Origin of the sequence: Anaerobacillus sp. 1_MG-2023 (genome assembly GCF_030547345.1) — a bacterium.
Taxonomy (GTDB): domain Bacteria; phylum Bacillota; class Bacilli; order Bacillales; family Guptibacillaceae; genus Guptibacillus; species Guptibacillus hwajinpoensis_B.
The window spans coordinates 115,343-172,019 of sequence record NZ_JAUORD010000001.1; the positions used below are offsets into that span (position 1 = coordinate 115,343).

Annotated in this window: 67 protein-coding genes (1 of these 67 only partly in view); 22 read left to right on the forward strand and 45 right to left on the reverse strand. The window is 40.1% G+C overall.

The features are described 5' to 3' along the window. Positions 1-113 precede the first annotated feature (113 nt). Together Q4550_RS00585 and mprF are read left to right on the forward strand one after the other, a co-directional pair. Complete coding sequence (locus Q4550_RS00585) at positions 114-3,176, forward strand: efflux RND transporter permease subunit (protein ID WP_303529392.1); 3,063 nt, start codon at positions 114-116, stop codon at positions 3,174-3,176. A gap of 198 nt (positions 3,177-3,374) precedes the next feature. Beyond that, entirely contained in the window at positions 3,375-5,906 is a 2,532-nt protein-coding gene (mprF, locus tag Q4550_RS00590; protein ID WP_303529394.1) for a bifunctional lysylphosphatidylglycerol flippase/synthetase MprF, read from the forward strand. 102 nt (positions 5,907-6,008) lie between these two features. Here mprF and Q4550_RS00595 read toward each other — a convergent pair whose 3' ends face one another. From Q4550_RS00595 to Q4550_RS00655, 13 genes are all read right to left on the reverse strand, one after another. Beyond that, positions 6,009-6,554 (reverse strand): DUF2812 domain-containing protein, encoded by a 546-nt coding sequence (locus tag Q4550_RS00595; RefSeq protein ID WP_303529397.1) that lies wholly within the window; start codon positions 6,552-6,554, stop codon positions 6,009-6,011. A 5-nt stretch (positions 6,555-6,559) separates the two neighbouring features. Beyond that, the gene (locus tag Q4550_RS00600) at positions 6,560-6,889 is read right to left on the reverse strand and encodes a PadR family transcriptional regulator (protein ID WP_303529399.1); all 330 of its coding nucleotides are present in this window, start codon (positions 6,887-6,889) and stop codon (positions 6,560-6,562) included. 405 nt (positions 6,890-7,294) lie between these two features. Continuing rightward, positions 7,295-7,921 (reverse strand): hypothetical protein, encoded by a 627-nt coding sequence (locus Q4550_RS00605; RefSeq protein ID WP_303529400.1) that lies wholly within the window; start codon positions 7,919-7,921, stop codon positions 7,295-7,297. Positions 7,922-8,041: 120 nt separating this feature from the next. Then, the gene (locus Q4550_RS00610; RefSeq protein ID WP_303529402.1) at positions 8,042-8,308 is read right to left on the reverse strand and encodes a hypothetical protein; all 267 of its coding nucleotides are present in this window, start codon (positions 8,306-8,308) and stop codon (positions 8,042-8,044) included. 50 nt (positions 8,309-8,358) lie between these two features. Next, positions 8,359-8,880, reverse strand: a complete 522-nt coding sequence (locus Q4550_RS00615; RefSeq protein ID WP_303530454.1) for a nucleoside/nucleotide kinase family protein — start codon at positions 8,878-8,880, stop codon at positions 8,359-8,361. 83 nt (positions 8,881-8,963) lie between these two features. After that, positions 8,964-9,173, reverse strand: coding sequence for a hypothetical protein (locus Q4550_RS00620; protein WP_303529403.1), 210 nt, complete (start codon positions 9,171-9,173; stop codon positions 8,964-8,966). Between the two features lie 66 nt (positions 9,174-9,239). Beyond that, positions 9,240-9,836, reverse strand: coding sequence for a nucleotidyltransferase family protein (locus Q4550_RS00625; protein WP_303529406.1), 597 nt, complete (start codon positions 9,834-9,836; stop codon positions 9,240-9,242). Then, positions 9,837-10,295, reverse strand: coding sequence for a DUF4871 domain-containing protein (locus Q4550_RS00630; protein WP_303529408.1), 459 nt, complete (start codon positions 10,293-10,295; stop codon positions 9,837-9,839). It abuts the gene before it with no gap. A gap of 24 nt (positions 10,296-10,319) precedes the next feature. Further along, the gene (locus Q4550_RS00635) at positions 10,320-10,523 is read right to left on the reverse strand and encodes a hypothetical protein (RefSeq protein WP_303529409.1); all 204 of its coding nucleotides are present in this window, start codon (positions 10,521-10,523) and stop codon (positions 10,320-10,322) included. 187 nt (positions 10,524-10,710) lie between these two features. After that, complete coding sequence (locus Q4550_RS00640; RefSeq protein WP_303529410.1) at positions 10,711-11,115, reverse strand: cytidine deaminase; 405 nt, start codon at positions 11,113-11,115, stop codon at positions 10,711-10,713. A gap of 346 nt (positions 11,116-11,461) precedes the next feature. Continuing rightward, a complete protein-coding gene (locus Q4550_RS00645; protein ID WP_303529413.1) occupies positions 11,462-11,932 on the reverse strand; it encodes a GNAT family N-acetyltransferase in 471 nt (156 codons plus the stop codon). 174 nt (positions 11,933-12,106) lie between these two features. Further along, complete coding sequence (locus Q4550_RS00650; RefSeq protein ID WP_303529417.1) at positions 12,107-12,754, reverse strand: pentapeptide repeat-containing protein; 648 nt, start codon at positions 12,752-12,754, stop codon at positions 12,107-12,109. A 192-nt stretch (positions 12,755-12,946) separates the two neighbouring features. Continuing rightward, positions 12,947-13,435 carry a CBO0543 family protein gene (locus Q4550_RS00655; RefSeq protein WP_303529420.1) on the reverse strand — a complete coding sequence of 163 codons (489 nt, stop codon included), beginning with the start codon at positions 13,433-13,435 and terminating at the stop codon, positions 12,947-12,949. Between the two features lie 222 nt (positions 13,436-13,657). Between Q4550_RS00655 and Q4550_RS00660 the strand changes: the two genes are divergently transcribed. Beyond that, positions 13,658-14,572: a cation diffusion facilitator family transporter gene (locus Q4550_RS00660; RefSeq protein ID WP_303529422.1), complete on the forward strand. Its 915-nt coding sequence runs from the start codon at positions 13,658-13,660 to the stop codon at positions 14,570-14,572. Positions 14,573-14,616: 44 nt separating this feature from the next. Here Q4550_RS00660 and Q4550_RS00665 read toward each other — a convergent pair whose 3' ends face one another. From Q4550_RS00665 to Q4550_RS00680, 4 genes are all read right to left on the reverse strand, one after another. Then, positions 14,617-15,159 carry a CBO0543 family protein gene (locus Q4550_RS00665; RefSeq protein WP_303529426.1) on the reverse strand — a complete coding sequence of 181 codons (543 nt, stop codon included), beginning with the start codon at positions 15,157-15,159 and terminating at the stop codon, positions 14,617-14,619. A gap of 123 nt (positions 15,160-15,282) precedes the next feature. Continuing rightward, positions 15,283-16,614: a GntP family permease gene (locus tag Q4550_RS00670; RefSeq protein ID WP_303529429.1), complete on the reverse strand. Its 1,332-nt coding sequence runs from the start codon at positions 16,612-16,614 to the stop codon at positions 15,283-15,285. 309 nt (positions 16,615-16,923) lie between these two features. After that, entirely contained in the window at positions 16,924-17,877 is a 954-nt protein-coding gene (locus Q4550_RS00675; RefSeq protein WP_303529432.1) for a hypothetical protein, read from the reverse strand. After that, positions 17,864-18,208, reverse strand: a complete 345-nt coding sequence (locus Q4550_RS00680; protein WP_303529435.1) for a PadR family transcriptional regulator — start codon at positions 18,206-18,208, stop codon at positions 17,864-17,866. Before Q4550_RS00680 ends, Q4550_RS00675 begins: the two co-directional genes overlap by 14 nt. Before the next feature lie 193 nt (positions 18,209-18,401). Between Q4550_RS00680 and Q4550_RS00685 the strand changes: the two genes are divergently transcribed. Next, positions 18,402-20,567: a PAS domain-containing protein gene (locus Q4550_RS00685; protein WP_303529438.1), complete on the forward strand. Its 2,166-nt coding sequence runs from the start codon at positions 18,402-18,404 to the stop codon at positions 20,565-20,567. Here Q4550_RS00685 and Q4550_RS00690 read toward each other — a convergent pair. Then, on the reverse strand, positions 20,564-21,394 hold the full coding sequence (locus Q4550_RS00690) for a LysR family transcriptional regulator (RefSeq protein WP_303529439.1): 831 nt from the start codon (positions 21,392-21,394) through the stop codon (positions 20,564-20,566). The two genes, Q4550_RS00685 and Q4550_RS00690, sit on opposite strands and share 4 nt — an antisense overlap. Positions 21,395-21,535: 141 nt before the next feature. Between Q4550_RS00690 and Q4550_RS00695 the strand changes: the two genes are divergently transcribed. Together Q4550_RS00695 and Q4550_RS00700 are read left to right on the forward strand one after the other, a co-directional pair. After that, complete coding sequence (locus Q4550_RS00695; protein WP_303529442.1) at positions 21,536-21,886, forward strand: DMT family transporter; 351 nt, start codon at positions 21,536-21,538, stop codon at positions 21,884-21,886. Continuing rightward, positions 21,883-22,179 carry a DMT family transporter gene (locus Q4550_RS00700; RefSeq protein WP_303529445.1) on the forward strand — a complete coding sequence of 99 codons (297 nt, stop codon included), beginning with the start codon at positions 21,883-21,885 and terminating at the stop codon, positions 22,177-22,179. The genes Q4550_RS00695 and Q4550_RS00700 overlap by 4 nt, the downstream gene beginning before the upstream one ends. A 79-nt stretch (positions 22,180-22,258) precedes the next feature. Here Q4550_RS00700 and Q4550_RS00705 read toward each other — a convergent pair whose 3' ends face one another. The 5 genes from Q4550_RS00705 to Q4550_RS00725 all read right to left on the reverse strand — a co-directional run bounded on the left by Q4550_RS00705 (position 22,259) and on the right by Q4550_RS00725 (position 24,218). Beyond that, on the reverse strand, positions 22,259-22,780 hold the full coding sequence (locus tag Q4550_RS00705) for a GNAT family N-acetyltransferase (RefSeq protein ID WP_303529447.1): 522 nt from the start codon (positions 22,778-22,780) through the stop codon (positions 22,259-22,261). 76 nt (positions 22,781-22,856) lie between these two features. Next, entirely contained in the window at positions 22,857-23,210 is a 354-nt protein-coding gene (locus Q4550_RS00710; RefSeq protein WP_303529450.1) for an SHOCT domain-containing protein, read from the reverse strand. Positions 23,211-23,248: 38 nt separating this feature from the next. Then, on the reverse strand, positions 23,249-23,473 hold the full coding sequence (locus tag Q4550_RS00715) for a hypothetical protein (protein ID WP_303529453.1): 225 nt from the start codon (positions 23,471-23,473) through the stop codon (positions 23,249-23,251). Between the two features lie 29 nt (positions 23,474-23,502). After that, complete coding sequence (locus tag Q4550_RS00720; protein WP_303529456.1) at positions 23,503-23,685, reverse strand: hypothetical protein; 183 nt, start codon at positions 23,683-23,685, stop codon at positions 23,503-23,505. Positions 23,686-23,798: 113 nt separating this feature from the next. Then, a complete protein-coding gene (locus Q4550_RS00725) occupies positions 23,799-24,218 on the reverse strand; it encodes a GNAT family N-acetyltransferase (RefSeq protein WP_303529459.1) in 420 nt (139 codons plus the stop codon). 290 nt (positions 24,219-24,508) lie between these two features. Here Q4550_RS00725 and Q4550_RS00730 point away from each other — a divergent pair, with 290 nt between their 5' ends. After that, positions 24,509-24,859, forward strand: a complete 351-nt coding sequence (locus Q4550_RS00730) for a hypothetical protein (RefSeq protein WP_194220887.1) — start codon at positions 24,509-24,511, stop codon at positions 24,857-24,859. Between the two features lie 126 nt (positions 24,860-24,985). Here Q4550_RS00730 and Q4550_RS00735 read toward each other — a convergent pair whose 3' ends face one another. From Q4550_RS00735 to Q4550_RS00745, 3 genes are all read right to left on the reverse strand, one after another. Next, the gene (locus tag Q4550_RS00735; protein ID WP_303529465.1) at positions 24,986-25,768 is read right to left on the reverse strand and encodes an SDR family NAD(P)-dependent oxidoreductase; all 783 of its coding nucleotides are present in this window, start codon (positions 25,766-25,768) and stop codon (positions 24,986-24,988) included. A 194-nt stretch (positions 25,769-25,962) separates the two neighbouring features. After that, the gene (nfsB, locus tag Q4550_RS00740) at positions 25,963-26,616 is read right to left on the reverse strand and encodes an oxygen-insensitive NAD(P)H nitroreductase (protein WP_303529468.1); all 654 of its coding nucleotides are present in this window, start codon (positions 26,614-26,616) and stop codon (positions 25,963-25,965) included. 312 nt (positions 26,617-26,928) lie between these two features. Beyond that, complete coding sequence (locus Q4550_RS00745; protein ID WP_303529471.1) at positions 26,929-27,297, reverse strand: winged helix-turn-helix transcriptional regulator; 369 nt, start codon at positions 27,295-27,297, stop codon at positions 26,929-26,931. A 205-nt stretch (positions 27,298-27,502) separates the two neighbouring features. Here Q4550_RS00745 and Q4550_RS00750 point away from each other — a divergent pair, with 205 nt between their 5' ends. Then, complete coding sequence (locus Q4550_RS00750; RefSeq protein WP_303529473.1) at positions 27,503-28,036, forward strand: hypothetical protein; 534 nt, start codon at positions 27,503-27,505, stop codon at positions 28,034-28,036. Positions 28,037-28,242: 206 nt separating this feature from the next. On the opposite strand, the gene Q4550_RS00755 is transcribed toward Q4550_RS00750, so the two are convergent. After that, positions 28,243-29,337, reverse strand: a complete 1,095-nt coding sequence (locus tag Q4550_RS00755; protein WP_303529476.1) for a hypothetical protein — start codon at positions 29,335-29,337, stop codon at positions 28,243-28,245. Positions 29,338-29,585: 248 nt separating this feature from the next. Between Q4550_RS00755 and Q4550_RS00760 the strand changes: the two genes are divergently transcribed. Beyond that, positions 29,586-29,906 (forward strand): ArsR/SmtB family transcription factor, encoded by a 321-nt coding sequence (locus Q4550_RS00760; RefSeq protein WP_303529480.1) that lies wholly within the window; start codon positions 29,586-29,588, stop codon positions 29,904-29,906. Between the two features lie 74 nt (positions 29,907-29,980). Beyond that, the gene (locus Q4550_RS00765; protein ID WP_483298551.1) at positions 29,981-32,455 is read left to right on the forward strand and encodes a heavy metal translocating P-type ATPase; all 2,475 of its coding nucleotides are present in this window, start codon (positions 29,981-29,983) and stop codon (positions 32,453-32,455) included. A 79-nt stretch (positions 32,456-32,534) separates the two neighbouring features. Here Q4550_RS00765 and Q4550_RS00770 read toward each other — a convergent pair whose 3' ends face one another. The 7 genes from Q4550_RS00770 to Q4550_RS00800 form a co-directional block, all read right to left on the reverse strand. Beyond that, positions 32,535-32,723: a hypothetical protein gene (locus Q4550_RS00770; RefSeq protein WP_303529486.1), complete on the reverse strand. Its 189-nt coding sequence runs from the start codon at positions 32,721-32,723 to the stop codon at positions 32,535-32,537. A 160-nt stretch (positions 32,724-32,883) separates the two neighbouring features. After that, positions 32,884-33,714, reverse strand: coding sequence for a DUF2785 domain-containing protein (locus Q4550_RS00775; RefSeq protein WP_303529489.1), 831 nt, complete (start codon positions 33,712-33,714; stop codon positions 32,884-32,886). Positions 33,715-33,795: 81 nt separating this feature from the next. Further along, a complete protein-coding gene (locus Q4550_RS00780; protein WP_303529492.1) occupies positions 33,796-34,062 on the reverse strand; it encodes a hypothetical protein in 267 nt (88 codons plus the stop codon). Positions 34,063-34,096: 34 nt separating this feature from the next. Next, on the reverse strand, positions 34,097-34,294 hold the full coding sequence (locus Q4550_RS00785) for a hypothetical protein (protein WP_303529495.1): 198 nt from the start codon (positions 34,292-34,294) through the stop codon (positions 34,097-34,099). A 66-nt stretch (positions 34,295-34,360) separates the two neighbouring features. Continuing rightward, on the reverse strand, positions 34,361-35,485 hold the full coding sequence (locus Q4550_RS00790) for a hypothetical protein (protein WP_303529498.1): 1,125 nt from the start codon (positions 35,483-35,485) through the stop codon (positions 34,361-34,363). Between the two features lie 86 nt (positions 35,486-35,571). Beyond that, entirely contained in the window at positions 35,572-36,099 is a 528-nt protein-coding gene (locus Q4550_RS00795; RefSeq protein ID WP_303529502.1) for a competence protein ComK, read from the reverse strand. A 421-nt stretch (positions 36,100-36,520) separates the two neighbouring features. Then, positions 36,521-36,787, reverse strand: coding sequence for a hypothetical protein (locus tag Q4550_RS00800; RefSeq protein ID WP_194220877.1), 267 nt, complete (start codon positions 36,785-36,787; stop codon positions 36,521-36,523). A gap of 420 nt (positions 36,788-37,207) precedes the next feature. On the opposite strand from Q4550_RS00800, the gene Q4550_RS00805 reads away from it, so the two are divergent. From Q4550_RS00805 to Q4550_RS00840, 8 genes are all read left to right on the forward strand, one after another. Beyond that, entirely contained in the window at positions 37,208-37,576 is a 369-nt protein-coding gene (locus tag Q4550_RS00805) for a YwqH-like family protein (protein ID WP_303529507.1), read from the forward strand. Continuing rightward, on the forward strand, positions 37,573-37,851 hold the full coding sequence (locus tag Q4550_RS00810) for a DUF5344 family protein (protein ID WP_303529510.1): 279 nt from the start codon (positions 37,573-37,575) through the stop codon (positions 37,849-37,851). The genes Q4550_RS00805 and Q4550_RS00810 overlap by 4 nt, the downstream gene beginning before the upstream one ends. Positions 37,852-37,866: 15 nt before the next feature. Continuing rightward, entirely contained in the window at positions 37,867-39,315 is a 1,449-nt protein-coding gene (locus Q4550_RS00815; RefSeq protein ID WP_303529512.1) for an LXG domain-containing protein, read from the forward strand. A 36-nt stretch (positions 39,316-39,351) separates the two neighbouring features. After that, positions 39,352-40,074, forward strand: a complete 723-nt coding sequence (locus Q4550_RS00820) for a hypothetical protein (RefSeq protein WP_303529514.1) — start codon at positions 39,352-39,354, stop codon at positions 40,072-40,074. A gap of 29 nt (positions 40,075-40,103) precedes the next feature. After that, positions 40,104-40,913 (forward strand): hypothetical protein, encoded by an 810-nt coding sequence (locus Q4550_RS00825; RefSeq protein WP_303529517.1) that lies wholly within the window; start codon positions 40,104-40,106, stop codon positions 40,911-40,913. Beyond that, positions 40,903-41,322 carry a hypothetical protein gene (locus tag Q4550_RS00830; protein ID WP_194220872.1) on the forward strand — a complete coding sequence of 140 codons (420 nt, stop codon included), beginning with the start codon at positions 40,903-40,905 and terminating at the stop codon, positions 41,320-41,322. The genes Q4550_RS00825 and Q4550_RS00830 overlap by 11 nt, the downstream gene beginning before the upstream one ends. A gap of 298 nt (positions 41,323-41,620) precedes the next feature. After that, positions 41,621-42,307, forward strand: coding sequence for a GntR family transcriptional regulator (locus tag Q4550_RS00835; RefSeq protein WP_303529519.1), 687 nt, complete (start codon positions 41,621-41,623; stop codon positions 42,305-42,307). A gap of 1 nt (position 42,308) precedes the next feature. Then, a complete protein-coding gene (locus Q4550_RS00840; RefSeq protein ID WP_371018471.1) occupies positions 42,309-42,926 on the forward strand; it encodes a sterol desaturase family protein in 618 nt (205 codons plus the stop codon). Between the two features lie 61 nt (positions 42,927-42,987). Here the strand turns inward: Q4550_RS00840 and Q4550_RS00845 are convergent, their stop codons facing one another. Next, a complete protein-coding gene (locus Q4550_RS00845) occupies positions 42,988-43,260 on the reverse strand; it encodes a hypothetical protein (RefSeq protein WP_303529522.1) in 273 nt (90 codons plus the stop codon). 127 nt (positions 43,261-43,387) lie between these two features. Next, positions 43,388-44,164, reverse strand: a complete 777-nt coding sequence (locus Q4550_RS00850) for a DUF2628 domain-containing protein (RefSeq protein WP_303529525.1) — start codon at positions 44,162-44,164, stop codon at positions 43,388-43,390. A 176-nt stretch (positions 44,165-44,340) separates the two neighbouring features. On the opposite strand from Q4550_RS00850, the gene Q4550_RS00855 reads away from it, so the two are divergent. From Q4550_RS00855 to Q4550_RS00870, 4 genes are all read left to right on the forward strand, one after another. Then, positions 44,341-45,024 (forward strand): response regulator transcription factor, encoded by a 684-nt coding sequence (locus Q4550_RS00855; RefSeq protein WP_303529528.1) that lies wholly within the window; start codon positions 44,341-44,343, stop codon positions 45,022-45,024. Next, positions 45,021-46,025, forward strand: coding sequence for a sensor histidine kinase (locus Q4550_RS00860; RefSeq protein WP_303529531.1), 1,005 nt, complete (start codon positions 45,021-45,023; stop codon positions 46,023-46,025). Before Q4550_RS00855 ends, Q4550_RS00860 begins: the two co-directional genes overlap by 4 nt. A 101-nt stretch (positions 46,026-46,126) precedes the next feature. After that, positions 46,127-46,891 carry an ABC transporter ATP-binding protein gene (locus tag Q4550_RS00865; protein ID WP_303529533.1) on the forward strand — a complete coding sequence of 255 codons (765 nt, stop codon included), beginning with the start codon at positions 46,127-46,129 and terminating at the stop codon, positions 46,889-46,891. Next, positions 46,881-48,827 (forward strand): FtsX-like permease family protein, encoded by a 1,947-nt coding sequence (locus Q4550_RS00870; RefSeq protein WP_303529535.1) that lies wholly within the window; start codon positions 46,881-46,883, stop codon positions 48,825-48,827. The genes Q4550_RS00865 and Q4550_RS00870 overlap by 11 nt, the downstream gene beginning before the upstream one ends. Positions 48,828-48,898: 71 nt before the next feature. Here the strand turns inward: Q4550_RS00870 and Q4550_RS00875 are convergent, their stop codons facing one another. The 9 genes from Q4550_RS00875 to Q4550_RS00915 all read right to left on the reverse strand — a co-directional run. Next, a complete protein-coding gene (locus tag Q4550_RS00875) occupies positions 48,899-49,693 on the reverse strand; it encodes a hypothetical protein (protein WP_303529536.1) in 795 nt (264 codons plus the stop codon). Positions 49,694-49,831: 138 nt separating this feature from the next. Further along, positions 49,832-51,178 carry a GH1 family beta-glucosidase gene (locus Q4550_RS00880; protein ID WP_303529538.1) on the reverse strand — a complete coding sequence of 449 codons (1,347 nt, stop codon included), beginning with the start codon at positions 51,176-51,178 and terminating at the stop codon, positions 49,832-49,834. A gap of 36 nt (positions 51,179-51,214) precedes the next feature. Further along, positions 51,215-52,231, reverse strand: a complete 1,017-nt coding sequence (locus Q4550_RS00885; RefSeq protein WP_303529540.1) for a LacI family DNA-binding transcriptional regulator — start codon at positions 52,229-52,231, stop codon at positions 51,215-51,217. 88 nt (positions 52,232-52,319) lie between these two features. After that, positions 52,320-53,162, reverse strand: a complete 843-nt coding sequence (locus Q4550_RS00890) for a carbohydrate ABC transporter permease (protein ID WP_303529541.1) — start codon at positions 53,160-53,162, stop codon at positions 52,320-52,322. Further along, positions 53,162-54,097: a carbohydrate ABC transporter permease gene (locus tag Q4550_RS00895; protein ID WP_303530458.1), complete on the reverse strand. Its 936-nt coding sequence runs from the start codon at positions 54,095-54,097 to the stop codon at positions 53,162-53,164. Before Q4550_RS00895 ends, Q4550_RS00890 begins: the two co-directional genes overlap by 1 nt. A gap of 81 nt (positions 54,098-54,178) precedes the next feature. Beyond that, complete coding sequence (locus Q4550_RS00900; protein WP_303530460.1) at positions 54,179-55,423, reverse strand: ABC transporter substrate-binding protein; 1,245 nt, start codon at positions 55,421-55,423, stop codon at positions 54,179-54,181. Positions 55,424-55,751: 328 nt separating this feature from the next. Continuing rightward, positions 55,752-55,982 (reverse strand): hypothetical protein, encoded by a 231-nt coding sequence (locus Q4550_RS00905; RefSeq protein ID WP_303529542.1) that lies wholly within the window; start codon positions 55,980-55,982, stop codon positions 55,752-55,754. A 36-nt stretch (positions 55,983-56,018) separates the two neighbouring features. Beyond that, positions 56,019-56,462 (reverse strand): hypothetical protein, encoded by a 444-nt coding sequence (locus tag Q4550_RS00910; RefSeq protein WP_303529543.1) that lies wholly within the window; start codon positions 56,460-56,462, stop codon positions 56,019-56,021. 36 nt (positions 56,463-56,498) lie between these two features. Beyond that, positions 56,499-56,677: the 3' portion of a copper homeostasis protein CutC gene (locus tag Q4550_RS00915; protein ID WP_303529545.1), read on the reverse strand. 514 nt of this gene lie beyond the right edge of the window; 179 of the gene's 693 nt are visible here — the last part of the coding sequence; its start codon lies beyond the right edge, outside the window; it ends in the stop codon at positions 56,499-56,501.

Here is a 56,677-nt window from a genome sequence, read left to right on the forward strand (position 1 = left end):
AGTAAAAATGACTATTGAGTCAAGCACATTAAAACTTTATATTTCAACAAATATGGGGTATAAATGACATCAGATTGACCGAACAGTCGAAAACGAACAGAGGAGGCTCTCATATGTTGAAATGGATTTTACAACGTTCCAAGCTCTTTATGATATTTATTTTATTATTTGTCATTGTTGGAGTGTTTACATTCATTCAACTTCCACAGCGTGAAATTCCGGAAACAACAGTAAATATCGGAACGATTAGCACCGTTTATCCTGGTGCAACGGTGGACACAGTTGAACGATCAATTACGAACCCAATCGAGTCATCGCTCAGTTCGATCGATGGCATCGCTGAAGTGACATCTTCTTCAGCAGCAGGCTTTTCGAACATTGTGATCGAAGTAGCGGAAGGAGAAAGTAAGAAGGAAGTGTTTGGTGACGTACGCCAGGCCGTTTCCGATGCCTCGACTTCATTTCCTGACGAAGCTTTCGAACCAGATGTAAATGAATCAACGGCAAAAATGCCGATTGTTTCCTACCATCTTACAAGCGATAACCGCGACAACCTCCTCTCTCTTGAAGAAGAATTAAATCGATGGAAAGAGGAAGTCGAAGAATTATCAGGCGTTTCTGGCGTTACGATCAAAGGACTGCCTGAAGAACAAATTTTAATTGAATTAAAACAAGAGGAATTAAAAGATTCCGGCTTGAACGTTACCGACGTTCAAAGCGCCATTAATAATGAATACTACCCAACTCCTCTAGGAAAACAAAAAATGGATGAAGAAGTTGTTCAGCTTTCTGTTGAAAACTACGATTCACTCGATGAGATGGAAGAGTTATTTGTAGGTGAAAGCCCTGATGGAGACGCGGTTTACTTAAAAGACATTGCAAGCGTTGAAGTTAGTCCAAAAGACGTTGAAGATATTATCACTTTTGAAGGACAGCCATCTGTTTCCTTCACCGCTTACGTAAAGTCGGGGGAAGATATCCCAACTGTCGATGAGCGTGTGAGTGATAAAGTGGATGAGCTTTCAGAAGGCCTGCCTTCAGACGTAGAGCTAGAGCCTTATTACTCTCAAGCATCCATCGTAACGGATATTTTTGATGGTCTATTCCTATCCCTAGCCATTTCTGTGCTTGCCGTTATTGTGGCAACATCTCTCGGGCTTTCTGGATCAGGTGCGCTCGTCGTAGCACTTGCAGTTCCCATTTCCGTTCTAATGGGCTTTATTCCACTACCTTTTGCTGATGTGGATCTAAACCAGATCTCCGTCATCGGGTTAATCATCGCACTCGGTATTATCGTTGATGACTCGATCGTCATAAACGACAACATACAACGAAGATATAAGCTCGGCGATAAAGGGCTAATGGGAGCCGTTAATGGCGTGAAAGAGATTTGGGTGTCCATCGTGACCTCCTCTCTAGCGATCGTCTTTACCTTCCTGCCACTAATTTTCCTTTCAGGTGGTAATGGAGCATTTATACGCGCGTTGCCAACAGTGCTCATTACAACGATTATTGCATCAACATTAGTGGCACTCATTTTCGTACCGATTTTGCGCTACTTCTTAAGCCGTCGATCGAAGAAGCCGATGTCAGATGCACCAGGACTTCTTGGCAAACCGTTAAATAAGCTTGCCGATGTTTATGCCGACAAGCTTCTAAAGAAATTTTCAAAAAAACCAATTCTTGTTTCTATTCTTGGTCTTGTGTTCACGACAGCGATCTTCGGATTAGTCGTCTTAACACCGTTTGAATTCTTCCCACCTGCTGATAAGGAAGAAGTAACGGTCGACATCACGCTTCCAATCGGAACGCCGATCGAAGACACACACGATACGCTTCAAGAGATTGAAGAAAAACTAAAAACAGATGACGGCGTATATGAAACAAGCGTCTTCACAGGCACAGGTACTCCTGGTCTCTTCAACAGCTCGCTAACAAGCACTGGTGAAAATACTGGCCAAATCGTTGCCAGAGTCGATCGAGAAAACCAGACAACGCAAGGACTCATTGACGACTGGACAGATAAGCTCAGAAATGATTACCCGGATGCTGAGATTTTCATGGAAACGATCCAGCAGGGACCTCCTGCAGGAGCACCTGTGACCGTTACCGTCTCAGGACCAGAAATTGATAAGCTTATCGACCTTAGAGATGAGTTAACTAAAGAGATCGAAGGACTTGAAACAGACCTCGTCGTTGATAACGTAGGTGACTTCGAACCTTCTCTCGAATATATACCAGATCGTGATGCACTCGAAGAAAATGGCATTACAGTCAATCAGATCAGCCAGCAAATTCGACTAGCAACGGCAGGTATTCCACTAAAAGCATTTGATAATGGCGTTGTAAAGCGTGATATGAATATCGTGCTAGAAGGTAGCAAAGATGAAGTCGATCTTTCCAGCCTTGAGCTTCCAGCCGCATCAACAGGCGGACCACCTGAACTCATCTCATTAGATGAGCTTGTGACAACAGAACAAAGTGAACAAATCCAAAAGATTCCTCACATTGATGGTGAACGCTCGATTACACTTCGTGCCTTCCCTAAGGATGAGGAGAATTATGAAGCAAACGTAACAGAAATTGTGGAAGATCAGCGCGATCAGCTTGAAGATGCTGATTACAGCATTACACTTGGCGGTGAAAACGAAGCCCAAAGTGATTTCTTTGCTGAAATCACCGTACTCTTCATCATCGTACTCTTCCTAGTGTACCTATTGATTGCCCTGCAATTTAATTCACTTTCACTTCCGTTCCTAGTTCTCGTTGCCGTATACCTCGCAATCGCGGGTGCGATTCTTGGACTATTCGTTACCCAAACGCCAATTAGTTTCCTTGGTGTTATGGGAATGGTATCCCTCACCGGTATCGTAGTGAGAAACTCGGTTGTGTTAATTGAATTTATCGAACAAGCACTGAAAAAAGGCATGGATGTAAAAGACGCAGTTATTGAGTCCGGTCGTGTTCGCTTACGCCCCATTCTCCTTACCGCGATTACATCAATCGTTGCCCTTATCCCAGTTGCCGTAAGCGGCGATGCACTCTTTACACCGCTTGCCGTTACGATCATATCAGGTATCCTTTTCTCAGCCGTCTTAACGCTGATTATGGTTCCGATGCTTTACCTTGTTTTGTATCGATTTAGAGGCAAGAAAAAAGCACAAGAAGAAATGTAAGTAAAAAACGTTCAGAGGAAATCCTCTGAACGTTTTTTTGTGTAAATGAATCGTTCTGCTATACTACATTTTTCGATACATATTTTTATACAGTGATGGTTTATGATTTTCTTCCCAAAGGCAAAAGTTTTCACCTTTTTCAAATTTATTGAGTGAAATTTCTCTGAATCATGTAAAATCAAGATAAAGGAGTGAACTATGAAAACAACTATTTACAAACATCTATTTCATTATTTAAAATTCATCTTACCTCTTTTTCTTTTTGTGCTAGCAGTGATTGAAATCATCCCTTTCATGTCTAGCATCAATCCGGATCTTCTTCGGAATGAAGTTAATCAGTTTAACATAGGCAAACTTGTTCTCGTTTTATTAATTTCTATGGGAGCCGTTAGCCCAATGTTCTTATACGACTCATTGCTCTTAAAATCATTGCAGAAAACATTTCCAAAAAAACAGCTGTTGAAGCAATCGTTTATCGTCAATGCTTTCTCTAACCTGATCGGATCTGGTGGAATTATTAGCGGTATGCTTAGAAAATACTTTTATCAAACTTATGAGGTAGATAAGCAGAAACTATCTAAATCCATTGGAAACATTTCGTATTTTTATTTGACTGGGTTATCTTTCCTTGCACTCACAATTCTTTTCGCTTATAGAGATAGCCTTCTTTTGGAAGAGTTCCTATGGCTTTATGTCGTTGTTATAGCAGTTGGACTGTATCTGCCTGTACTGCTTTTTCAATTCGTTCGTCATCGTGATAAAAGCTCTCCTCGGTTCTTTGGTTCACAAACGAAATTCCAGCTCATCGCCGTCTCTTTCCTTGAGTGGACATTTGCGTTCCTTGCCGTCTGGTTACTAGCAAACATACTTGAACTGAGCATTTCTTTTCACGAGTTATTCCCCATCTTTGTTGTCGCCTCATGCGTTGGGATTGGGAGCATGATCCCGGGCGGACTCGGTTCATTTGATTTGATTTTCATTTGGGGAACCGAGCTTGTTGGTGTCCAAGATGAAAAAGTCTTTTTTCTACTCATTCTCTATCGAGTCGGATACTTTATCTTTCCATTCTTACTCGCTGCGATTCTTTTTGTAAGAGACTATTGGGAGAAATGGAATGCAAACTGGGATAGCCTCCCACTTGCCCTTATTCAAAGGCTAAGTCATGTGATGCTTACGCTGCTTGTGTTTATTTCGGGCTTAATTTTACTATTGTCTGCGGCCTTACCTGGCATTATCGATCGGTTAAAAATTCTAGAAGAAATGCATTCACTACCGTTTCTTGTTAACCTTTCTCATCAGCTTTCCGTTGGAGCTGGCTTTGCTTTACTCGGGTTATCAAGAGGCATTGAGTACAAGGTGAAAAGAGCATATTATCTCACCATCGTCGTCCTTTTCGCAGCAGCTGCCTTTACCTTTTCTAAAGGGATCGATTACGAGGAAGCAATCTTTCTCTTACTCGTTGCCTTCATTCTCTATATGTCGAGAACGCGCTTCTATCGCGAGAGCTATGTATTAACGTGGAGCAAAACCATTATTGATGGGCTAGTGATCCTATTCATCACGTCGATGTATGTGTTAATTGGATATTTAAGCTTACCTTCATCAAACGGCGTTATTCCACCACAAGTCTTGCCATATGTTATTACGGATTACCACACGCTGTTTTATAGTGCATTAATTGGTTTAATGATTGCGCTAATTGTTTTTGTGATTGGGACCGCCGTGATTAAACCGAGAAACCCAATCAAGGAATCATCACCTGAACATGATAATGAAATACGAGAGCATCTTGTAACCTACGGTGGAAATACGTTAGCTCATTTAATTTTCCTGCACGATAAATCAATCTTTTGGAACTCCAAAAAAACGGTCTTAATCTGTTTCCAAAAATCATCGGATAAACTCGTCGTTCTCGGCGATCCGATCGGACAGAAAGAAGCATTTCCTGAAGCTATCGAAGAGTTTCAGCACCTGGCAGACATCCAGGGCTATACCCCAGTGTTCTATGAAGTTAGTAACAGCCTGCTTCCCATTCTCCATGAAAAAGGCTTTGGTTTCTTTAAGCTTGGTGAAGAAGCATTCGTAGATTTAGATCAGTTCACGCTATCTGGAAAGAGAATGAAAGCATTGCGTGCTGTTAAAAATAAATTCGAGCGAGAGAATTTTCAAGTTGAAATCGTAAGGCCTCCGCACAGTGAAGAGCTTTTGCAGAAGCTAAAAAACGTATCTGACGAATGGCTACAGGGAAGAAATGAGAAAGGATTTTCGCTCGGATTCTATCATATGGACTATCTAAACAAATCAGAGATCGCCATTATGAAAGAACACGACAGGATCATCGCGTTTACCAGTCTCATGCCAGTCTATGATAACAATAAAACGGTATCTGTGGATTTAATGCGTTTTCTGCACGATGCCCCACCAGGTACAATGGACGTCATGTTTCTCTCTTTATTTGAATGGGCTAAGACTGAAGGCTACGAGCGCTTTAATCTAGGGATGGCTCCACTTTCGAACGTGGGTCAATCCAAGTTCTCTTTCCTAAGTGAGCGAATCGCCGCCCAAATCTTTCTTCACGGTCATATCTTCTATCATTTCCAGGGCCTACGAAAGTTCAAAGGGAAATACGCCCACACCTGGGAACGCAAGTACCTTGCCTATCGAAAGAAATCGTCCCTTCCTTTCACAATGGCGCAAGTGTCGCTGTTGATTGGGAGGAAGAGAAAATGACTGTCAAACGTAATGGGGGTCAGGTGCGTACCTGACCCCCATTACAAACATTCGTCCCATCACGACGAACAGTTCTATGATTATAGTTGTATCTTCCCCTTATTAAACATTACGCTTCTCCAACTTCCTCAACTTATATTGATACGAAAGATAAGGCATCCCTGTGAAGATCAACACAATAAAAGTCGCGTAACTCGCATATTCACTAATATCCCCAACAACTGTAGGGAGAAATCCATTCTCACTACTAAACAACAACACGACTAGCATAATAGCGATTAGAAATGCTGGCAGGGCAACCTTTTTCACAGATTGGCTTTCCTTTTCATACTTCTCTTTGATGGTAGCCTGGTCTGAATAGATTGGGGTAGTGCCTGGTGCTGCCGAAAAGATGTGCATGACACCCGCTCCAGTACAAACATGCTTCCATCCTGCTTCTTCAAAGTAACTAAAGTACTCGGCATCGGCCACTGACTGATAGTCTAGTGAATAAATCACGTCTTCTGGTTCTCCTTTACGAAATACAAAACCCGAGAACGCAAACTTCTCTATAAACCATCCCCTTCGCGCAAACTTACCGAGTCGCTCCATCTCTTTCTCTTCGAAAAAAGCTAAACCGCTGCTTATCACATATTTCTTTTTCCCCAATACACTCACTCTCCTTTATTTGCGAGTATTTCTTCTCCGTGCTGAATCATTAGGCGTTTTCGTTCGATTTCTTTTTTTACTAGCTGAACACCTTTTTCTGTCGTTACATACACCTTTTTCTTATCACTCTTATCATGCAGCTTTATCAGTTCTGCTCCAAGTAACTTTTTGATCGTGGTATACATGGACGCAGGTCCAACTACAACCGTCTGATCTGTCATTTCCTCAATTGTTTTCATAATTAAATATCCGTGTTTAGGCTCCATCAGTGAGAGAAGAATGTAATAAGATGTATCTGTTAGCTCTCCCACTTCAAGAGAATCATTTCTTGGCATTCGCTTCCTCCAATCTTATATCGTTTAATGATATATCAATAAATGTAATATATCAGGTAATGATATATTAAGCAACCACTTATTGAAAAATAAAATCATTCTTTCTCAGAGGTGAAAACGGAAAATCACATAAAAAAAGAGCTTGGAGGCGTAAAAGCCATTCCTAGCTCTGTTCTTTCCTTATGGATTAAAGCTCCTCCATAAGGATAAACGGCACTTTATTTTGTCATTAATTTGGATAAAGAAGTGACGCCCCATGTTACAAGAAATATAGCTACTACAAATGATAATCCTAGTCCTCCAAAAAAGAATACATTACCCATAAAAACGCTCCTAATTCTTTTAGATCGCTCTATCATTTCCAAATATTAAGATCATATGCCTATAAAACTGACACATCAGAAATTATTCATGTTCCTCATCACTTTCTTCAATCAAGATTTTCAATAATAAAACCTCAGTATCCTCTTGAATCATTTTCTCAACATCATCTTTGCTCCCCAAATCATAGGTTCTCATTTGATTCGACGAAGTGCCCCTATACGCTGCTAGCACTTTCTCTTCATTTAATAGTAAATCCACCTTTTCATCTGGAAACGCATAATCCCATGTTGTCATTGATGTTTCTGACTTCTTTTTTTCAACGCTTTTATTTGGAGATGAACTAAGGCCTGGAGCATAAAGAAAATAAGAAGGTTCACCTTCATTAGACTGAATGATCCCAAATCCTACATGCCCTTTAGACGTTTCATCTGGAATCGGACTCTGACCATACATAAGTTCCGTAATAGGCTCACGATCTTTCTCCCCATCTTGATACCGCTCAACCCAAAGCCTTACCCAGCGTTTATCTGCGTTCTCTAATTCGAATTCAAAATCGAATAGATTACCAAGATTCAACTCTTCGAAAGTTTTTACATAATCCGAATCAGGCATCGGCTTAATCTCAGCCGTTTTATCCTCATTATTCGCACAGCTTGATAACAGTAGCGTTCCCAATAGAATGAAAGGAGCCAGAACTTTCATTTTCACTAGTTTTCCTCCAATTTTAATGCAGCATCTACTTTTCTTGATACACTTCGTTCCACTCCATGTCATAATCAGCTATCCTCTTAGGCTCCACAAACATTCGATCGTTGGATTCAAATGATCTCATATCAATCGGATGAGAGGCGGAGTACCCGCCTCTGAAAGTAGATACACAAAAACAAATAGAAAGCACGATATTGCACCGATCATGACAACGATCCATGAAAGAGCGGAATACTTTAGTTGAATGAGCCCGTAGACACCAAAACATAAGCTTATAACGCCTATCGTTAGCTCCATAAGGGCAACTGGGTAAATCGAAAAATGATTCATCAGTGAAGTTCGTAAACCGTTTAGCGCAGTGACAAATAATACAAGGAATAGTTGCAAAAGTAGCCCTACTAAAGGAATGCTCACCCGTTTATTGCTTTCATGAACGATCATGACTCAATCACAAAATCCGCTCTCTCCAAAGGCTTAACGGTATCCATATAATACTTTTCTGCTTTCCAATATCGCTCTTCAAATTTCTTTAGATTTCTCTGTGTCTCTTCGTTCTCTCGTCCGAACCGCACATCTCTTGCACATTCTAAGAAAAGCACGCAATCGAACGCAGAACGCCATTCGTCTCTTTGCAGAAAAACCCCTTCGATCAACACCACATCTACGTTCAAATTTTCGGGCGGTATTCGTTCCATTATGCTGTCAAAAAGATGCTGTTTTAGCTTAGTGACGTCCCACTGCAAAAAATAGTATTCGTACCACTCTTCGTGGCCCGTATTATACCGCTTTTGCTCCGGCTCTATGTAATCATCTATATGAAATGAAACAGAGCGATACCCTGACATTTCAAGTAAGCGCTCTAACTCGGAGACGAACGTGGTTTTACCTGACCGACTTAACCCATCGATGCCAAGTAGAAAGACTTCCTTTAGCGGGGGTTTTGGTAATATCTTTTCTATATCAAAATGCGCCTTACCACATCGGTTTCCTTCTATGTTTTCCACTCTCTGCAAATCAGATCTCCCCTAACCCCTTTTTCATCCTATGAACGCTCCTCGCTAAATTTATAATACAGGTGAACACCAGTAAAATAGATTGGTACTGCGATAAGAATAAACACAATCCCTGAGACGATCTTTTCTACAGAATAGATTCCTCGATCTAAATCGATTAAATAGTAAATAAAAAAATGTATGAGCCACGCTCCAAGCATCACCCACCCTAGTAAAGATAAGAACTTTTTTGCTTCCATTATTGCCTCCAAACAGTAGATAAGAAATCATTATGAGTTCTTAAAGTACTCTATTTCGCACCTTCGTCACTTGTCCCAAGTGATCACCTCAAGCTCTGGCCATTTTCGCGTCCATTTTTCCACTTTCGCTTCATAGACATTGCGGGTAATCAACAACTTGTTTGCACGCACAATTAACCCAAATAAATCATTTAATCCGTATGGTGCGTATACCTTAAACGCACCATCCTCTCCTACTTTGACACCGATTGATGTTGCAGTAGTCGGCCAGCTATTGATGGCATCTTCTACTGAAGAATAAGGGGCGATACGCTGACCAAATTTCTCTTCATACCAGAGATGAACGCGCGCTTCGTTTTTGGCGTCAATTTTATAAGGAATGTCGGAAAGCAACTTCCGAAGTTGCTCTTCTATCTCGACCTCTTTTTCTAAGCTCAAATCCTGATCATCGTAATACACAACATCCAGGTCATGGATGCCGTAATCCACCGGCCGATTCGTTAAGTCATTCCAAACCGTTTGCACAATACACCCTGCCCCGATGTAAGCATGATTGAACTCTTCCCTTAGTACACCGAGAGCCTTTTCAATGGCTGGATTCTGATAAAGAATGTGTTCCAACGCTTCTTTTTGTACACCTATTTCTTGATTAAAGTATGGCAATTACATGACCTCCACTACAATGGTTCCAAAAAACTCTTCCCCAACATAAGCATCTAGCTCCCAAACACCTGTTGAAGGAAGTTGCATCGTTGACGGGACGTGAGCATCCGCTCCGTTATGCGGACCCGCCAACTCATCTGATTCAAAAACCACGATCTCCTCATTTGTTTCCTGATGTCTTCCGATTACTTTAAGAGAACCATCTAGTTCGTCTTCATCTCCCCACAAGTGCCACATGTACTTATTAGGTTCACCAGCTTTGAATGCTGACGCATCACTATGTATAAAGCCGATCCGCTCTTCTTCACCAATCATCTTATAAGAACCTGATGTGAAAGTGTTACTTACTTCTGCTTGATTTTCTTTTTGAACAACCTGTTTCGTCACAGCCTGACCATCTCCATTGCAGCTGGTGAGTAGAATGAGAAGAACGGGCAAGAATGCAAGCCATCTTTTCATACGTCTTCACTCCCTCCGGTCATTTTAACGGAAAAATTTATCATACTGATCAATTTGGTCTGGATGAATCCCCGTGCTTTGCTGTGCTTCTCGCTGCATCGATTGGTTACACGCCTTACACACATAGCTCGCACCAGGGTTCTGCTTCAACTTCCGAAACTGTGAATCAGGGGGCTTAATATGAAATTTCTTTTTACAGAAAAAGCAGATCGTCTCAATCAGCGCCATCCCTCATTTCCAGGATTTACTTATCATCACTACATTTCTATAAAAGGTAATAAATCCCTTCTGAGAAAACTTGAAATTCTCTTATCCTTCAACCACCTGATTAGTCCTATACGGATGAACAATCTGCTTTTAGCTCCCGGAAAGGGAAATGGTTCCTGAGATTAACGCCTCTCTACTTCTTATCTCATTACTCTCCCTCATAGGCTTCATACCAGTGATAAGGTTGTATTTCTTTCAACGTTTTAAAGTGAAGCGCACTGTCTTCCGTAAATACGGCTGCTTTAACATTTGCTCCCCAATAAAACAGTCGTTCCTGACAAATACCACACGGAGTTAATATCTTATAATGAGAATTCTCATCATCACGGACTACGCAAATGGAGTGCGTGATTTCTGCGTTTAATTTATGAGCTTCTAGAATAGCCCCCGTTTCAATACAAAGCTCTGCAGAAGCATTAATGTTCTCTGGAGAAACGCTCGTTAGAATAGAGCCTTCACTTGTATACATCGCTGCAGCCCCTCCCCAACCAGATGGGTAACGAGACTCAATTAAATTCACTGCTTCCTCGTACAATTTCCTTTCGATCCTCATTGAATACACCCCTTCCTCAAAATAAGATTTTACTATTCTGTAAATGACCTAATGGCTAAAAGGAGCGTTTGCGATAAACTTAGCAAACACTCCCTAAGAAAAGAATCAAACCTACAGATCATTTTTTCTTCTTTTTTCCAATGATAAAAACGGTAATAAACACAATCATAAGCAAAAACATTCCCTCTGCCATAAATTCTCCTCCAAGCTTTACGTATTTTTCAGAGTGAAACGATTAGAGAATATGGGCTGAAAAAGTTTACTGCATATTACTACATACGAAACGAACGAGAATTAGTTTCAAAAGCGCGGGGATCAGGCTTGACCTGACCCCCGCCGCGGACATTTATACGCGCTTCACAAACACCACACGCTCACGCCCTGGTCCGTCATAGTTTGAGTGTACTGCAATTCCATTCACGACGCGGTTGCCTCCTTCAATCTCAAAACCCATTCTAAAATGGTAGGCAATCGAATTCTTATTATCAGGCGAGGTGACGCACCGTACTAAGCTTCTTCCATAAGCTTTCATTGTTTGAAAGAATGACTCATAAAGTTGACGTCCAATATGACTACCTCGATAAGAAGGATGAACACCAGCAAAGTGAATATACCCTTCTTCTAAATGAGTTTGTGAAAGAAAACCAATAAGAAATCCGGCGATCTCACCGTTCTCCTCTGCAATAAAGCTCGTATTCGAAAAATGATCAAAGAACATTTTAGGAAGCTTGTCGATCATTTGTCCTCCATTCCACCATTCATTGATCAATGGAGAAATCACATAGTAATCTGATTGCTTCACATGACGAATGTTCATAAAACCCTCCAATCTTAGCAGTTCGTCTGGAATCACCTATTTCTTTATGTAAACCTCTATATTCTATCGCAGGTTATATCCACTAACAATTATTTCAAATATCCCCCCATTCCTCAATCACTTCTTTTATGAAGTAAAGTAAAGGGGGACAGGCATGTGCCTGTCCCCCTTTCGTTATTCAACAACTTTCAATCCTAACAACTTCGCAAATCCAATCGCCTGATCCTGTGAAACTTCACATCCATTAAGGCTTTCTAAATCAACATGAAGGCGTTCAAACGTACACGTGCTTAGATCGACATCCTTTAAAAGCGTTTGTACGAAATTCACATCGTTTGCGTCACACCTGTTGAAAATTGTCTTTGTAAACTGACAGCCATGATAATTCGCGCTTTGTAAAGACGTATCTTCAAATTTCACTTGTTTCAGCCTTGTATCCACATAACTACTGAAATTTGCCATACAATTCTCAAATGTAACGTTTCCAAGGTTCGCTTCCGAAAAATCCGCTCCCATTAACTTGCAGTCCGTGAACTTTACGCGATGAATAATGCCTTCAGTGAAGTTCACATTAGAAAGGTTACAATTATCGAATATAACATCAATCATGTCAATTTGGGGAAACGTGGCGTTTGTAAATGTAACGTTTCTAAACACCACTTTTGATAGGATTACACGATCAAGCTCAACGTCGTCCACCGCTTCACCTATAATCTCGCAATTCATTAGCGTTAAGTCTTCATCATTATAAATCGCACGAAAATAACCTTCTTCCAAGATAGCCGGAATCTTGGGACGTTCTAGTTTTATATTTTTGCTCATCGGAACACCCTTCTTACTTCAGTTTGGTCATAAGAAAGATACCATATGAGAGACAGTAAATATAAGCCTGTCTTTTTGAGAAAAAGTATGTACAAACTTAACATGCTTTCTCTTCATTAACGATCATTATATTTTATCTCCATCTCTTTCCACAAGAAAAGCCTCCAAAATGAGGAAGCTGAGAATGACTTTTTAATTTGATTCCTTTATCTTAAACTCATCTTTATAAAACCATCGATAGAACACGCGAGAACTAAAATTTGTTAGCGATAGCGTGATGAAACTCCAGTACCACTTCCACTTAACATACTTTATCAGATTCGTATATTTCTCCGCGATCACTTCTCCTATGGTAATAATGCCAACGTGAAAAAGATAATAGAGCAGCTGTATGAATTTATTTCTGCTCTCCGGGTAATTCAAATTGAAAATGGCACAAAAAGCAGGATAAACAAAGTATTCGAACGTAAAACTTGTACGATTTGCCTTTCGAAAGAATCGCACTGGATACTGAATTAACCCTTTCTCTACGACAAGTAAACCAAAAAACCATGTCACAACATGCTTAAAGAGCATAATCACAAGACCGTGTCGAATTTTATTTCTCGGGATATATTTAAATAAAAGAGCTGCAGTCACTATCCAAATCAAATAAAGAATTCCCTTGTCCTTTGACACCATCACCACGCTCCTCTATCACATTAAAGTCCCCTATTTTGATCATTTGATACATACTAATAGAACGAAAATCCACATTATAGAGACAGTTGTCTTTCGAAGGGGTCAGGCCCGAGCCTGACCCCTTCGAAAGACGTTTAAAACCACATTCATTAGTGGTATAATCGATATATGAACACATACTCATGTATCACATTTTATTGGTAATCGATTGGAGGCATTACGATGGGGCATAATCATTCTCATGATCACGGACACACTCATTCAGCGAACAAAAAAGCACTACTCATTAGTTTTATACTTATCTCCACTTTTATGATTCTAGAGGTTGTTGGTGGGATCATTACCAACAGTCTCGCACTCTTATCAGATGCAGGACATATGCTTAGCGATGCCGTAGCACTAGGTATGAGCTTACTTGCCTTTAAACTCGGTGAGAAGAAATCTGATACGAAGAAAACATATGGATACAAACGATTTGAGATTCTTGCGGCGTTCCTAAACGGGATTGCGCTTATTGCGATTTCATTCTATATCTTATGGGAATCCATCAATCGGTTTATCAACCCACCTGACGTAGCAAGTACAGGTATGCTCGTTATCGCTGCCATTGGCTTGGTTGTCAACATCCTAGTCGCCTGGATCCTTATGAAAGGAGACACTTCTGAGAATCTCAATTTACGAAGTGCTTTTCTCCATGTATTGGGTGATTTACTTGGATCAATCGGCGCCATCATTGCCGCATTGCTCATCATGTTCATAGGCTGGAATTATGCCGATCCAATTGCGAGTGCGATTGTCGCTATTCTCGTTTTAATTAGCGGGATCCGCGTCACAAAAGACTCTTTCCATGTATTAATGGAGGGAACGCCTTCTAATATCGATCTTCAAAAAGTAAAGGAAGCGCTAGTTGAAATTGATGGCGTTAATTCTATCCATGATTTGCATATCTGGAATATCACCTCCGACTTTCCATCTTTCACCTGTCACATTGTGGTCAACCAGGGGGTGAACCGAGATCAAATGCTTAAGATCGCTGGCCAAAAGCTACATGATCAATTTGAACTCACACATACTACTATACAAATCGAATGCGAAACATCAGATATGAAAGATAAAGAAAATAATTGTAACGGATAATTGAATGCAAAAAAGAGGGTCAGGTTCGTACCTGACCCTCTTCTCTATTCTAACTTGTGGAAATTCCCTCTCCTACTAACACGGTGGGCAACGAGATAAATAATGATGTAGACCGGCACCCCATAATACAACTCCCATTTAAGAGGAACATATACATCTAATTTAATAAATAAAGGCTCGAAGACAAACGCACAAATAAGCGAAAAGAACACCGCCTTCAACAATGGACTGAAGTTTGGCTTGTATTGAATAAGCAACATAACCATGACTGGGAAAGAACTTAAATCCCATGGCATAAAGAACGTATGTATGTACGGTAGCGGTGTATACAAATAAAACCAAAGCCCATAGGCGACACCCATCGAATCAAGCGTTGATGTAATCACATAAACAAACAACCCGGCTAATAATAAACGGTTCGTGCTCTCCTTCTTTCGTAGAATCAGCCAAACAACCCACGGGCCTAAAAGAAGTAAAACGTTCAACCACCATTGCCAGGCAAGAAACATCTCCTCTTTCCAAAGGGTGCTATATCCATCATTTAATTTTTCGATTGAAGTATGAAGCTCAATCATCTTATTCTTCACTTCATTCAACATCCCATCATGTACCCTATCTTATTTGATATGGTTAACATTTCCTAAATAGGAGCGTTTTATGCTGAAATGAAGAAAGAGAGGGGCAGGCACGCGCCTGACCCTCTCTCGCTTTTATACAAACATGTTCAGAATTAATGCTCCGCCAAATGCTGCAAAAGAAAGTATCGTTTCTAACACAGTCCACGTTTTAAACGTCTCTTTAACGGTTAAGCCTAGATATTCTTTAACCATCCAGAAACCAGCGTCGTTAACATGCGAGAACATAAGTGAACCTGCACCTGTAACAATAACGAGCAATTCTAGATTGACACCTGACATCGTTGCGATGATCGGTGACACAATTCCAGCCGCTGTTGTTAAGGCAACAGTTGCGGAACCTGTAGCAATTCGAATAAGACCTGCAATCATAAAGGCAAGAACGAGTGGTGATAACGAAAGATCTTGAGAAAGATTCCCGATAATCGTTCCAATTCCGCTATCGATCAAAATCTGTTTAAAGCCACCACCTGCACCGATGATCAAGATGATTGATCCAACAGGTAGAATACATTCTTCTACGTATTTTTTAATTTGTTTTTTGTCTAATCCCTGACGGAAGCCAAGGAAATAGAATGCAAAGAAACAAGATAATAACAGTGCCACAAGTGGGCTACCAATAAATTCTAAAATCCCTTCCGCGCTACCTGGTAACGGTAGGAACGGAGCGAACGTACCTAGAACAAGTAAAAACACCGGCATAATGATTGTTGTAAATGAAATGCCTGTACCAGGTAGTTTAGATGGATCCTGCTGATCTTCCACTTTAATCAAATCAGGCTCACCTACAGGAACTACGCGCTTGTTAATCCATTTGGCAAATACCGGACCACCAAGAATACCAGCTGGAAGCGCTATAACTAGTGAATACAATAGAACTTTACCAAGATCCGCTTCATAAATACCAATCGCAGCAACAGCACCTGGATGCGGCGGAATCAATCCGTGCACAATCGACAAACCTGCTACAGCTGGTAGCGCAATCAATAAAATGTTTTTCTTCGTTGCCTTTTGAATCGAAATAACGAGTGGTAATAGAATTAAAATACCAACTTCAAAGAATACTGGAATTCCGATAATAAATCCTGAGAAGAACATCGCCCATGGCAACTTTTTCTCTCCAAAGACGCGAATAAAGAAATTCGCAATCTGCAACCCTGCACCGGATTCAGAAAGCAGTTTTCCTAGAATCGTACCAAGTGCTAGAATACCAACTAAGTGACCAAGTACGCCACCAACACCTGCTTCATATGAACCTATAATATCGACCCATTCCATCCCCGACATGACCGCCAGGAATAAAGCCGCTACAGTTAAACCAATGAAAGCATGCCACTGAAATACAGAAACTCCTACAATTACGATTGCAATTGATATGAGTGTTATTGCTAATAAGTAGATTTCCATGATAACTCCCACCTCTTCTAAAATAAAGGGTTTACATTAATACCATTGAAAACCCTTCCAACTTTCTTCATTATAGGAATTATTATTTCATAAATCAATGGAAACGTTTAAAAAATTTTTCTGTAAATTATGAAACAGACGGTTCTATTTGATAGAAAATCCCTAGAAACCCTTGGTAATAAAGGGTTTACATCATGAAAAAAAGAATCGCAATTTCTGCGATTCTATTAAAATTTATTTTTTTCAGTTAATTAAACCCTTGCATTTCTACCACTTTTTTTAAATATTCCAAGAAAAAAAGCACTAAACTTACAAGTTCGCTTTCCAAAATCCTTTTACAATATCCATGCCGGCACTCAGAATAAAGAATAGCCCAATTGCTGCAAGAATCATATTTTGATATGTTTCTGAAAGAGACAATAGGTTCGTTAGATCTGGATGAATCAGCTGATCATTTAATAACATAATCACGATCACTGTCGTCGCAAAGACATGATGAATAGCATTAGCAATCGCTAAACGCTTCGTCCAATAGCCAATAATCACTTTATATAAAGCAAGTAGCACCGTCGTGAGAAGAGTCAGACTTACAAGTGGCCAGTAAGATAAAAGCACATCATTATTAAAGAAAGGCACATCCACCTTACCGTTTCGAATGATGCCAAGTAAGTTGTCTGCGTTAAAATAAAGCGTTGCCCAAACTGCCGCAAAGAGAAGGTCGGCGAATAGCTCCGATTTCGCAACTTTCTTCTTTTTGGGCACAGAGGTTACCTTCTCTAATTCATCCGCTGACCATCCTTTTAGCGCTCGGTTTATATTTATATCGGTTCGTTCCAAAATCACAAAAATGAGCGTGATCCAAAACAGCGTTTGGATGGCGGTATTCCATAAGCCTCCAATAGCATCACCCATCAGATTAAAAAAGACGTCTCCAAGTGACCTTGTGCCATTGTAGTCGATCACATTAATCGTCATAAACGCGATAAATGTGACAACGAGCGAAATAGGTAACACCATCTTGATAATCTTCATGTAAAGCTCAAAATATTGAGGGCCAATGAGGTGCATTGGCCAATCCCGAAATCCATTCGCCATTTGTACCGGGCTTCCAAGTTCATTAAGGGCGCTCTTCACTTCTTCTTCTGAAGGATCATCCGGCAGCATATCCCCGATCGTTGATCTTAATTCAAGCGCAATGTCCTCCCGAATGGATTCAGGAAGTCGTCTCGTCACTTCACCAATGTAAACCTCAATCAGATTCACGTTCGTCCTCCCCCTTCAACAAGGTAGCTAATTCGCTCGACGTTTTCTCCCACTCTAGTTTCAGCTGTTCGAAAATTTCTCTTCCATACTCACTTAATACATAATACTTACGCGGTCTGCTTTCCGTTGTATCCCAACTGCTCGTCACCATCTCCTGCTTCTCTAACCTCCGAAGCAGAGGGTACAGCGTGCTCTGTTCAATGGATATGCCTGATTTGTCAAGCGATTGAACAAGAGAATAGCCATATTGAGGAGTTCTTAATTGACTTAGGACTGCTAGCGTTAACGTGCCTCTTCTGAGCTCCGTTATGAATGAATTTAATAACGTCACACCCTCACCAACTTCCTTACTGTGTGTCGTACACTATATATACTATGTATCATACAGTGTTATGTGATAAACAGCAATGTGAATCTGATAACATTTTAATAAAGGAGTGGGGGCCAGGTACGTACCTGACCCCCCTCCCCTTTTCATTTGTTATAATAGTAAAATAGTTTACGAGATCTGGAGGGTTACATTTATGAATACTGCTTCCTATTACGCCCATTACGATGCCATTCCTCTTCCCCTCGTTGTTCTTGATCGGAACGGGGGCATCGTCCATGTTAATGAGTATGCTATTTCAAGATTCTCATCCTATGAAAAAGCAGGATCAATACAATGCTTGGAAAGCATTCTATCGATCGAACAGAATCAAATCCAAGCCCATCTCGATCGAGCTTTTACAATGGAGCCGGGAGTATTCATCGAACTCCCCCTCCCTTTTACGAAGGAAGCGATTCGTTTCTCTCCAATAGATTCGAACCATGTGACACTCGTTATTGTTGAGGATAAAGAGGCTCTCTACAAGGAAGTTACCCGTGAACCTTCAGATAACAATGAAACCATTCCTACCGAAGAGCTCGAACAGCGGTTTCACTCATTAATTAATGAAAACCCTGATGGGATTGCATTTATTGATCAACACTTAAAGCTAACCCTAATCAATCAAGCCCTTCACAGAATGCTTGGCTATTCAATGGAAGACCTGATCAAAGCACCTCGGCATGTGGTAAATGAGGAAGCGATTGCTAAGATCGGTAGACATTTCGAGTTAGCCTTATATGGAGATCAGCGCTCTTACGAAATTGAGGCGTATGATATTAACAACAATAAGGTTCACCTACTAATCAAAACCATTCCCATTCATACGAATGGACACTTCCGCGGTGCTTATAAAATCGTAAAAGATATTACTGAATTCAAAAATGCTCAGTTCGACACAATTGATCAAGCAGCGCAATTACGCTCGCTCATAGACTCTATACCTGAATTTATTATTTTCAAAGATAAACACGGCAGCATTCTTGAAATGAATGCGTATGCGAAATTAATATTCGGAATTGAAGAGGGAAAATACAAAGGGAAAACGTGTGAGGAGTTAAACTGCAGTAGCGTTGATGCATACCAACTGCTTAGAAACAATGCAAACACTGATCGGCTTGCATGGGAACAGAAAACGAAGGTGGAATATGAATACGAACTTGAACTTGTCAGTGGAGAGATAGGCACATTCGAAATTATTAAAGCCCCAACATACAACACTGATGGTGATCGGAAATATTTAATTGCCATTGGAAGAGACATTTCAGCACGTAGAGAAGTGGAAAAGGAACTTGTTGAAACACAGGAGCTCATCGCCTCTATTTTCACAAATAATGCCGATGCTATTTCGGTTAGTAACTTGGATAAAGAAGTTATTAAAGTAAACCCAGCCTTCCAGCGACTTTACGGCTATACGGATGATGACATGATTAATCACCTGTTTGACATCTACCCAAATGACAATAAAGATGAAGCCAATCGGATCATGAAAGCCGTTATTGATGGTGACGGTGTCGTTGATTTCGATACAGTAAGGAAGACAAAAGACGGAACGCTAATTGATGTAAGCATTACCTACTCACCAATCAAAGATCACGAGGGAAACATTACGGCGATGTCTGCCATAACAAGAGATATACGCGATCGTAAGAGAACGGAAGAGCTACTCCTTCGTTCAGAAAAGCTCTCCGCAATCGGACAGCTTGCAGCAGCGGTCGCTCATGAAGTTCGGAATCCATTAACTTCTGTAAAAGGATTCATTCAACTATACAAAGATCGGATCCATAGTGATATATTGCTGCTTATGTTATCTGAAATGGACCGGATCGAATCGATTATCAATGAATTCCTATCACTCGCGCGACCCCAGGCCGTTACGTACCAACAAACCGATATTATGACGCTGACCCGTAACGTCGTCTCACTTATGGAGCCAGAGCTTTTATTAAACAAAGTCGACGTCCAGACAAATTTCCACACACCATCACTTATGATGAACTGTGAGAAAAACCAAATCACTCAGGTTCTTATGAACATTATCAAAAACGGCATTGAATCGATGCCAGATGGAGGATTACTCTCCATCAAGACGTGCAACACAGACACACGCCTTTTAATCGAGATTTCTGATAAGGGCGTAGGCATTCCAAAAGAGCGATTAGAGCGACTTGGTGAGCCGTTCTTCTCGAATAAAGATACTGGTACCGGGCTTGGGCTAGTCGTCTGTTATAAAATCATTCACGAACATAAAGGAACTATTGAATTTGATAGCTCCGTTGGAGAAGGAACCGTTGTTACCATATCATTACCACTCGACCGTTAACGACGATCGAAAGATGCTGATAAAAGAGAAAGAAGAGCATGACTGTTCGTATGAAGATACATTTCTCTTCCTAATGGCTCTCCTTTTATCGGAAGAAAAACAACGCCTTTTTGTTCGATCGCATCAGCCATCATTTTCGGAAGATAAGCGATGCCGATTCCAAGCGCAACAAGTCCACCCATCCCGAGATAGTGCGTTTCTAATACGTCTCCCTCAAATAAATGGTCATTCAATATCCCTCTTACCCGCTCAGAAAGATAGCCGGTTGGAGGGATTATTTGCGTATACCGAAAACATTCTACTAATGTCACCTCTTTCTTTTTCGCTAATGAAAGAGAAACAGGTACAGCCGCAACAAAAGGTTCAGAAAATAGAAATGTAGAATACATCCCTTCGATCACTGGAGTATTCTGAACTATTGCGGCATCAATTTCATGGGAAGTTAACTGAGGAACCAAATCCAAACTATCTTCTCGAATAGCTGTAACGTGAACATTCGAATACTGAAGCTGCTCATAATATCCAGGCAAAAAATACGTACTTAAAATCGGCGTCGATCCAAAGCGTATCTGATCAAATTTCTTATAGCGATCGACCGTCTGATTAATCTGTGTAAACAGCGGTTTAATATCTTCGTAAAAAGCTTGACCTTTAGTAGTCAGCTCGACTCCTTTAACTGACCGATTAAAAAGAGAAAAACCAAGCTCCTCTTCAAGGTTCTTCATCTGCTTACTAAGAGCCGGCTGTGAAACAAATAAAGCTTTTGCTGCGCGAGTGAAACTTTTCTCGTCAGCAATTTTGATAAAGTATGTTAACTTGAGAAGCAAGATTAACACTCTCCTCTTTCATATGATTCCCCCCTATATTATAACCTGAAGTTATCGATCCATCATTTATTGATATTACCCACTCTCCTCGATCAAACGTTATTCTTGTATTAGAATCTAATCAAGAACTGGGGGATAACAATGAAAAGTACTTATATCTGGCTTAGTATCGCTATTGCATTTGAAGTGGTTGGGGCGACATTCATGAAATACAGTAATGGATTTAGCCAGTGGGGACCAAGCTTAATCGTGATCTTGAGTTATGCTATCGCGAACCTTTTTTACATTTTTTTAACGAAAGAGCACGAATTGGGTATCATTAACGCACTTTGGTCTGGGGGAGGTACGGTGATCATTGCCGTTGCTGGGATTCTCCTCTTTCAAGAGTCTACTTCACCCTCAAAAGTTCTCGCCATTTTCCTCATTGTGATTGGCATCGTTGGCTTAAATACAAAGTCTCGCTATAAAGAAAAAAGGGAGGAAACGATATGATTTTCTTAATTTCAGCACTCGCATTTTCGATAATTGGCAGTATCGCCGTAAAGCTATCAGCTGGTTTCACGCGCAAAATTCCAGGCCTCGCCTCATTTGTGTTGTTCGGGCTATGCATCTACTTTCTCACTCTTTCTGTCCAATCCATCGAAATTGGCCTGGCGTACGCCATCTGGTCCGGTGGTTCTATCGTCGGCACAACCATAGCCGGTCTCATCTTATTCAACGAAAAGACTACTAGAAGAAAATTTCTTTCTATAGCGCTTATTATTACTGGAGTGGTTATATTATAAGCAGGACGGTGTCAGATACGTACTCGATCCCCGCCACAAATAATCAAAAAAAGCCGATCACTAATTGATCGGCGCTTTTTTACAAATATTTTTCCATTCGAATATCTGACCACATTTTCCCCTGCCAGTAAGTGAAATCTTCTAATCTACCAATCTCTTCGTATCCAAGCTTTCGGTAGAGCTTTTGCGCATTCGTATTGAACTCAAACACGCCTAGTTCAATACGATTAAAACCCTGCTGGTAAATTTGCTCTTCTAAATGTTGGATCGCTTCATATCCAATTCCTTTGCCTCTACCATCAGGTTCGCCAATCGTAATGCCAATCCACGCCGTTCCTGGTTCTTGCTTCAAAAGGTGCGGAGGGTCCACCATGTAATTCATTTCTCCGATCATCTCGTGATTCACAAAGATCTGGAATATCTGCTGATACGTAAGACGCTCCCTCACTCCCTCAAGAGTGATCGTCTCGCGTCGCTCTAATTCCTCCCTGCTTTTATTCGGGCGAATCAGCGGAATCAATTCTCGATCATTTTCCCACCGATTCAGGACTTCAACAAATTGAGCAGTTGGTTTCGTTAACTTTATGATCTCTGTCTTCACATGGTGCTCCTTTCAACATGGCAAGCAACCTTCATGTCTCTTATGTATTTCAACTCATCCATACGCTACTCTTATTCTACCACTTACGATCCAAGAGTTCTGCTTTCTTTTTTTGGTACTCTTCGTCCGTAATGATGTGATCTTCCTTCAAACGATGAAGCTGACGTATTTTCGACTCGTAATCTTGATTAGAAGTGACATGGTTATCATCGTCATGATCAACTTCAGCTTGATACGTTGAAACACCATCCTTACTAAAAACATTCAGGGCATGGTAGCCCGTGATAATGATCGCCAACACAGTCCAAACAATACCGAATGCGCCTATTTGCGAAACAAATGCAATACCGATAATCACAAAAAGAAAGCCAGCAATCATTCCGATCATGGAACTAACTTTACTAGGCTTTACACGAAAATGAGAACTCATGACAATCCCTCCTTTTGAAATGACCTTTTCGCAAATCATTAAAGAATATAAACAGAAGTCAGAATAATCAGAGCAGACACAAGAAAAATCATGGCAGCTTTCTTTCTACGCCTTTCTCCCCTCTCCTCAAACCCTAAAACGGCTATAAAAAGTCCCTGAAAAAGGAGCATAGGGGCAAGGATTGCAACACTACCCTTGACGAAAGCAGCTACCGCTAAAGCTAGCGTTATGATCGCCAATATACGTTTGATTCCTTTCAACATTCTCTCACCTCAACAACTAAGCTTCCTGATTACTCACCACCACCGCACCCTCCACCATCTCCACCGAAACTATCGTAGCCGGAGCTTTGATGGCCACCACTATAATAGCTTGAATGATCCGTTCCACCTGGAGAACGACGCGTCGATGAGGATTTTGAAAAGCCAGATGCGATAAATGCAATAACGAGTAATATTACAATTAATGCTGTCATTTCCATTCCTCCCTTTTGTTTATTTACGTGTGAAGATCCCAAATAGTTTCAAAAATCCCCATAAAAAAGTGACGATATCCTCTTAACTAAGACACCGCCACCTTCCAGACGCATTATGATTCAATAGGGGTTAAGCGAAACATTCCATTCATATCACCCGGTTGTTCAAAGCCAAACTGCTTATATAAGTGACTTCCCTCCTCTGTTGCAAAAAGACCGATGAAGGCTTGCGTAGGAGCATGTTCCTTCAAATAGGAGAAAAGCTGATCCATTAACATTTTTCCTACTCCCTTTCCCTGATGCATCGGGTGAACGACGAAATCCTGAATATAAAAATACATCCCTCCATCACCAACGATACGAGCCATGCCAATAACTTCATCTCCATAGGATACCGTCGTTGCATAAATAGATTGATGAACCGCCTTTTCCGCCACAGAAAAATTCATATTATTCCAACCGACTGATAAACACAACCGTACATATTCGTCGCTGGTTGGAAATCGGTCAATCACTTGGTAGTTACTAATCAACTCCATCATTCCTTCTTTTCATTTTCACTACCGTATATACTCGTTTCTCATTACTTTATTATCCATGTCACTCACCTCTTTCCATCAGCATTTCATACATTCGCTGACCATTTCACAATCCCTTCTTTCAAAATTTCATATCACTATTATTTCACCACCATACATTCGCAAAGACGGAAGTAAACTTCTCCTCCCAACCGATCAGAATCTTTCTTTTTTCTTGATGTTTTACCTAGATCTTTTTCGGGGAAATAACTATCTATCAACCGTGTTTACGAGGAGGAATTACAATGAATAACGAATCAAAAGCAAATTACCATATTACGGATCGCGATGAATTTAACAAGGTTTGTATTGAAGATCAAAAGATGAATTTTCCTGAGTTTGAAAAGTTCATGCATGACTACCTATTAAGCCAACCGAAAGAAACAATGGTCTTTCAAGAGTGTTGGATTGAGGACAAACAAGTAGAAATCGGGGATGTTAGAACTGTTCAGGTGAATTTCCTGGATCATAATAGTAACAACTACATACGTCTCTGGGGTGCTAAGAAGAATGATGATAACCAGGTAGTGAAAATTAAAGTAGATGCTATCGATTTAGAGACGAAAGAAGTTATTTATGAGCGATTATTGGCTTAAAATTGGATAATTAACATTCGATCTAAAAAGGGGAGCTCCAATAATGGAGTTCCCCTTTTCCTAATCGATTACCATACTCTCTAAAAGAATAACTGCTCCATTCAATTAGCTAGTTATGTTAAATTATTATTGGGTATATTTCGCAATGATAACATCTAGTTGTTGGACGAGATCAGCACATTTGTTTTGATCCTGGGCATCTGGATGCGGTTCACCAAACTCTTCAATGTCATTATCAAAATATTTCCCTGACGCATCTTTAAACTCTTCCGAGAGTGCTGCCTGGCATAAAATCTCAGCTCCGATATTAATATCCTCTCCATCTACCCCAAACGCTTTTTTCACCATCTTACTTCCTAGTAACGATTTCGGGTTCACTGCAACTAAGACTGGTGCCACTTGCTTTGCAAGTTCAAAAGTCCACATGGTTAATGCAAGTTTACTTTGTGCATATGCCTCTCCGGCACGAAGGTTTTTAGAACCCGCAAGTGCCTTAGCATCAACGGGGGCTTGAGCTGCAGAAGACAAATTAATGACACGACTCGATTCATTCATCAGGGGAAGCAACTCTTTTGTCAGCAGATATGGTGCCAAGGTGTTGACTGCAAATCGAATATCTAGACCAGCTTCATTAGTAGGAGTAGGCGAATGATAAACGCCTGCGTTATTTATAAGAACATCTAACCAGTCATGCTTCTCTATGATTTCCCTTGCTAACTTTTTAACCTGAGATAATTGTGATAAATCAGCTACATATTGCTCCGAATCATTCATCTCAAACCCATTTGTCACGTTTGCCAGTTTTTTAGCATTACGCCCATGAAGCAATACTTCATGTCCTTCAGAAATCAACTTTCTGGCAGTCGCTAGACCTATACCATCCGTTGCACCCGTGATAAGAATTTTCAATTAAATCCCTCCGTTTTGAAAAAGGAAAGTTTGATAACCTTATTTACATTTATTTTAGAAACTTTCCCTTCAATTCCATAAAAAAGCAATGACCTCTATAGATCATTGCCCAAGTTACTAAACACTCCTAACTAAATAACAATGCCCAAACATTTTTCTATATAAAAGTGACCGATATTTTCGAAGTTCCTTTATTACACTTCCTCTATGATTTCTGATTGATCCAATCTTGATTTTGGTAGTGAAGCATTAAAGTCCGTTTCAGAACGATACCCTAAAGCAACAACTACACTTGAAGTAAACCCTTTTTCTCTAAGGTTGAACTCAATATCAAGTGCTTTCATATCCAGTCCTTCCATCGGAACGGCATCAATTCCAAGCTCTGCAACGCCCAATAAAAAACTTCCAACGTTTAAATACACTTGTTTTTCGTTCCATTGCGAAAGATCTTTGAGATCATATTTGTGTAAATCCACGAACATTTTTCTTACATCATGAGTACCCTGCTTATGCTTTTCTTCGGCAAAACGTCCATCCTGATCTTCTTTTTCAGTAACATGCTCCAAGAAATCCTCCGAAATCTCTATTCTCGTTGAAAAGACCACCACCGCAGCTGCATTCACTATTTTGGGTTCATTGAAGCTAAAATCTCCTTGAGCAGCAGTCGCTACACGTTTTTTTCCTTCCTCAGTTGAAGCAATAACAAAATGCCAAGGTTGAACATTCGTAGAGGAGGGGGCTAATTGCAATAATTGTTTTATCGTATTGAAATCTTGTTCAGAAATTTTCTTCGATTGGTCAAATTCTTTCGTTGAATATCTATTTGTTAAAGTTTCCATAAGTTCCATTTATATACTCTCCCTTTATACTATCTTCAAATATTAAGAACAATTGCAACATCCATTCTATGAAGCAGCGCTACAATACTATTTTAAATATTCACCCGGGTTTCAATCACTTAGAAAATTGAAGCTTGCTTTTTTAGAACTGGAAATCAATTACGAGGTCAGTATATCCCCCCCTGAAGTGGAGAACAAGTACTGACTTTTTTGCCCGTACAGACAATAAGATACCTAAATCATTTGAAATCTTGTCCCCTTTTGAGTGTTTTATATGCAGAAGAGGATCGCATTTCTATTTAAATGCGATCCTCTTCTACTTCAATGGGTATATTCATCTTTAAAATCAACTTCTCCATGCTTGTACGTTTGATTATACTCTGCTCCCCAAGAGCCTAGTTCATTTAATATTGGTACTAATGTCTTGGCTATTCCAGTTAAAGAGTACTCCACTCTTGGTGGAACTTCATCGTATACTTTTCGTTGAATCAGATTTGCTTCTTCTAATTCTCGAAGTTGCCTGGATAATACCCGTTCATTAATATTAGGGATCTTTCTTTTTAATTCACCATATCTGATAACTACCGCTCCGCCGATATGATGGACAATTAGTGGTTTCCACTTGCCACCAATAATATCTAAAGATAACTCAACGTTACAATAAAATACCTTTTTGTTATTGTCTGTCATCTAGAAATTCTTCCCTTTCTAATTTATATATAAGTGCTTTACCCGGATTGTACCATAACACTAAATTTAGAACTAAAATTATAAAATATCGGCATATGTTAATTCCACTTCACGACGCTACATTAATACCATTAAACCTAACAAATGGCATTAAATCCGAAACTTTTCCTAGCGTATTTCGTACTACAGAATAGGAGGGATACATATGAAATTAAAATTAGCATCAGTTCTATTCGGATTAATCCTTATCCTCGCAGCCTGTGGTGGACAAGAGAAAGCGTCTACAGAAAATCATTTAGACTCCCTGCAAAAGAATTATCCTGAAGTTAAGACTGAAGTGGATAAACTTCCTGAAGATTTTAGAAGCGAAATTAACGTGCCTAATATGGAGGAAATCCCATTAGAAGTAAGTGACGTGGAAGCTGTAGCCGAAACGGAATTAGAGCCATATGGAATGGATTTTTATTATGGAGAAGATGACAAACGACTAAACGTTATGATCAAGGACCAAAAGGGAATTGATACCTCTATAGGGGAAACGAACGAGGAACTTGATCAAGATGTTAATGGCACATACACAGAAGCTGAAGATGGTCACCTCTTAACGATCACATGGCTAAGTAATAACAAAAATGCGCTATACAAAGTGACTGGATTCACACCATCAGGAGAAGAACCTCCATTCACGAAGGAAGACATGGTAGAAATCGCAAACTCGATTATTGCACAAAGAAATTAAAGACGATTATTCAAAGGAGGGTTCTTTATCGGACTAATCTTCGCGATTCTAACGATCCTATCGTCTGCTGGTTTTCTCTACTATATGGGAAAAGCGGGATATTCATGGCACATGGATAAGAACGAAGAGAAACCGAAATAACCATTCAATCAAAAAGGTCAGACGATTCATCAAATGAATCGTCTGACCTCTTTTTATTAACTCACCTATAAGTATGGATATTTCTCAAGCTCCTTCAAATAAAGCAAGTAACGTTCCTCCACTTGCCTCTTCGTCCCATAACGAATCACTTCTTCACGAGTGAGAGATTCTTTCTGCCACAAAAGAAGATGATCATGCGTCATTGTTAGAAGTTTTAAAAACACCTCAACATGTAGGGCTTCATGCTTCTGGTTCAAGTTACTGATATACCCTTCCCTAAACCCTTCTGCATTCGCTTTTAGCTTTGAAACATGTTGATGGTAATTCACTTTCCGATACCTTTCTGTGTTATAAAACGTAGGAAATAACGTCTCATAGTTAAAAACATAATTAGCTGCAAGTGACGTTCCAGTAGCTAGAAGAGGATAAGGGTCGATCATTTTAACGCCACTTTTGGTGAAAATGAGATTCTCTGGTGAAGCATCTTGATTTGTGAGAATAATAGATTCATGTTCAATCGAACGTGTCGTAACCAAAGCTTCCCCAAGCTCCTTCACTTTCTCTTTATCAAATGTATAATGGCTCGCAAGTAACGTATTTAACTCCTCGCAATATTCTTCTGTTTCTTCAAGTAGAAATTCACTTACAGTTAGATCATACGCGCCTGTTAATTCTTCTTTTTCGTCAAGATGCAAATATCCGATCCCATTAAATGGTGGAGTGAATGATTCAAGAGCAAGGTAGAACTCCCCTAACTCTCTTCCATACCTTTTCGCATCTGCTATCGTCTGGGTGCTAAGATCAAATGATTTTCCTACATAAGTTTCAAGCGTGTACGTTAATTCTTCATTAACGCTGTACTTAAAATAGTTAGGGCAAATGTCGTTCTTTGCTTTATTAGCATGCTTGTAAAATGCTTCTGTCGCGGCATACTCCGCTATTAATTCCTTACGATTGAAAATCACCTCTCGCTCGTAAGCTATTTTCTTCGGTATGCGAAGAACAAGCCCCTCCCGCTCCAGCAAATACGCACAGTGCCAGGCACCTTCCCCTAACCTCTTGATTCTTGCGTCATCTGACAACTTTGGTAAGCCTTCGTTGATTAAAGCCTGTTGAATAAGTTCAAACTCTGCCATCTTTTTGGATGTAAGCAACCTCATCGGTTATATGACTCCTTCACGCTATCATCTTTTTATGAAATATCACTTTACTTCGCAATGACTTCCATTTTTAATTATTCCAAAATCATACAAATAACTCAATCTCTTATTTTATATAGATATCACCTATTGCACCTTCACTATCTACCTTCATAAAAATTCACACTAATTTGACACACATATTAGATATTGCTAATATGATACAGAACATACATATTCGTTTTCACTAATATGTCAGGAGGACACATATGCAAACTGTTGATATTGATATGAAAGTAAAGCTTATTCACGGGTTTTCTAATAAAACACGAATTCAAATTCTTGAAAGCATAAAGGATGTGGAAAAAACCGTTTCTGAGATTGTTCAAGAAGTAAATGGAAACCAGTCAAACATTTCACAGCATCTTACTTGTTTGAAAGGTTGCGGAATTATAGTAGGTCGAAATGAAGGGAAGTATTGCTACTACGGTTTACGAAACCAACAAATTCGAGATCTACTCACGATGTTCGATCTCATACTAGATGATGTTGAAGATGATGTCGCTTGCTGTGAACGTCACGTTGATTAGGAGGACTTTCCTTGGCAGATAAATGTTGTAACGATAATAAGGAAGAAAAAAACACATGTAGCAGCGATTCTTCTATCGAAAAAGCAAGTTGCTGCAGTTCTTCACTTCAGAATGAATACAAGCAAGAAGCGGATCAGTGTTGCAGTAGTAACGCTGATGTAACTGAAGACACCAACTCAAAAAAAACAAGCTGTTGCAGTAGCGAACAACAGCTAGAGAAAACAGACGCTTATTCCACCGATACTTCTGAGGAGAAAAAGACTTATCAAGTTCATGGAATGGATTGCCCTGCCTGTGCGAAAACCATTGAAAAAGCGTTAAGTAAATTAAAGAACCTGACTGAAGTAAAAGTCAATTACAGTACAGCAAAACTGCAAGTGGCTGCAAGTTCTGTAGATGCCTTTACTCCGGTTGAGGCAGAGATCAAAAAACTTGGATATTCCGTTGAACCGATCAATCAGAAAAAGGATTATAGAACATTTCATATTGAAGGAATGGACTGCGGAAGCTGTGCCAAAAGTATCGAAAATCACCTTAACACCTTGCCAACCGTTAAAGAAGTGAGCGTTAATTTTTCCACGGGGAAAATGAAAATTGACGCTTCTACTCAAGAGGAAAGCATTATGAAAGAAGTTTCCAAAATTGGATTCAAAGCGGTTCCAGATACTATAAAATCAACACATACTAAGAAGAATAATGAAAATGCTGCAGTGATCGTTTCTGGTAGTTTAATAGCACTAGGGCTCATAAGTTCTTTTACGCTCATTCCTTCAATCGTTTCAACCATTCTATACGCCATTGCGATTGTGATCAGTGGTATTAAACCTGTTAGAAGTGCCTTCTTTGCAATTAAAAGTCGTTCACTCGACATGAACGTTCTCATGTCTGCCGCTGCGATTGGCGCTGCGTTAATCGGAGAATGGCTTGAAGGGGCTGTCGTGGTTTGGCTGTTTGCTATCGGAAACTATCTGCAAACAAAATCCATTGAACAAACAAGAAATTCTATTCGTAACTTGATGGATCTAGCTCCTCCAGAAGCCTGGGTTAAAGCTGGTTCAGAAATGGTGAAGAAACCTGTAGAGCATATTACTATCGGTGAAACTATCGTCGTTAAACCCGGTGATAAACTTCCATTGGATGGGGAAATCATTCAAGGAGAATCGAGCGTTAACCAGGCTCCGATTACAGGTGAATCCATTCCTGTTGATAAGGGAATCGGCGATACCGTCTATGCTGGATCCATTAATGAGCACGGCTCTCTTGAGATTAAAGTTACGAAGTTAGCTGACGATACGACGATCGCCAAAATTATTCATCTCGTTGAAGAAGCACAGGAACAGAAAGCGCCAACGGAAGCCTTCATCGATAAATTCGCAGCAATTTATACACCGATCGTGTTCGTGCTCGCCTTAGTCGTAATGGTTTTACCACCATTACTCAGCATTGGCACATGGGGAGATTGGTTTTATCGAGGGCTTGAATTACTAGTTATCGCTTGTCCATGTGCACTCGTTATTTCAACACCTGTTGCGATCGTGTCAGCAATTGGAAATGCTGCTAAGAATGGCGTATTAATTAAAGGCGGTACGTTTTTAGAAAAAGCAGGTGCGATCACCGCTATTGCATTTGATAAAACAGGAACATTAACAGAAGGTAAACCGAAAGTCTCCGACATTAAGGCGTCAAACGGATCAGAACAAGAATTACTATCCATCGCCTTAACATTAGAAAACCATTCCACTCACCCGATTGCAAAATCGATTGTAAACTATGCAAACAATAAAGGCTTACAACCACAGCATGGTGAGCTGTTTCGAACTATCGTCGGAAAAGGCGTTCAAGCCACAATCAATGGCACGATCTATTACGCTGGGAATCCAAAATTATTCGATGAACTATCTGTTCCTTTAACAATAATAGAAAAAGATGTACAAGAAATGCAGCGTAACGGTAAAACCGTCGTCATTATCGGAACACAGCAAGGAATTCTTGGGACGATTGCCGTCTCTGATACAATCCGAAATACATCTGCCGTGGCTTTACACGCATTACAACAAAGCGGTATCAAACAAACGGTCATGCTAACAGGAGATAATGAAGGAACGGCCAAAACAATTGCTTCAGAAGCAAATGTGAATCGTTATTTTGCGGAGCTATTTCCTGAAGATAAAGTAGACGCCATTAAGAAGCTACAACAAGAAGGGTACAAGGTAGCTATGGTTGGAGATGGTATCAATGACGCTCCTGCACTCGCAACTGCCGACCTAGGCATTGCAATGGGTGGCGCTGGAACTGACACAGCGATGGAGACAGCCGATATTATTCTTATGGCCGATAACCTTGATCAACTTCCACATACAATGAAGTTAAGCCAAAAAGCATTAAGAATTATTAAACAAAACATCTGGTTCTCGATCATTATTAAAGTGATCGCGCTTGCCCTCATCTTCCCGGGCTGGCTCACACTTTGGATCGCTGTATTAAGCGATACCGGCGCAGCCTTAATCGTTATTTTAAATGCACTTAGATTATTGAAATTTAAGCATTAAGGAGATGTTTCTCATCGAGAGAAACATCTCCTTTTCCTGTGTGTTATTGTTTGCTGACTTCTACTTTCTGAACGAACTCTCACTCATCACTATCCAGATCATGATCTAAAAAAGAAGGTTTATGCTCTTCTTTCATTCCATGCTTTTCCTCGAGATACTTCCCAATTACGGAACTATTAATCCCTCTTCTAACGGCTGATTCGATTACGACATATAGAATAAACAGACTGACAATAAACAGTACTATCGTTAATCCGATTCCCATCATTCTTTTACCCCCCCAAGTGTTGATTCATACAAAAACTATGATCTGAATAACAACCACCCCTAGTACAAACAAAGCTAGCTTTCCTGGTAATGATTTTGGCACTGAAACTACTCCTTTCTAAGGGTTTGATCGTTGTACCACCGCTTCTTATGTACCTCACTCAATCTCCTAAATAAATCTCCCTCGTCCATTTCTCCACAACGTCTTCCATTACACGTCTCGCATTAGAACACGTATCCCTGATCAACAGCCTAAAATAACAGCTTTTCACGAAACATAGTACGTTCTTCTTCTTATGAAAGAATTGCACACTATACCTTTCCACTTCAAAATGGGCTTCAAGATTGTCACTAAGTGACGTCACCCAATTACTCAGCTCCTCCTCCTTCATTCCCTTCTCCAAAAGCGCCTCGATCGCAAACAAAAGCCGTTCGTCCTCATCGTCTACATATGTACCTTCCTTGAAAAGACACTCTTGAATCGCATCAAGACATTCAGACGTTTTCTTCCTATCAAAAAGCGGGTGTTTGATTACTTCCGCAAGAGCATCAGCTCCGTGAGCGATACTATGCGCCCATCCCTTTGATACTACAAACCCGCGCGTATCCTGCTCTTCTTGTAAATAACGTATAATTCCTTCTATCGAAGCTTCGATTTGTTCTTTCTTCAGGAAACGACTGGAGCGATCTTTTTCGACTACAAGTGCAACTACCAGAACCGAAAAAGAACGTGTGAAAACCGAGTCTGTCTCTCGCTCTCCCATTTGATAAAAAAGATGTTCTTGATCAAGACAAACGTTCAATAGATGATTCAATTGTTCTTTATTTAAGAAATCCATCATAACCAGTTTGCCAAACGTCGAATAAATGAGATCGTCTCTTAAAACAGGATCTGTACTACCGATTTGCTGAAGCATATTATTAATAAGGTGATCAAGATCTACTTGCCTATCGTTCACATCCAATTGTTCCAATATGAGCTTCAAATCCACTCCCCGTTCACCCTTTCCACTTGAAAATAATCGACAGAAAAAAAGCTGCGCTTCAACGCAGCTTTTCACTCCCTCCGTCTATTACAGGTAAATATAGATGGTGAGACAAGTCAATAACACCATCGATCCCATCGCTCTCGTCCACCTGTATTTCCTACTTAACCCCGCCTTCTTTTCCAGGAATTCAATATAGGTGAGGATTAAGAAAAAGCTTATCATCAAACCAAAAGCTCCAGGTTGATTATCAAACATCATTTGCATACGTAAAAATACCACCGCAATCAAGACTGGCCCTATGATCCCAATAGCTAGATAAAACATCTTAGCAGAGTTACGTTCATTCTTCATTAGCATAGCTCCAAGCACTTAGCAGAGTATCACCTTATTTACGATCCTGCTTCTTTTTCGAATCAACACCGTGCGAACTGCCCGTAAACGGATTGATTTCATACGTGAGATCTCGTCCTGCCTTTTCTTCTTCCTTCGCAATTCGTTTTCCAAGAGACGCATAATACCATCCCCAGGCAATGAGGCACAGTAAACCACCGCCGATCATAATCCAGAACGCTGTATCTTCCATCTACCTCCACCTCCAACACCATGGTCTATCACACTAACTACTTCTCGTTTTACTTGTTTCATTCCTTCAAGTAATTGGTAATGGGGTTGGTACGTACTTCTTTTTTTTCTGCAGAAAAGCTCTCACTTCTGATAGATCCCCTGATTGAAGGACTGCCTCTTTCGGGTCAAAGTGAACGACATCCTCCACTTTTTCATACTCTTCCTCAGGAATACCTTTGAAGAAATACTTCCAACGCTTCGTTCTCACCATTTTTTTTATATCTTCATCAAGGCGTTCCTGATTCACTCTCATCACCGCCATACATAAAGGATCACAACCTCCTCCAGGAAACTCATCAAGCAAACCATCCTGATCAAAACCATCCGCTGCGACCTTTTTCACTGGAAGAAAAGAAATAAATTCACCTATTTCACCTGTCATCGTTTTCATCTCTTCTTCTGTTAATTCATCTTCTTTTATAACGGCTAGACTGTAGTGATGATATACTTTTCTATCTTTCTTCCTTTTACCAAAGTCAGGATAAAGCTTTCGAACGGTTGGTAGGTGGTTATGAATAAAGCGATATTGATGAAGACTTCCGATCATAATTAACATAAAGAACGACAGCAAACAAAGCATCCCTAAAATAACGTACAAATCCATCACTTTCGTAGTGTTTATGATATTCCCCAACTGAGATGAGCCTAATATAAACACTATCGTCACCAAAATGCCAAATCCACTTCGATGCTGCCGATTCTGTTTGCTACGCGTATTTTTCCCTTTACGACTTTGATAACGTGTACAGAAATAGAAGAACGTGATGAGAAGAATCAGAATAAACAACCCAACAATAAAAGCAGCGTATCCCTCAACGCCTAGATTGATATAAATGATCTTTTCGCTACCTAACCAATACAAATAAGCACTAACAATCGAAAAAACTCCTACCAAAAGATAATATGCTTTTTCTAGTTTATAAGGCGCGACTACATAGACGATCATCCACAGGTTAAGAAAGATAGCTGGGACTAGCGCAGCTATAAAGAACTGTCTTGAAAACGGACCGATCATGTAAGGGAAAAATCCTAAGAAATCAATGATAATTAAAACCAATAAAAAAATCCCAACCTGATTTTCTTCTGGAGTTCTAAATCTTAAATACGCTAACATCTCTTTATCAGATACTGCTGGTTTTGGTTTGCCCATGCACTTTTCACCTTTTAATTAAACCCTATTATTCTATAGTTTAACAGAAAGAAGGGATCAGGCGCGTGCCTGATCCCTCCGACCTCTCAACAATAAACAGGATTATTCGAATAATGACTAATCCAGCGCCCCATTCGCTCCATTTGCTTTTGTAGTCTGCCCTTTGAGACAGGAACCAGTAGCTCAAAACCATCCTGAAACAAAATCATTGTAGTACTCTTCGTGATCGCATACACATCTCTAACATGCTGGTAAAATACCCAGCAGCAATCGATGCTTTCAGGTGACTCTGTTGGAAAAACCGATATCGCATTCCAATTGGAAACGATGATGGGCGTCTGCTGTTCGTACTTCAAATGATAGATAACCGCCTTTCTTCGCCCTTCATACGTAACCCCTGCTTCGAGACAAGCCTGCCTTATTAAATCTACTGGAGTTGTTGTTGATAAATAGATACCGCATCGATCATAAATTCTCGAACTAAATCCAACCTCTTTCGCCACTACAATCGCCCTGGTCGTTTTACTAATTTCATAGTCATTTAAGATTTCTACTTCGTTATTGACCATGCCTACTTTTCCCTTCCGTCCCTTTAAATCGGGTATAAGATTCATTCGCATTCACCATTACGGTTCCCCTCTGCTTGAATACAGGGTATACTAAAATCAATGTTGGTTTGGACGCCAACAACTGCCCCAGAATGTGTCCACCAAGACAAAACATTCTGGGGCTTTTATGTATCCATTCACTTTTCTCATCACCTCCTCAAAAGCAAGAAATACATGCCTTCAAATCACCCTTTTATACCCTTGTAAATATTTCCACCCTTCACCTTGATTATAGATAATATTCCGAAATATTCAAATACTTTTTTTAGTAGATAAGACCCACGAGTGCCTGTCACCACCCGCTTTATGTAACTTCCTGTCGAATCACCTACGCTTAATGAAGAGATGCAGCCAAACGTTCTCCTTACTCCATACTAAAACAGACCTACTCTCACATGAGAATAGGTCTGTCTACTATAAGAATCTATTAAAACATCAACATGCTTACACCAATCGCAAACAGCACAACTCCTGCGATGGAGTAAAACATACCAGAACGGTGTTCCCCTTTGATACGTTTCGAAATACCAGCAAGTAAATTAATTACGCCAAATCCCATAATGCCATATAATAGTAAATTCTCCTCTTCAGGAGTAATCAGATACATAATCGGAAGTAAAAGTATTAACGCAGATAGGATAAACTGCACAATGCTCAATGAAAACAATAGTTTAGATTCAGATTCTGTGCTCATCATTTTTCCTTCTTTCCTTTTCTAGGTGAACTGATTCATGACTTCTATCCTAATTATAACAGCGCCAATCTCGTTTTTGTTATGGCAAAAGTATGAACATTCTTTAACAGAGTCTACTCTGTACTTTCCCGATAAACGAACACCCTAACCATTTAACATCTAACTCCTTTTCATGATTAAATCTGTTAGTGAAGGCTACGTAAACTCTATGAAGCTATAAAAACCACCGATTAACACTATTACCATTTTTACAAAAATATGGTTACTAAGAATCAGAAAACGGGTATAGGTACAAGTACCCCGTACGTCAGTCTCACGAACAGGTAGAACAACCTATTTACCAGAACCCTTCCATTTGGTACCATATACTACTGCTTGAGTATGATTTTTCTTATCAACCATACAAAGGGGATAGCGCAAATGTCCTATTTATCTTATTTACAATCTGAAGTAGCGGAAAAACGAGCTCAGCTCATCCGCCTTCAAGCTAGTTTAACGAAGCTAGATGGGTTACAGAGTGAATTTCTCCAAAATAAACAGCTTGTCGATCAACCTGAGCTCTCCCCCGCTACATGGGCCGGGGAATTAGCGAACTCGTTCCAAAATATACGCGAAGATATGAAGATGGCTTATCAAGATTTATCGATCAATCAGTTAAACTTCGCACTTACGACAATAGAAAATAAAGCAGATTACTTTCGTCGTGAAATACAAGCATTGGAATTAAACATAACCCAGGAAAAACATCGTTTAGAAGAAGAAGCGAGGGAAAGGAGAAATGCAAATTGAGTAACGAATTGCTTGTAAAGTTCAGTGAAGTCGAACAATCGATCAGTCGCATTGAGAAGAGCTTGAGCTCCTTTAACACAGAGCTACCAAAGAACACCGGAGAAGGGAATACGCTAGACGTCGTAAACCGATTAAATGAGTTAAATCACATGCTAACAGAGGTCGGAAATGCCTATAAACAGATTCTCGCCGAGAACAACCAGACCGTACGAGATTCGGTTCAACAATTAGAGAACGCCGACAAAAAGCTCTCCTCCTCTATCCAATTACGTTAGGAGATGAATGCTATAATGAAGACCCTGGATGTCAAATCAATTGAAAATGGACTAATTGAAATAAAAGGAGATCTTAAACAGCAAAAAGATCAAATAAGTAATATCCAATCTGCTATTCAAGACTTTATTTCTACTGAAGCGTCCTTCAAAGGAAAAGGAGGCCAATCAATAAGAGCTTTCTATAACGATGCACACCATTCATTTCTAGAATTTTATAACCAGGTAATAGAAACATATGAATCAACTTTGGACGATTTAAAGAATGAGATGGAATCTTACGAACCATCTTCGAATGGATTAATAAGAGAAAGCTTTCTAGGACAAGATTTAGAGACTGGATTAACATATGCAAAAGATACGGTAATCGATATTACCAATGATGCAAATCAAACGATTCATAGTGTAAATGACATCATCTCAATACCACCTTTAGATGATAATAGATTCCATCAACAACTTAGATCGGCAAAGCAACATAAAGATGAAACAGCAGAAAAGTTATTTCAATTTGACCAAAATCAATGGACCTCTCTAGATAAAGTTGATCAAGATATCCAGTTAATGAATAAATATATTAATCAAATCCACGAACTTTTTGAAAGTGGACAATTATCAGTTGATACATATCAATCGAATAATGATTATAATCAAATTTCCGAAAAACCAATTATATCTACCGATGCTTTTTCTTCTATTACGAAACACCCTAGAGTCATATCAAATGGTGTAGGTATTTCCGATTTCAACAACGAGATGAATTGGGACCCTTCTCCTACTCTAGGTTTAAATTTTGAATCTTGGCGAGAGAATTCTATTAATGCGGCTACGAATCTTGGTGTAGCGACCGCTACCGGTTACACTACCGCAAAGAGTATTAATAAAAATTTTAAAGGCTTTGGGGTTAAAAGGGAATTCTACTTAACTGCCCAAGGTGCTACTAAAACAAGAATTCATGTGACGAATCCTGAATTAATGGGATTCAATAAGAAAACTTATTCTGGTACTAACGCTACCAATTATCCAAAACTTTATAAGTTAGTTGATCCTATGACAAACATTAAAGCATCCTTTAAATGGGCAGGAAATAGAATTGGTGTTGTGGGAGTAGCAGCCACTGTAACTGGTGATATTATTCATGGCATTCAACAAGAAAAAACAACCAGCGAAATCGCCGGCAATGTAGCAGGGGATGTTGTAATTGCTGGGTCATCAATAGTAGCTTCAGCATATGCTGGTGCTCTTGCGGGAGGCGTTATTGGAGGTCCAGTTGGACTTGCAGTCGGAGCATTAGCTGGTGCGTTAGCAGGAATCTTCATTACTACTGCTTTGAGTGATCTTAAATTCATGGATGTTGATAATGATGGAGAATTGGACTCCATCGGTGATGCTATTAAGAAAGGAACAACTGCACTATTAGATGATATTGGAGAAGGTATTAATTCTATTGTGCCTTGGTTTGATTAATCAAATTTTAATCTATAACAAATGAGGTGACGACATTTGAAAAAAGGTAAAGACATCGACGAGTTCACATTTTCCTATATTAGTAGACTACAACTACCCAAAAATAATCGGCATTATATTTTTGGGTTCTTGTTTATTTACTTAGATATTATGGGGATTATCCCCTTGATAAGTGCTCCTTTTTCTATCCAATTATTTTGGGCTGGCATTATTCCTATCATAGCAATTAACCTTTGGGGACTTGTCTGCTTTATTGCTCCCTATAAATTTGAACATGCTTTCTACTTATTTTTTGGCGTTCTTGGATTAGTAACAACCTATATTTACTTTCTAGTTATTCAAAAGTTCCTATTCTTTAATATTGGTGTAAAACAAAACTACTACTTTTATATTGGGCTTGTAGCTATTATTTCGTTGCTATTATTCTTCCACATTTATTATAGGAAGATGTTAAAGAAACGGACTTTCCAAAAAAATCAAAAACAAGGAATTAAAATTAATGTTGCACCTATCGTAGTTATGTCCAGCTTCGGGTATATCATTGCACAGTTGTTAATGTCTTCGTTTGTCACTGATTCTCTTCAACTGATAGTACTTATATTAATATTAGCAATATTTACAGTGTTAACATCGTTCTTATCAACATGGATCCAGAAATATATTTTCATCAAGCAGAATTATGATACTGTTAAAAAATTACGTCCGGACTTTAATCTTTCGAAAAGTGAAAGGGAAAATTATATTAAGAACATGAGGTAAGGACTTTATATACTAAAAGGAGATAAGCTATGAAAACATGGACCCTATCCAAAAAAGAAATCTATTTAATAGTAAAATTTCTTGGAGGAAAAGTCTTAATTGGCATCTCTTCACCTTTTGATAATCCCAATGAAATGAAGCATGCTTGGGAAGAGACATTTAAAAAGCTTTATGCCAAAAATCTTGTGAATTATACAGATGAAGAATTGAAATTTGAAGAATCATTTATCCAAGCCATGTGGGTCTTGGCAAAAACAAATCTCATTGTAGAAATCACAACTGACCTAAAAGGACAGAGCTTATTCTATTTCGGTGATGATCATATTATTGAGTGTAAAAAACTCGATAACTGCAAATTTCAAATATACGTTCATTCATCTCCAGACGTTACATGGAGACAAGTTATAGTGCCTCGTATGTTAATGGGCTTAGAACATTTACCAGATAGACTTAACCAAGAACTCCTCTTGGATCCAATTGATTATAATCAGTATATAATAAAGCGAAGGATACATAATGTTGATGAAGTTATACAAAATAACCAATTGAATAAAAACAGCATGCTACTTGCTCAATTCAAACGCGCTATTCAACGCTATCATTACTCTAATCGCTTGATCATATATTATAAACAAGATGATGTATGGAATATTGAGGGTGTACACGTCCTCTCTTCTCCTTCATATAACTGGACCCTAAAAATGATTAATCAAGATGGATGTGAGTGGCTTGAGGCAAAACAATCTTCAGGAACAAATCTACTACAGGAGATTCTTAGTGTAATGGAAAGAGTTAAAGTACCACCAAAAGTTAACAAGGAGAAAACCCATGGTATCTAATAAACCAAAAGGAAAAAAAGATCGTTTTTGTGTAGCTATTTTTACTAATCCTACTTGCAATGACGATCGATTCCATGATGAAATGTTTGATAAAATTGATCTAGTTGGTAATGTGGATGTTGTAACTGACGCTAATCTCATACCCAAATTTATTGAGATTTTGGAAAGGAAATTTCCAAACAAAAAAATCGTTACTGAAAGTTTCGCTGTATTAAAAATAGATCAGGAGCGAATCGATCAAGAAATATTGAAGATGGAAAAGAAATATAAGTGGAAGAGGTTTATTAACGCAATACCGGCGGATGAATATCTAGTAGTAAATCAACTAACTATGTTTGACTTTGAATATACTCTTTTGTATTCCACAAACATAGATGAGGTTCTTCAGTTTCTAGAGGAACGTAAATAAAGTAAAAAAACAATCGTATTAAAATTCCCTAATGATAAATAAGTGGTTGTTTAATTTTTTGTTTATATTAGATTATTTTTTCCGTAGGAGATCTCTATTCTTTATATCCCAGAACATAAACACTCTGCAAAAGCCTCATCTGCAGAGTGTTTTTATCGCTAACTTTTAATTCCTTCCGCTCCCACCCCTTCAAAAGAAAGAATCTTCAAACAAATACCACCAATCTTCCACTCTTTATACTATAATGGTATTACCAACAAAAACTCTGGTATTACCAGAATCGAGGTGATCACTCTCCATGAAAGAACGTTCTTCCGAAAAAATCACGAAACAACTTATCCGCTCTATTTTAGAACAAGAATGGGCGACAAACGATCCGCTCCCTCCTGAACGAGAACTGGCTACTCACTACCAAGTCGGCCGCCCTACCATTCGTGAAGCCTTACAGAGACTAGAGCGTGATGGATGGATTACGATTCGTAAAGGGGCGCCAGCAATTGTTAATGATTATTGGAAACACGGTAATTTAATGACGATCGTGAACATCCTCCAGCACCACGAAGATATACCTGATGAGTTTATCGTTTACATGCTCGAGCTTCGGATTACGTTAACACCTGCTTATGTCCGGGATGCTCTTCTTCATCACAGACTCCAAATCATTTCGCTTTTCATTCCACTTGAAGAGCTAACAGACGATCCGAAATCATACGCTAATTTTGATTGGAATCTACAGAAAAACATTGCTGAGCTTTCACACAACCCAATCTTTCTTCTGATCCTTAATAGTTTTCAAGACATCTATGGCAAAATGGCTGAGAAATACTTTCTAGAACCTTCTCATCGTCAAGCATCAAAGCACTATTATGAGCAGTTTCTCGAAGCTACGTTAAGAGGAGACCTTGATCACGCAGAGTTTCTGACGAAAGAGATGATGTCTACGAGCTTGGAACTCTGGAAAACGAAAATGAACGGGGGCATATAACTTGAAAGCAAAAGGATTGTATCGTGATTTTTTCTTCCACCTTGATATCTTGATCATGTTTATCCTGTTTCTCATCGTTCTTGGCTTCTTACTGACAATGACCCTCTCTCACCTTGTCCCAGTGTTTATCGTCATTGGGATTGTCACCTACATGTTTAGTGAATACCTCACACACCGCTTTTTGTTTCACATTAAAACACCTAACAATCCATTACTTCTTAAGCTTATTAAACGATTGCACTACGATCATCACAAAATGCCGAATGATCTCAAATTATTATTCCTACCGATCTGGTATAGCTTTCCGAATTTGCTGCTCCTTTGTTTGATCTTCTATGTCCTGTCTGGATCTCTACTGCTCTCACTTTCCTTTAGCACAGGATTGCTCGCTATGTTCTTCGTCTACGAATGGAAACATTACATTGCTCATCGACCGTTTAAGCCCAAAACAAGGTTTGGGCAGTGGATCAAGAAAACGCACATTTTGCATCATTATAAAAACGAAAATTATTGGTACGGTGTTTCTACTCCGTTCGTTGATGTACTGTTTGGCACATTAAAAAATGAAAAGGATGTACAAATGAGTCAGACGGCGAAAGATTTAGAGCAGCGTCCGTAGCAAAATCTCAAAAAGGGGCTGACATTCTCATGTCAGCCTCCTTTTGATGGGTTATTTTTTCTTATTGTTGGCGCAATGTTTGACCACACGTCGTTAAGTCATGAGTGATCTGCTGAAGAATTTGCTCACCCTCAAGACTTCCTGCTGTAGTTTGTTGAAGCTTCCGCTGGCACTCTCTGGCGACTTGCTCTGCTCGAATTAATTCTTCTTCAAATTGTTGGGCTAACGCCAGTTCTCCTCGTTGCCTCGCATCTATCAACTGCTGACGAATGGTTTCAATATCTCCGCATGCCTGATGGGCTTCTCGTAACACTTGCTGGTTTACTTCCTCCATATTACCCACTCCTTTAATCATCCGGTTTTTTTCTTATTATTGATTAAAAGAGGAGAAATATGTAAATGAAAAAGACAAATGTACGCGAAGGGGGTCAGGTACGCACCTGACCCCCTCTCTCTTCCCTCTATTCCGTTTTCGCCTCGATCTCTTCTTTAATCTCCATTGCTTCCCCATCCTCAGGCTCTAACCCAATGTATGTATTCATCTCACTTAACGCTTTTTCGAACTCCCCTTGCTCTTCATAAATAAGCGCTTTGTTAAAGTGAATGGATGGCACAGATATGTTGTCATTTTCGATATCATTGTAAATGTTCATCGCTTCTTCTAATTCACCTGAATCCTGTAATTCAGCAGCTTCTGTGAATTTAGGTTCCATGTAGGAATAGTAAACTTCCTCTTCTAGAGCCGCACTTCCCAAACCGTAGATCATCATGACGACTACAAATAGAAGCGCATATAACCAACTTACGCCTCCCTGCTTTTTAATCACGGCAAGACGCTCATCACGATCAGGATAAATGTCCTTCAGCTTCTTTACTTTATTTAGCGCAAAATCAAAATAGAGCTTATTTCCAAACAGAGCCAAAACAATATAAGCAGGCGCAATCGTTGAACCTGGTAGTGCTTTCTTAAAGAATACAATCGATAAAACGTCCACTACGACGATAATACCGAGGAACAAGTATGCAAATACGTTCATTTTACGGTATGTAAACCAAAACAAACTCAAGAAGAATGCTGCCCAATTCCACGAAATAGGTGACTTCCTAGTCGATAACTTTTCCCACTTCTTTTTATAAACTTTATCCCTTTTACCCGTAAATTCCAGCATCTCTTCACGTGTATCTTCATCAAGCTCTGTCCACTTAATCTCATTCTTATTTCGATTGAACCAACTCATCGTACTCCCCCAATTCCTATTTTCATCCTTTTTAAGGATACGCTAGTCGAGAGTGCCTGTCACCACCCGGTTTGTGTTCTTTTTTGTCGAACCGATTATTTCCATTTCTATCGTTTTTATTTACCATTTATTTGCTATAATCGACATAGATAATGAAGCAAAGTGTGGTGTACGTGATGTTTAAAATACTATTAATAGAAGATGACACTTCTCTATTCCAAAAAATCAAAGAACGACTAGAGCAATGGTCTTATGAAGTGTATGGCATAAACGATTTTAGTCAAGTAATAAAAGAGTTTTCTACAGTGAAACCTGATCTCACAATTATAGATATCCAATTACCTAAGTTTGATGGCTTTCACTGGTGCAGAATGATTCGGGATCATTCAAACGTTCCGATCATTTTTCTATCTTCACGCGACCATCCAACTGATATGGTCATGTCGATGAATCTCGGAGCGGATGATTTTATCCAAAAGCCGTTCCACTTTGATGTCCTTGTCGCAAAAATCCAGGCAATCCTGAGGCGCGTTTACAATTACAATACTGAGACGAATACACTAATAACCTGGCATGGTGCTACTATTGATTCGGAGCGAAATCGAGTGACGGTTGGTGAAAATACCATTGAGCTAACGAAAAATGAAATGATCATACTGCATATGCTCCTTGAACGAAAAAACAAGATCGTCATCAGAGATGAGTTGATCAATCGCCTCTGGGACGATCAACGCTTTGTTAGCGATAACACGCTCACTGTAAACGTTAATCGACTAAGAAAAAAACTAACAGAAATCGAACTTGGCGACGCCATCCACACGAAAGTAGGTCAGGGCTATATGGCCGTGGAAAAGCTATGATGTGGAGGTTTTTGAATGAACGTCGTAGCTGGATTACTTTCTTTCTCTTTATGGAAGCGTGCTTTCTTCTCATTACCTATATTGACCCATCGATCCCGTTCACATCTATTCTGTATGCTGTTTTTTTAACACTTCTTCTGTTTATCCTTTTTCTTATTTTACGTTTTGTGAAAGAAACTAAATTCTATAAGGAACTGGAAGAAAGGGATAACAACCTTGACCTAACGAGTATTCCACAGGCAAATAGCCCTTTTGAAAAAGTGATAGAGAAGGTCACGACCGATCAAATCGAACAGCTTTGGGACATGAGCAACCAAATGAATCAACAGCTCGAAGTAGAAAAAGACGACTTGGTTGCTTGGATTCATGAAGTGAAAACGCCTCTGACTGCACTTCATTTACTAATTGATCGTATTCAGGATCATGAGCTTAATGAGCAGCTTACATACGAATGGCTTCGCATCCACTTTCTTCTTGATCAGCAGCTTCATCAGAAGCGAATGCCAGCGATGGAAAATGATTTATATATTGAGAAAGTTAACCTTCAAAAGATTCTTGTCAACGAAATCTCTCCTCTACGCACATGGTGCAAACAGCGAGGGATTGGCTTTGATCTTGAATTGCCTGTTAGCGAAATACTGAGCGACGCTAAATGGCTCGCTTTTATCCTGCGTCAACTACTGACAAACGCTGTGAAATACAGTGAAAATAATGATATCCGTATCATAACCGGTAGGGATGGAAAGAAACCTTTCCTTACGATACAGGACAAGGGACGCGGGATTATGAATCGCGATCTTCCTCGCATTTTTGAGAAGGGATTTACGTCAACTTCCAATCATCATGATTCAGCAGCATCTGGAATAGGGCTTTATCTCGTAAAAAAAGCTGCAGACTATCTGAAAATTACAATCGAGGTCGATTCAGAGCCCGGGAGCGGTACAGCTTTCACTCTTACCTTTCCGGAACTTAATGACTTTGAACAAATTCGAGGCATGTGACAACAATGTCACATGCCTCCTCTTATTGTTCGGCGAATCGAGGGAAAGAGTTACGCCTCCTTTTTATAATGAAACTATCACTTAAACATTGGAGGAATTGGATGACTACCGTACTTGAAGCAAGTAAAATTCAAAAAAGCTATGGAAATAAGTTTTTAAAGCAAGAAGTATTAATGGATATCGACGTTTCGATCGAACGTGGGGAATTTATAAGCATTATGGGGGCATCGGGGTCTGGAAAAACAACACTACTAAACGTGCTTTCATCCATCGATCGTGTGAGTGGCGGATCGATTAAAATTGAAGGAAAAGAAATGACAAAGCAAAAAGAAAAGCAGCTCGCTGAATTTCGAAAACGACATCTTGGCTTTATTTTTCAAGAATACAATCTACTCGATACGTTAACTGTGAAAGAGAACGTCCTGCTTCCCCTATCGATTGCGAAAGTTTCTAAACAAGAGGCTACTGCAGCTTTTGAGGCTCTTGCAGGTGAGCTTGGCATTCATGATCTCCAGGATAAATACCCAAATGAACTATCAGGAGGACAAAAGCAGCGTACTTCTGCCGCTCGAGCTTTCGTTCATAACCCAAGCATTATCTTCGCCGATGAGCCTACTGGAGCACTCGATTCAAAGTCAGCTTCCGATCTTCTGAATAAACTAAGCGACTTAAACGAAACGCGCGAAGCTACGATTGCAATGGTTACGCATGATCCCATTGCAGCTAGCTACAGCAGTCGCGTCATCTTTATTCGAGACGGGCGGATTTATACGCAGCTCAATAAAGGAACAGAATCACGTCAGTCGTTTCTAAAAGACATCATGAAGACTCAAGGTGTGCTCGGTGGTGTGCAGTATGAACATTAATCATATAATTCTGAAGAACTTAAAGAAGAACATGAAAAACTATTATTTGTACGTCTTTGCCCTAATCTTTAGTGTCGGACTCTACTTTTCTTTCGTCACTCTTCAATATGACCCGGGTGTTGAAAACATGGAAACTTCAGCTAAAATGACAGCCGCCATCCGAGCGGCTTCCATTATGCTTGTCGTAATCGTAACCGTTTTTCTAGTGTACGCAAACAGCATTTTTATTAAGCGACGCGGAAAAGAAATTGGACTTTTTCAATTAATTGGTATGACAAAAGGACGCATCTTCCGAATCTTAACCGTAGAAAATTTACTTATTTATATTGGCTCTATGAGTTTAGGTATTTTTGTCGGATTTGCATTTTCCAAGCTGATCCAAATGATCCTCTTCAAAGCTACTGGCATCAAAGGCGTTGCAACTCTGAACTTTTCCTCTGCTGCCCTGCTGCAAACAGTGATTGTTTTCTTCGTCATTTTCGGCATCATTTTGCTAACGAACTGGATCTTTATTAAAGCACAAAGTATTCTCTCTCTGTTCCACGTGACCTCTAAATCTGAAGAACGGATAAAGAACATTTCCATTCGAGAAATCATCATGGGTGTGCTTGGACTTATTCTAATTATTGCAGGTTATTACGTATCGAGCAGGCTGTTTGATGGCGATTTTTCAGCCATGAACGAACTTCTCTTTGCGATGGCCTTTATACTTGGCTCTGTTATTTTGGGAACATACCTTTTCTACAAAGGATCCATTCGATTCGTCGCCAACCTAATTCGGAAGCGTAAAGAAGGCTATCTGAACATTAATGATGTACTTTCTCTATCATCAATTATGTTTCGAATGAAATCCAACTCGCTTCTACTTACAATTATTACGACTGTATCAGCACTCGCAATCGCTCTTTCTTCACTTAGCTATATTTCGTATTACTCAGCAGAAAAAACATCGAAACAAAACATTCCGGACCATTTCTCCCTTGCCGAGGAACAAAATGCGGCTATATTTGAAAAGGAATTGAAGGCTAGAGACTATGATTTCACGACCAAAGAAATGGAAGTTCTTCAAGCGTCCGTTTTGACAGAAGAAATCCTTACTAAACAACAGTCCGGGACGGCTTTTGATGCATCTGAAATGGTTTTACCTGTCATTAGTGATCAAACACTTGAGGAAATAGATGTGTCTTCTAATGAAGCGGTTTTTACCGGATTTAGCAAAATTCTTGAATCCGTCATTCGTTTTGATAACGCTGGCGTCATTCAAATTAAAGGAAAAGAGAAAGTAATAGCTCAAGATTATCTTGGATTGAAAAGTGACTATATCCTCCCATATTCTTATTCTGATGGTGGTCTACCTACGGTTGTAGTGGATGAAACGACCTTTGCTTCTCTTCAAAAAGATATGGATGAAGAAATACAAGATGAGCCTTTAACCTATTTTGGATATAACCTTGTAAATCAGTCAACGTTACCAGAAGCAACTGAGCTATTTCAGTCACTTTCCTTCGAACAGGACCAGGGGAACAGCTCTCAATATCAATCCTTTCAAGAGCAAAAGGAAAACATGGGTCTTATCATGTTTATCGTCGGATTTCTAGGACTTACCTTCCTGATCACGTCAGGGTGTATCCTCTACTTTAAACAAATGAATGAAGGAGAAGAAGAACGTCCGAATTATACTGTTCTCAGAAAACTCGGTTTCACACAAGCAGATCTCTCACGTGGCATCCGCGGCAAGCAGCTTGTTAACTTCGGCATCCCCCTTGTTGTTGGACTTCTTCACGGCTACTTTGCCGTTCGTTCCGGCTGGTTCTTCTTTGGAACCGAATTGTATACGCCAATGCTGATCGTTATGGGAATCTATACGTTGCTTTATTCAATCTTCGGCGGACTATCAGTCGTTTACTATAAAAAAGTTATACGTGAAGCACTATAAGAGAAAGGCGGATGGTGCCAGGCACCACCCGCTTTACGTCATAATATGTCGAACCAAACTACAACTCTACCTCACCTCAACCAAAGCCCTCTTGCCACTTCATCCGAAAGTCCAAACCTATTAATAAAGTAATCCTGAAGGCGGCCTTTTTCTCCGCCTTCTACCCACTTGCGATACAAGCGAATAAGCTCACGTACACTGCCTTCGCAGTAGCTATCAATTAGCTCAGCAACTGTATTCGTACTTCTCCAATAATCATAAAACGCAGCCGAATAAGAGAAGTCGTCTCCACCTCGATATCCCGCTTCTCCAAATGCGTCTAGCGTGTATTCCCCATACTTTTCTTTATGAGCGTCAATTAACAATCGCTCCACCTTCATCACTTTTTCAAATCGCTCTTCTGACATTAAGAGTTTTCGAGGTAAGTAGAAGCAGATGCCTTCTTCGAACCACATATCATTCGCATTCTCTTCTTCCCAATCATCGAATTCTGAATGGAAGAAGTCAGCGTGGTGCGTGAATTCATGGGCAACAAGCTCTGCTACATCGACCATTTCAAGCTTTTCATAATAATCCGTTGCCTCTTTCACATCTTTTACCGTGGATAGATAAATATCCTTCCACGTGTCTCGTAAAGGGGTTAAGTGGATCAAGTCTCTCGAAGTGTACGCAGGCAATGGAATCGTCGAATACAGCTTTGTGGCTGATTCTAAATCGTGGAAAACAATCCCCCTTGGCGGCTCCTCAACCGTCGTAATTTCTTGCAGCGCACTCTTATATGTATCAAGAAATGCTAATAGCTGCAGTCCGCTCTTTTCAATTTCGTTTGTTTTTGTTGTATCTGTTACCGATACGGCATAGTTCATATTCAATCCCCCTCCATCTTGCTATTTCGAGTTCATTTAAGTGTCCTCCTCTATTTCTCCATCATTCGTCTAATATAGAGTATGAGACTCTACGGTAAATCAAAATCCCCCCACCGCCACACGGTGAGGGGAACTATCCTACTCCATATCAAACCAACCATTATCAATCGTCTGCTTGTACCAATAATAGCTATCCTTCTTCGTTCGTTCTAGCGTACGGAAATTAACGTGGACGAGCCCGAAGCGTTTATCATAGCCTTCTGCCCACTCGAAGTTATCAAGCAGAGACCATGTTAAGTAGCCTTTAATGTTCACGCCTGCTTCTATACTCCGACTTAATGAAGTAAGATGCTGCTTTAAATACTCGATCCGGCGCACATCTTTAACCTGACCATCTTCAACGCCGTCGTTATAGCAGGCACCGTTTTCGGTAATGTAGATCGGAACATCACCATATTGATCCTTTAATTTGCTAAGAACCTTATAGAAGCCTTCTCCGTATACGTTCCAGCCAATATCCGTTTTATCATAGCCGATATCGATTTTCTCTAAATCAAATAATTCCTCGTTTTCTTTATACCTTCCGACGCTTCCTGTGTAGTAATTGATCCCAACAAAGTCGATAGGCTGACTAATTACGTCAAGGTCGCCATCTTCAAGCGTAAGGGAAACTCCTTTTTTCTCAAACCAGTTCAGCATAAATTCCGGATAGCGTCCTTTAAAGACTGGATCAAAGAACCATTCGATAAACCAACCCATCCCACGATTGCAGGCGTCAATGTCCTCCTGCTTATTGCTGAATGGCTCATTCCATTCGAGGTTTGGGGCATACCCGATGTTACCTTCCATTTCTAACTCTCTGAATCTCGTAACCGCTTTTCCGTGTGCTAATAGAAGATGATGTGAAATAGTAGTCGCAAGCTGAAGGTCCTGATTGCCTGGTGCGTGAACGCCGATGAAGTTTGATAGGAAAGACACGCACCATGGTTCATTGATCGTAATCCAGTGCTTTATTTTCCCATTAAATTCGTTAAACATAAGCTCGGCATAATCAGCAAACGCATCCGTCGTTTCTCTGCTTGCCCATCCACCCTTGTCCTGAAGGGCCTGCGGCAAATCCCAGTGATAAAGTGTACACATAGGTTCAATGCCCTGATCGAGTAGGGCGTCAACGAAACGGTGGTAATACTGAAGGCCTTCTTCATTGACCTTCCCTGTGCCATTCGGAAAAATACGCGGCCAGGAGACGGAGAAGCGATACATTTCAATGCCGAGCTCCTTCATCAATGCAATATCTTCTTCATAACGGTGATAGCTATCACAAGCGACATCTCCGTTATCTCCGTTCTTCACATTTCCAGGCGTATGCGAAAAGGTATCCCAAATCGATTGGCCACGTCCACCTTCATCTACGGCCCCTTCGATTTGATAGGCTGCGGTTGCCGCGCCCCACTTCATATCATTTGGAAATTGTATAATTGCCATTGTCTTCCCTCCATTATCACGTCAGTAACTGTTTCGTTATACTTTACTTCCACAAGATTCTCTCACGATCAATTCTGAATCAATAAAAACAGGTTTCAATTCTGTTTTACCATTTGTTAAATCATGAAGCATATGAGCAGCAAGCTTACCGAGCAGCTCTTTATTCTGCCTTACAGTCGTGAGCTGCGGAGCACTGTAGCGACAGGCATCGATATCATCACACCCGACTAGGCGGATATCTTCAGGAACCGAGAGTCCTGCTTCTTTAATCGCTCTAAGCGCACCAAAGGCCATCATGTCGGAAGCCGCAAATACCGCCTCAGGTCTAGCTTCTCCCTCGAGGATGCGATTCATTGCTTCGTAACCGCTCTCTTCATGAAAATCGCCGTACTGAATCCACTCTTTTCTCACTTCTAGACCAAATTGATTCATCGATTGTCGGAATCCTTTTTCTCGCAAGTTAGAAATCGCAGAATCTGATCCCCCACCGATGAAAGCAATATCTTTAACCGAATTGAGATACAAATGCTGGATCACTTTCGTAGACAAGTTAATGTTGTCTGTCATCACATAGCTTGAGCTTGGGCCATCAAGCTCTAGATCGATTCCCATACACGGGATGTCGCTTTCTACTAGCTCATAAATGGCATCCTCAATTTCCTCACCTGTAATGATCAAACAGCCATCCACATGAAAATGCCTGCACCTTGCAAGGTAGCTTCCATTATCCTGATAAAACTGTTCATTCGAGAACATTAAGATGTCATATCCTAGTAACCCGACTGTTTTCTTAAAAGCTGTTACCACTTCCATAAAGAAAGGATGTGTAAAATCAACGTTCACTCGGCCAGCATAGATCAGGCCGATGAGATTCGATTTCTTTGTCGCTAGCGCTTTAGCTGAAAAGCTTGGCTGAAAGCCTGTTTCTTCTATCACTTTAAGAACCTTTTTCTTCGTTCCTTCACTAATGCCACCGTAATTGTTAATAATTTTCGAAACGGTCGCTCTTGATACTCCTGCCATTTGTGCAATATCTTTAATCGTTAGGCTCATCGCTATCCCTTCTGACATCATAATAGAATTTATACTGATAGCTTACTAAGAAACGCTATGTGAAGCAATTTCTATATCGGCTGAGCCTCTATTTTACAGATCCTTCTGTAATACTCGAAATAAATAGGCGGTTAAACAGTAAGAAAATAATGAGCAATGGAATCGTTGCCCAGAACACGCCTGAGAGGATCATTCCGAAATCAATATTAAACGTGTTACTTAAGGAAGCTAATGCAACCTGGATAGTATAATTCTCCGGGTCCCTTAAGACCGTAAATTGCCATAAGAATTCTCCCCACACCGCTGTAAACACAATGATGCCGAGCGTTGCAAAAGCCGGAAGAATAATCGGGACAACGATGCTTCGATAAATTTTAAAGTTCGAACAGCCATCGAGCTTCGCAGCCTCGATCAGCTCATCGGGAACGGACTCACTCACATATTGTCTCATGAGGAAGATCCCGAGCGGATTAAGGAAGAACACGACCATAACCCCAGCAAGCGTATCGAGAAGGCCAGCTTTCGATACGAGAAAATACTGTGGAATCAGTCCCAATTGAGGGGGAATGATCATTGTTAATAAAATCGCAATAAACAATCCGTTCTTGCCCGGGAATTTAAATTTCGCGAAAGCAAATCCTGCTAGCGAGCTAATAAACAGTACAACAAGCGTAACGATAGAACATATGAGAAAGGAATTCCACATCGCTTGAAAGAAATCAATTTGATTCAGGACTTTCTGGAAGTTCTCGACTAGCATGCCGCCTGGCGTGATCGTAGGCGGAATTGAATTATATGCTGCACTCGGACGCGTTGCCATCACAAACATCCAGTAGAATGGGAATAAGGATAAGAGTGAAGCAAGTCCTAGAAACAGATAGATGAGCACTTTACTGAAAGAGACTTTTTTTCGTTCCTTTCGTTTCGCCATTACCTTACCCCCTTCTTCTTACGGCCATTGCCTGATGTGATGAGCGTATTGATTGTTGCAAAGAAAAGAATGATCACAAGCAGAATAATTGCTGTCGCAGAAGCCGTTCCAAAGGATTGAAGCTTAAAGGCATCTCGGTACAAGTACATAACGACTGTTAGTGCTTCGTCTCGTGTAAATGCCCCAGCGCCTAAGAAAATCGTCGGCTCAGAGAAGAGTTGTAACGCCCCAACCGTTGAGAAGAACACCGTTAAGATGATAAACGGTTTCAGCAAAGGCATTGTAATATAGAGAAGCTGCTGAAACTTATTCGCGCCATCAATCGTTGCGGCTTCATATAAATCATTTGAGATGCTTTGGATCCCTGCTAAGTAAATGATCGTATTGTATCCAACCCATCGCCAGAACACCATAATGGAAATCGCGATTTTCGTTCCCCATTCAGAAGTGGACCAATTCACCGGATCAAATCCAAAGACGCCTAGCATGTAGTTGGCGAGTGATGACTCGTGATTACTAAATAACACACTGAATATAAGGGCAACCGCTACCATCGAGGTGATATACGGCATAAAAATCGTAACTCGAAAGAAATTTTTAAATCGAAGGAATGTAAGATTTAATAGAAACGCCAACACAATGCCGACAACGATTTGTGGCGCCGTTCCCATTAATCCCATGATGATCGTATTGTATACTGACTTCCAAAAAAGAGGATCCTCTAAAACGATCCGAAAATTATCGAGCCCAACAAAGCTCATTGGACTTAATCCGTTCCATTTCTGAAACGCAAGATAAACGCTGAATATAGCGGGATAAAGACCAATCACTCCAAAAATAATGAAAAAAGGGGCTACGTACAAATAGCCTGAAATCATATCCTTTTTCTTCTCAGATCGATATCGCTTCTTAACCCCTCTTTCCTGTCCACTCATTGAAATCACGATTTCTCCCCACTTCCGGTGATTAAGTAGGATACGGTGGGTTTCCACCATATCCCATCACAAATATTGCTTCTATCGGTCTATTAATTCTTCAGCACGCTTAATCGCAGCACGCCATTCTTTCTCAGGATCGCCACCTTCTTGAACGTTATGAAGCGCATTTAATACTTCTTGATGAACTGGGAAGTATTTCACGCCTTTGAAGACAGCGCCATCAATATCTTGTGCCGCTTCTGCAAAAACAGTCGATGTTACTTGACCACCAAAGAACTCATCTTCATTCGTTTTGAACTCTTCCATGTCATAGACAGAAGTAGCGGAAGGGAATAAGCCTTTGCTCTGGAATGATTGCAGCTGATTATCAGGGGATACAAGCCACTCGACAAAGTCATAAGCTTCCTGTGGATGATCTGTTTCACTTGGAATGGAAATATAAGAGCCTCCCCAGTTCGCTGCGAATTCAGTTGGAAGTGTTGCCACGCGCCATTTTCCTACAGCGTCAGGTGCATTTCCTTCCATCCATCCCTTCAACCATCCTGCTCCAAGCTCTGCTGCAAATTCACCTTTGTTGACGCCGTTCGCCCATTCAGGTGTCCACATTTCAAGCTTGCCAACAATGCCTGCTTCATCTAACTCAACAGCATAGTCATATGCCTTCTTCACGTCGTTTCCTTCTTCACCTAGCAATAGTTCACCATCAGGATTTAAGTAAGTTTTTTCAGAAGCATCTAAATAAGCGCGATAAGCCATTTCGATACTATCCACGAATGGTTTTCCTGTTTCTTCCTTAAGCTTCATTCCCGCTTCTTTAAACGCTTCAGGGGAATTAATAAGAGATTCTACTTCCGCTGGCTCTGTTGGAAGTCCAGCTTCTTCAAAGAGATCCGTCCGGTAATACAATGCCTTCGGACCGATATCCGTCGGTAGACCAATTAGGAAATCGCCTTCTTGATTCGCGCCAGCTTCCCATTTCCAATCTAAGTATTGACCCTGTACATCCTTTGCACCAAGATCATATAAATTCTCAAATCGTCCCTGCGCTTCTTTGAATCGATCCAGTTGATCCACTTCCAAAGCCGCAATATCAGGTGCCCCACTACCAGCAGACAAAGCTGTAAAAAGCGCATCATGATGCTCGGCTGATTCTGCAGACCTCACTTTAATCGTCACGTTCGGATGTTCCTTTTCGTATTCCTTCGCAAGCTCTTCATAATTTGTCGCGCCAAATGCCCAGAAATTCAACGTAACCTCTTCATTACCGCCATCACCAGACGTACTGTCGTTTCCATTACAAGCTGCTAAAGAAAATACAAGCATCGACGCCAGTCCTAACCCCAACCACTTCTTTTTGCTTTTGTTTTTCACCGTTACTTCCCCCTCATGCGATTTTTAAAAACGCTTGGAAACCGGTTTCCTAAATAGATAAAAAAATGAACGATTCACATCAAAGTAAAGCGTTTTCATAAACTGATTATAAGAGTATATCGTTCGAAAAGCAACATTATTCTAAAAATTTGTAAACCGGTTTCTTAAATATTTTTAGAATATTGAAACTTAAAGCATCGATTGCCGAATCCTGATTGGAACGATAAATCCTTTTGCTACAGTTTTTCTAGAGAGAAGATCACTGTTTACATTATAAGCACTAAGTGGTTAATTTAACTGCAATAAATAAAGCAATAACCATACCTAAATAAAAAACAACATCCCACATTCGTATTGGTTTATAAAAGAAAAAGTAGCTGATGAACAAATAGATAGCATAGCCTAAGAAGCCATAAACGATCGAGACTTGAAAAAGGAATGATAGGAAGACTAAAACCACAAGCACCGTCACATTCCATTTTTCTTTCTGTTTCCATTTTGCGTCATCCATTTGCTCATCACCTTTCCTTGACATGTTGTATTGAGTTTACGAAAGCTCGAAAGAAGTACGCGCTAACGTTCCCTTTGCCTTTTCATCAAATTTCCAAAAGACTGAAGCGGTAAAAATCACGGTTAACAGCCAGGGAAGCGTACTTATGAAATAACCTAAGTCCGTTACTACATTTGTAATCGGTAAGATAAACGAGAATAGCATGATCCCGAGGCCGACATGGATGATATAGGCATATCGCTTCCGGCGATTACTTTCGCGTGTGAGCTCATCAGAGGCGATTGAAATCGCAATTCCTACTACTAATAGGAACGGTAGCAGATAAATAATCATTAAAAAAGCACCACCAATAGCGACAGAAATATCCCCGTCTCCCCCGCTCAGTAGATAGATGAGACCCCCTACCGTTGGTAAAACAATGCCGAATACCCACGTGATTAGGGCGGTCAGCAGTGCTGTTTTGAATTTGCTGAGAAGCATATGTATGAACCCCTTCTTGCATTTAATGAACCACGATTACTTCCTTTTGTTTAGCACCTGTTCAATCAATTTAATCGATTTTTCACTAAAGTGATTTGAAAAATCTTCTCCCACTCTTACGCCTTTACCAAAATGATATTCTTCTGCTTGCACCGCTTGGTGAATGCTCTCAATAGTAGCGAGTGACAGCCCTGATCCTGGCATGATCGTTGGAA

What these genes read in the sequence shown, in the direction of transcription:
- Q4550_RS00660 (WP_303529422.1), top strand. Translation starts at nt 13,658, where the DNA reads ATGGGGCATAATCATTCTCATGATCACGGACACACTCATTCAGCGAAC.
- Q4550_RS00600 (WP_303529399.1), bottom strand. Translation starts at nt 6,889, where the DNA reads ATGCCAAGAAATGATTCTCTTGAAGTGGGAGAGCTAACAGATACATCT.
- Q4550_RS00710 (WP_303529450.1), bottom strand. Translation starts at nt 23,210, where the DNA reads ATGAGTTCTCATTTTCGTGTAAAGCCTAGTAAAGTTAGTTCCATGATC.
- Q4550_RS00760 (WP_303529480.1), top strand. Translation starts at nt 29,586, where the DNA reads ATGCAAACTGTTGATATTGATATGAAAGTAAAGCTTATTCACGGGTTT.
- Q4550_RS00745 (WP_303529471.1), bottom strand. Translation starts at nt 27,297, where the DNA reads ATGACAGACAATAACAAAAAGGTATTTTATTGTAACGTTGAGTTATCT.
- Q4550_RS00875 (WP_303529536.1), bottom strand. Translation starts at nt 49,693, where the DNA reads ATGAACTATGCCGTATCGGTAACAGATACAACAAAAACAAACGAAATT.
- Q4550_RS00865 (WP_303529533.1), top strand. Translation starts at nt 46,127, where the DNA reads ATGACTACCGTACTTGAAGCAAGTAAAATTCAAAAAAGCTATGGAAAT.
- Q4550_RS00795 (WP_303529502.1), bottom strand. Translation starts at nt 36,099, where the DNA reads ATGAATCTTATACCCGATTTAAAGGGACGGAAGGGAAAAGTAGGCATG.
- Q4550_RS00755 (WP_303529476.1), bottom strand. Translation starts at nt 29,337, where the DNA reads ATGAGGTTGCTTACATCCAAAAAGATGGCAGAGTTTGAACTTATTCAA.
- Q4550_RS00695 (WP_303529442.1), top strand. Translation starts at nt 21,536, where the DNA reads ATGAAAAGTACTTATATCTGGCTTAGTATCGCTATTGCATTTGAAGTG.
- Q4550_RS00900 (WP_303530460.1), bottom strand. Translation starts at nt 55,423, where the DNA reads ATGCTTGTATTTTCTTTAGCAGCTTGTAATGGAAACGACAGTACGTCT.
- Q4550_RS00780 (WP_303529492.1), bottom strand. Translation starts at nt 34,062, where the DNA reads ATGAAGAATGAACGTAACTCTGCTAAGATGTTTTATCTAGCTATTGGG.
- Q4550_RS00640 (WP_303529410.1), bottom strand. Translation starts at nt 11,115, where the DNA reads ATGAGGATCGAAAGGAAATTGTACGAGGAAGCAGTGAATTTAATTGAG.
- Q4550_RS00770 (WP_303529486.1), bottom strand. Translation starts at nt 32,723, where the DNA reads ATGATGGGAATCGGATTAACGATAGTACTGTTTATTGTCAGTCTGTTT.
- Q4550_RS00645 (WP_303529413.1), bottom strand. Translation starts at nt 11,932, where the DNA reads ATGAACATTCGTCATGTGAAGCAATCAGATTACTATGTGATTTCTCCA.
- nfsB (WP_303529468.1), bottom strand. Translation starts at nt 26,616, where the DNA reads ATGGAACTTATGGAAACTTTAACAAATAGATATTCAACGAAAGAATTT.
- Q4550_RS00825 (WP_303529517.1), top strand. Translation starts at nt 40,104, where the DNA reads ATGAAAACATGGACCCTATCCAAAAAAGAAATCTATTTAATAGTAAAA.
- Q4550_RS00635 (WP_303529409.1), bottom strand. Translation starts at nt 10,523, where the DNA reads ATGGCGCTGATTGAGACGATCTGCTTTTTCTGTAAAAAGAAATTTCAT.
- Q4550_RS00620 (WP_303529403.1), bottom strand. Translation starts at nt 9,173, where the DNA reads ATGGAAGCAAAAAAGTTCTTATCTTTACTAGGGTGGGTGATGCTTGGA.
- Q4550_RS00655 (WP_303529420.1), bottom strand. Translation starts at nt 13,435, where the DNA reads ATGGTGTCAAAGGACAAGGGAATTCTTTATTTGATTTGGATAGTGACT.
- Q4550_RS00685 (WP_303529438.1), top strand. Translation starts at nt 18,402, where the DNA reads ATGAATACTGCTTCCTATTACGCCCATTACGATGCCATTCCTCTTCCC.
- Q4550_RS00880 (WP_303529538.1), bottom strand. Translation starts at nt 51,178, where the DNA reads ATGGCAATTATACAATTTCCAAATGATATGAAGTGGGGCGCGGCAACC.
- Q4550_RS00910 (WP_303529543.1), bottom strand. Translation starts at nt 56,462, where the DNA reads ATGCTTCTCAGCAAATTCAAAACAGCACTGCTGACCGCCCTAATCACG.
- Q4550_RS00785 (WP_303529495.1), bottom strand. Translation starts at nt 34,294, where the DNA reads ATGGAAGATACAGCGTTCTGGATTATGATCGGCGGTGGTTTACTGTGC.
- Q4550_RS00895 (WP_303530458.1), bottom strand. Translation starts at nt 54,097, where the DNA reads ATGAGTGGACAGGAAAGAGGGGTTAAGAAGCGATATCGATCTGAGAAG.
- Q4550_RS00905 (WP_303529542.1), bottom strand. Translation starts at nt 55,982, where the DNA reads ATGGATGACGCAAAATGGAAACAGAAAGAAAAATGGAATGTGACGGTG.
- Q4550_RS00730 (WP_194220887.1), top strand. Translation starts at nt 24,509, where the DNA reads ATGAATAACGAATCAAAAGCAAATTACCATATTACGGATCGCGATGAA.
- Q4550_RS00720 (WP_303529456.1), bottom strand. Translation starts at nt 23,685, where the DNA reads ATGACAGCATTAATTGTAATATTACTCGTTATTGCATTTATCGCATCT.
- Q4550_RS00845 (WP_303529522.1), bottom strand. Translation starts at nt 43,260, where the DNA reads ATGGAGGAAGTAAACCAGCAAGTGTTACGAGAAGCCCATCAGGCATGC.
- Q4550_RS00860 (WP_303529531.1), top strand. Translation starts at nt 45,021, where the DNA reads ATGATGTGGAGGTTTTTGAATGAACGTCGTAGCTGGATTACTTTCTTT.
- Q4550_RS00790 (WP_303529498.1), bottom strand. Translation starts at nt 35,485, where the DNA reads ATGGGCAAACCAAAACCAGCAGTATCTGATAAAGAGATGTTAGCGTAT.
- Q4550_RS00835 (WP_303529519.1), top strand. Translation starts at nt 41,621, where the DNA reads ATGAAAGAACGTTCTTCCGAAAAAATCACGAAACAACTTATCCGCTCT.
- Q4550_RS00715 (WP_303529453.1), bottom strand. Translation starts at nt 23,473, where the DNA reads ATGTTGAAAGGAATCAAACGTATATTGGCGATCATAACGCTAGCTTTA.
- Q4550_RS00585 (WP_303529392.1), top strand. Translation starts at nt 114, where the DNA reads ATGTTGAAATGGATTTTACAACGTTCCAAGCTCTTTATGATATTTATT.
- Q4550_RS00885 (WP_303529540.1), bottom strand. Translation starts at nt 52,231, where the DNA reads ATGAGCCTAACGATTAAAGATATTGCACAAATGGCAGGAGTATCAAGA.
- Q4550_RS00630 (WP_303529408.1), bottom strand. Translation starts at nt 10,295, where the DNA reads ATGAAAAGATGGCTTGCATTCTTGCCCGTTCTTCTCATTCTACTCACC.
- mprF (WP_303529394.1), top strand. Translation starts at nt 3,375, where the DNA reads ATGAAAACAACTATTTACAAACATCTATTTCATTATTTAAAATTCATC.
- Q4550_RS00855 (WP_303529528.1), top strand. Translation starts at nt 44,341, where the DNA reads ATGTTTAAAATACTATTAATAGAAGATGACACTTCTCTATTCCAAAAA.
- Q4550_RS00700 (WP_303529445.1), top strand. Translation starts at nt 21,883, where the DNA reads ATGATTTTCTTAATTTCAGCACTCGCATTTTCGATAATTGGCAGTATC.
- Q4550_RS00890 (WP_303529541.1), bottom strand. Translation starts at nt 53,162, where the DNA reads ATGGCGAAACGAAAGGAACGAAAAAAAGTCTCTTTCAGTAAAGTGCTC.
- Q4550_RS00805 (WP_303529507.1), top strand. Translation starts at nt 37,208, where the DNA reads ATGTCCTATTTATCTTATTTACAATCTGAAGTAGCGGAAAAACGAGCT.
- Q4550_RS00850 (WP_303529525.1), bottom strand. Translation starts at nt 44,164, where the DNA reads ATGAGTTGGTTCAATCGAAATAAGAATGAGATTAAGTGGACAGAGCTT.
- Q4550_RS00800 (WP_194220877.1), bottom strand. Translation starts at nt 36,787, where the DNA reads ATGAGCACAGAATCTGAATCTAAACTATTGTTTTCATTGAGCATTGTG.
- Q4550_RS00830 (WP_194220872.1), top strand. Translation starts at nt 40,903, where the DNA reads ATGGTATCTAATAAACCAAAAGGAAAAAAAGATCGTTTTTGTGTAGCT.
- Q4550_RS00870 (WP_303529535.1), top strand. Translation starts at nt 46,881, where the DNA reads ATGAACATTAATCATATAATTCTGAAGAACTTAAAGAAGAACATGAAA.
- Q4550_RS00650 (WP_303529417.1), bottom strand. Translation starts at nt 12,754, where the DNA reads ATGAGCAAAAATATAAAACTAGAACGTCCCAAGATTCCGGCTATCTTG.
- Q4550_RS00670 (WP_303529429.1), bottom strand. Translation starts at nt 16,614, where the DNA reads ATGGAAATCTACTTATTAGCAATAACACTCATATCAATTGCAATCGTA.
- Q4550_RS00750 (WP_303529473.1), top strand. Translation starts at nt 27,503, where the DNA reads ATGAAATTAAAATTAGCATCAGTTCTATTCGGATTAATCCTTATCCTC.
- Q4550_RS00815 (WP_303529512.1), top strand. Translation starts at nt 37,867, where the DNA reads ATGAAGACCCTGGATGTCAAATCAATTGAAAATGGACTAATTGAAATA.